The 55773-nt window shown below is 73.7% G+C and carries 53 protein-coding genes and 1 pseudogene (1 of these 54 only partly in view); 40 read left to right on the top strand and 14 right to left on the bottom strand.

The features are described from left to right. The 3 genes in view from AB0C78_RS35395 to AB0C78_RS35385 are tightly spaced (at most 46 nt apart) and all read left to right on the top strand, a layout consistent with a single transcriptional unit that may run on beyond the window. Positions 1-391 carry the 3' end of a CDP-glycerol glycerophosphotransferase family protein gene (locus AB0C78_RS35395; protein WP_360756682.1) on the top strand. The gene continues 2411 nt to the left of window position 1, outside the view, so the window shows 391 of its 2802 coding nt (coding positions 2412-2802); the start codon falls outside the window, past its left edge; it ends in the stop codon at positions 389-391. A 46-nt stretch (positions 392-437) separates the two neighbouring features. Continuing rightward, complete coding sequence (locus tag AB0C78_RS35390) at positions 438-1616, top strand: hypothetical protein (RefSeq protein WP_360756680.1); 1179 nt, start codon at positions 438-440, stop codon at positions 1614-1616. Next, positions 1597-2709 (top strand): lysylphosphatidylglycerol synthase transmembrane domain-containing protein, encoded by a 1113-nt coding sequence (locus AB0C78_RS35385; protein ID WP_360756678.1) that lies wholly within the window; start codon positions 1597-1599, stop codon positions 2707-2709. Before AB0C78_RS35390 ends, AB0C78_RS35385 begins: the two co-directional genes overlap by 20 nt. 59 nt (positions 2710-2768) lie before the next feature. On the opposite strand, the pseudogene AB0C78_RS35380 reads toward AB0C78_RS35385, so the two are convergent. After that, positions 2769-3281, bottom strand: a pseudogene (locus AB0C78_RS35380) (phosphatase PAP2 family protein); the annotation flags it as partial. Positions 3282-3479: 198 nt separating this feature from the next. Further along, a complete protein-coding gene (locus AB0C78_RS35375; protein ID WP_360756676.1) occupies positions 3480-4631 on the bottom strand; it encodes a glycosyltransferase family 4 protein in 1152 nt (383 codons plus the stop codon). Positions 4632-4681: 50 nt separating this feature from the next. Here AB0C78_RS35375 and AB0C78_RS35370 point away from each other — a divergent pair, with 50 nt between their 5' ends. Further along, positions 4682-5512, top strand: a complete 831-nt coding sequence (locus AB0C78_RS35370) for a PIG-L family deacetylase (protein WP_360756673.1) — start codon at positions 4682-4684, stop codon at positions 5510-5512. A 178-nt stretch (positions 5513-5690) separates the two neighbouring features. On the opposite strand, the gene AB0C78_RS35365 is transcribed toward AB0C78_RS35370, so the two are convergent. Both AB0C78_RS35365 and AB0C78_RS35360 read right to left on the bottom strand, forming a co-directional pair. Then, entirely contained in the window at positions 5691-6644 is a 954-nt protein-coding gene (locus AB0C78_RS35365; RefSeq protein WP_360756670.1) for an alpha/beta hydrolase, read from the bottom strand. Positions 6645-6646: 2 nt separating this feature from the next. Next, the gene (locus AB0C78_RS35360; RefSeq protein WP_360756667.1) at positions 6647-7405 is read right to left on the bottom strand and encodes a glucose 1-dehydrogenase; all 759 of its coding nucleotides are present in this window, start codon (positions 7403-7405) and stop codon (positions 6647-6649) included. Positions 7406-7515: 110 nt separating this feature from the next. Between AB0C78_RS35360 and AB0C78_RS35355 the strand changes: the two genes are divergently transcribed. Next, positions 7516-8151, top strand: a complete 636-nt coding sequence (locus tag AB0C78_RS35355; protein ID WP_151541621.1) for a PadR family transcriptional regulator — start codon at positions 7516-7518, stop codon at positions 8149-8151. Here the strand turns inward: AB0C78_RS35355 and AB0C78_RS35350 are convergent, their stop codons facing one another. After that, positions 8152-9729 carry a FadD3 family acyl-CoA ligase gene (locus AB0C78_RS35350; RefSeq protein ID WP_360756664.1) on the bottom strand — a complete coding sequence of 526 codons (1578 nt, stop codon included), beginning with the start codon at positions 9727-9729 and terminating at the stop codon, positions 8152-8154. Positions 9730-9844: 115 nt separating this feature from the next. Between AB0C78_RS35350 and AB0C78_RS35345 the strand changes: the two genes are divergently transcribed. Beyond that, positions 9845-10351, top strand: coding sequence for a flavin reductase family protein (locus AB0C78_RS35345; RefSeq protein ID WP_360756662.1), 507 nt, complete (start codon positions 9845-9847; stop codon positions 10349-10351). On the opposite strand, the gene AB0C78_RS35340 is transcribed toward AB0C78_RS35345, so the two are convergent. Further along, entirely contained in the window at positions 10341-11021 is a 681-nt protein-coding gene (locus AB0C78_RS35340) for a PadR family transcriptional regulator (RefSeq protein ID WP_360756659.1), read from the bottom strand. The genes AB0C78_RS35345 and AB0C78_RS35340 overlap by 11 nt on opposite strands. A gap of 101 nt (positions 11022-11122) precedes the next feature. Here AB0C78_RS35340 and AB0C78_RS35335 point away from each other — a divergent pair, with 101 nt between their 5' ends. Together AB0C78_RS35335 and AB0C78_RS35330 are read left to right on the top strand one after the other, a co-directional pair. Beyond that, positions 11123-12262, top strand: coding sequence for an LLM class flavin-dependent oxidoreductase (locus AB0C78_RS35335; protein ID WP_360756657.1), 1140 nt, complete (start codon positions 11123-11125; stop codon positions 12260-12262). Then, positions 12259-12993 (top strand): glucose 1-dehydrogenase, encoded by a 735-nt coding sequence (locus AB0C78_RS35330; protein WP_360756655.1) that lies wholly within the window; start codon positions 12259-12261, stop codon positions 12991-12993. The genes AB0C78_RS35335 and AB0C78_RS35330 overlap by 4 nt, the downstream gene beginning before the upstream one ends. 70 nt (positions 12994-13063) lie before the next feature. Here AB0C78_RS35330 and AB0C78_RS35325 read toward each other — a convergent pair whose 3' ends face one another. Next, on the bottom strand, positions 13064-13966 hold the full coding sequence (locus AB0C78_RS35325; protein WP_360756652.1) for a tyrosine-protein phosphatase: 903 nt from the start codon (positions 13964-13966) through the stop codon (positions 13064-13066). 104 nt (positions 13967-14070) lie between these two features. Then, positions 14071-14859 carry an IclR family transcriptional regulator gene (locus tag AB0C78_RS35320; RefSeq protein ID WP_151541625.1) on the bottom strand — a complete coding sequence of 263 codons (789 nt, stop codon included), beginning with the start codon at positions 14857-14859 and terminating at the stop codon, positions 14071-14073. Positions 14860-15006: 147 nt separating this feature from the next. Between AB0C78_RS35320 and hsaA the strand changes: the two genes are divergently transcribed. The 8 genes from hsaA to AB0C78_RS35280 all read left to right on the top strand — a co-directional run bounded on the left by hsaA (position 15007) and on the right by AB0C78_RS35280 (position 22826). Further along, positions 15007-16173 (top strand): 3-hydroxy-9,10-secoandrosta-1,3,5(10)-triene-9,17-dione monooxygenase oxygenase subunit, encoded by a 1167-nt coding sequence (gene hsaA, locus AB0C78_RS35315; RefSeq protein WP_360756649.1) that lies wholly within the window; start codon positions 15007-15009, stop codon positions 16171-16173. Next, the gene (locus AB0C78_RS35310; RefSeq protein WP_360756647.1) at positions 16170-16658 is read left to right on the top strand and encodes a flavin reductase family protein; all 489 of its coding nucleotides are present in this window, start codon (positions 16170-16172) and stop codon (positions 16656-16658) included. Before hsaA ends, AB0C78_RS35310 begins: the two co-directional genes overlap by 4 nt. Before the next feature lie 13 nt (positions 16659-16671). Further along, complete coding sequence (locus tag AB0C78_RS35305) at positions 16672-18372, top strand: FAD-binding protein (RefSeq protein WP_360756644.1); 1701 nt, start codon at positions 16672-16674, stop codon at positions 18370-18372. Further along, positions 18369-19517, top strand: coding sequence for a Rieske 2Fe-2S domain-containing protein (locus AB0C78_RS35300; protein WP_360756641.1), 1149 nt, complete (start codon positions 18369-18371; stop codon positions 19515-19517). The genes AB0C78_RS35305 and AB0C78_RS35300 overlap by 4 nt, the downstream gene beginning before the upstream one ends. A gap of 3 nt (positions 19518-19520) precedes the next feature. Further along, entirely contained in the window at positions 19521-19751 is a 231-nt protein-coding gene (locus AB0C78_RS35295) for a ferredoxin (RefSeq protein WP_360756639.1), read from the top strand. A 9-nt stretch (positions 19752-19760) separates the two neighbouring features. Beyond that, complete coding sequence (locus AB0C78_RS35290) at positions 19761-20516, top strand: glucose 1-dehydrogenase (RefSeq protein ID WP_360756637.1); 756 nt, start codon at positions 19761-19763, stop codon at positions 20514-20516. Between the two features lie 113 nt (positions 20517-20629). Beyond that, complete coding sequence (locus AB0C78_RS35285) at positions 20630-21742, top strand: NDMA-dependent alcohol dehydrogenase (RefSeq protein WP_360756634.1); 1113 nt, start codon at positions 20630-20632, stop codon at positions 21740-21742. Between the two features lie 409 nt (positions 21743-22151). Next, a complete protein-coding gene (locus tag AB0C78_RS35280; protein WP_360756632.1) occupies positions 22152-22826 on the top strand; it encodes an HAD family hydrolase in 675 nt (224 codons plus the stop codon). Positions 22827-22839: 13 nt separating this feature from the next. Here AB0C78_RS35280 and dmpG read toward each other — a convergent pair whose 3' ends face one another. From dmpG to AB0C78_RS35265, 3 genes are read right to left on the bottom strand one after another with little or no spacing between them, the layout of a single operon-like run. Then, positions 22840-23874 carry a 4-hydroxy-2-oxovalerate aldolase gene (dmpG, locus tag AB0C78_RS35275; protein ID WP_151541634.1) on the bottom strand — a complete coding sequence of 345 codons (1035 nt, stop codon included), beginning with the start codon at positions 23872-23874 and terminating at the stop codon, positions 22840-22842. Next, positions 23871-24818: an acetaldehyde dehydrogenase (acetylating) gene (locus AB0C78_RS35270; protein ID WP_360756629.1), complete on the bottom strand. Its 948-nt coding sequence runs from the start codon at positions 24816-24818 to the stop codon at positions 23871-23873. The genes dmpG and AB0C78_RS35270 overlap by 4 nt, the downstream gene beginning before the upstream one ends. Then, positions 24815-25612, bottom strand: coding sequence for a 2-keto-4-pentenoate hydratase (locus AB0C78_RS35265; protein ID WP_360756626.1), 798 nt, complete (start codon positions 25610-25612; stop codon positions 24815-24817). Before AB0C78_RS35265 ends, AB0C78_RS35270 begins: the two co-directional genes overlap by 4 nt. 105 nt (positions 25613-25717) lie before the next feature. Here AB0C78_RS35265 and AB0C78_RS35260 point away from each other — a divergent pair, with 105 nt between their 5' ends. Further along, positions 25718-26458, top strand: coding sequence for an IclR family transcriptional regulator (locus tag AB0C78_RS35260; RefSeq protein WP_151541637.1), 741 nt, complete (start codon positions 25718-25720; stop codon positions 26456-26458). A 2-nt stretch (positions 26459-26460) separates the two neighbouring features. Here AB0C78_RS35260 and AB0C78_RS35255 read toward each other — a convergent pair whose 3' ends face one another. Further along, positions 26461-29313, bottom strand: coding sequence for an FAD-linked oxidase C-terminal domain-containing protein (locus AB0C78_RS35255; RefSeq protein ID WP_360756623.1), 2853 nt, complete (start codon positions 29311-29313; stop codon positions 26461-26463). 315 nt (positions 29314-29628) lie between these two features. Between AB0C78_RS35255 and AB0C78_RS35250 the strand changes: the two genes are divergently transcribed. The 6 genes from AB0C78_RS35250 (at position 29629) to AB0C78_RS35225 (ending at position 35125) form a co-directional block, all read left to right on the top strand. Next, positions 29629-31155, top strand: coding sequence for a pyridoxal-dependent decarboxylase (locus tag AB0C78_RS35250; RefSeq protein ID WP_360756621.1), 1527 nt, complete (start codon positions 29629-29631; stop codon positions 31153-31155). Between the two features lie 75 nt (positions 31156-31230). Beyond that, a complete protein-coding gene (locus AB0C78_RS35245) occupies positions 31231-32787 on the top strand; it encodes a hypothetical protein (RefSeq protein ID WP_360756618.1) in 1557 nt (518 codons plus the stop codon). Positions 32788-32874: 87 nt separating this feature from the next. Further along, a complete protein-coding gene (locus tag AB0C78_RS35240) occupies positions 32875-33315 on the top strand; it encodes a hypothetical protein (RefSeq protein ID WP_151541641.1) in 441 nt (146 codons plus the stop codon). Positions 33316-33343: 28 nt separating this feature from the next. Then, positions 33344-34123, top strand: coding sequence for a hypothetical protein (locus AB0C78_RS35235; protein ID WP_360756616.1), 780 nt, complete (start codon positions 33344-33346; stop codon positions 34121-34123). 31 nt (positions 34124-34154) lie between these two features. Next, the gene (locus tag AB0C78_RS35230) at positions 34155-34601 is read left to right on the top strand and encodes a hypothetical protein (RefSeq protein WP_360756613.1); all 447 of its coding nucleotides are present in this window, start codon (positions 34155-34157) and stop codon (positions 34599-34601) included. Further along, positions 34598-35125, top strand: coding sequence for a hypothetical protein (locus tag AB0C78_RS35225; RefSeq protein ID WP_151541645.1), 528 nt, complete (start codon positions 34598-34600; stop codon positions 35123-35125). The genes AB0C78_RS35230 and AB0C78_RS35225 overlap by 4 nt, the downstream gene beginning before the upstream one ends. Before the next feature lie 56 nt (positions 35126-35181). On the opposite strand, the gene asnB is transcribed toward AB0C78_RS35225, so the two are convergent. After that, positions 35182-36984 carry an asparagine synthase (glutamine-hydrolyzing) gene (gene asnB, locus AB0C78_RS35220; protein ID WP_360756610.1) on the bottom strand — a complete coding sequence of 601 codons (1803 nt, stop codon included), beginning with the start codon at positions 36982-36984 and terminating at the stop codon, positions 35182-35184. A 223-nt stretch (positions 36985-37207) separates the two neighbouring features. Between asnB and AB0C78_RS35215 the strand changes: the two genes are divergently transcribed. The 17 genes from AB0C78_RS35215 to AB0C78_RS35135 all read left to right on the top strand — a co-directional run bounded on the left by AB0C78_RS35215 (position 37208) and on the right by AB0C78_RS35135 (position 54583). Further along, positions 37208-37606: a rhodanese-like domain-containing protein gene (locus tag AB0C78_RS35215; RefSeq protein WP_360756607.1), complete on the top strand. Its 399-nt coding sequence runs from the start codon at positions 37208-37210 to the stop codon at positions 37604-37606. A 72-nt stretch (positions 37607-37678) separates the two neighbouring features. Next, positions 37679-38464: a DeoR/GlpR family DNA-binding transcription regulator gene (locus AB0C78_RS35210; protein WP_151541648.1), complete on the top strand. Its 786-nt coding sequence runs from the start codon at positions 37679-37681 to the stop codon at positions 38462-38464. Between the two features lie 289 nt (positions 38465-38753). Then, positions 38754-39830, top strand: a complete 1077-nt coding sequence (locus AB0C78_RS35205) for a substrate-binding domain-containing protein (protein WP_360756604.1) — start codon at positions 38754-38756, stop codon at positions 39828-39830. A gap of 36 nt (positions 39831-39866) precedes the next feature. After that, complete coding sequence (locus tag AB0C78_RS35200) at positions 39867-40781, top strand: ATP-binding cassette domain-containing protein (RefSeq protein WP_360756601.1); 915 nt, start codon at positions 39867-39869, stop codon at positions 40779-40781. Beyond that, the gene (locus AB0C78_RS35195; protein WP_360756598.1) at positions 40774-42018 is read left to right on the top strand and encodes a sugar ABC transporter permease; all 1245 of its coding nucleotides are present in this window, start codon (positions 40774-40776) and stop codon (positions 42016-42018) included. The genes AB0C78_RS35200 and AB0C78_RS35195 overlap by 8 nt, the downstream gene beginning before the upstream one ends. A 31-nt stretch (positions 42019-42049) precedes the next feature. Then, positions 42050-43561: an FGGY-family carbohydrate kinase gene (locus AB0C78_RS35190; RefSeq protein WP_360756595.1), complete on the top strand. Its 1512-nt coding sequence runs from the start codon at positions 42050-42052 to the stop codon at positions 43559-43561. After that, positions 43558-45033: an FGGY family carbohydrate kinase gene (locus tag AB0C78_RS35185; RefSeq protein ID WP_360756592.1), complete on the top strand. Its 1476-nt coding sequence runs from the start codon at positions 43558-43560 to the stop codon at positions 45031-45033. Before AB0C78_RS35190 ends, AB0C78_RS35185 begins: the two co-directional genes overlap by 4 nt. Next, positions 45030-45662 (top strand): histidine phosphatase family protein, encoded by a 633-nt coding sequence (locus tag AB0C78_RS35180; RefSeq protein WP_360756589.1) that lies wholly within the window; start codon positions 45030-45032, stop codon positions 45660-45662. The genes AB0C78_RS35185 and AB0C78_RS35180 overlap by 4 nt, the downstream gene beginning before the upstream one ends. Next, the gene (locus AB0C78_RS35175; RefSeq protein ID WP_360756587.1) at positions 45659-46711 is read left to right on the top strand and encodes a 2-hydroxyacid dehydrogenase; all 1053 of its coding nucleotides are present in this window, start codon (positions 45659-45661) and stop codon (positions 46709-46711) included. The genes AB0C78_RS35180 and AB0C78_RS35175 overlap by 4 nt, the downstream gene beginning before the upstream one ends. 53 nt (positions 46712-46764) lie before the next feature. Continuing rightward, positions 46765-47577, top strand: coding sequence for a hypothetical protein (locus tag AB0C78_RS35170; protein WP_360756584.1), 813 nt, complete (start codon positions 46765-46767; stop codon positions 47575-47577). Between the two features lie 375 nt (positions 47578-47952). After that, complete coding sequence (locus AB0C78_RS35165) at positions 47953-48666, top strand: hypothetical protein (RefSeq protein WP_360756582.1); 714 nt, start codon at positions 47953-47955, stop codon at positions 48664-48666. 367 nt (positions 48667-49033) lie between these two features. Further along, positions 49034-49969 (top strand): NAD(P)-dependent oxidoreductase, encoded by a 936-nt coding sequence (locus AB0C78_RS35160; RefSeq protein ID WP_360756579.1) that lies wholly within the window; start codon positions 49034-49036, stop codon positions 49967-49969. An 8-nt stretch (positions 49970-49977) separates the two neighbouring features. Then, positions 49978-50850 carry an RNA polymerase sigma-70 factor gene (locus AB0C78_RS35155; RefSeq protein WP_360756576.1) on the top strand — a complete coding sequence of 291 codons (873 nt, stop codon included), beginning with the start codon at positions 49978-49980 and terminating at the stop codon, positions 50848-50850. 43 nt (positions 50851-50893) lie between these two features. Next, the gene (locus AB0C78_RS35150; RefSeq protein WP_360756574.1) at positions 50894-51385 is read left to right on the top strand and encodes a metallophosphoesterase family protein; all 492 of its coding nucleotides are present in this window, start codon (positions 50894-50896) and stop codon (positions 51383-51385) included. A gap of 50 nt (positions 51386-51435) precedes the next feature. Then, positions 51436-51969 carry a DUF1877 family protein gene (locus tag AB0C78_RS35145; protein ID WP_360756572.1) on the top strand — a complete coding sequence of 178 codons (534 nt, stop codon included), beginning with the start codon at positions 51436-51438 and terminating at the stop codon, positions 51967-51969. 42 nt (positions 51970-52011) lie between these two features. Next, on the top strand, positions 52012-52860 hold the full coding sequence (locus AB0C78_RS35140) for a crotonase/enoyl-CoA hydratase family protein (protein ID WP_360756569.1): 849 nt from the start codon (positions 52012-52014) through the stop codon (positions 52858-52860). 337 nt (positions 52861-53197) lie between these two features. Continuing rightward, positions 53198-54583, top strand: a complete 1386-nt coding sequence (locus AB0C78_RS35135) for a nucleobase:cation symporter-2 family protein (protein ID WP_360756566.1) — start codon at positions 53198-53200, stop codon at positions 54581-54583. A 51-nt stretch (positions 54584-54634) separates the two neighbouring features. On the opposite strand, the gene AB0C78_RS35130 is transcribed toward AB0C78_RS35135, so the two are convergent. Further along, the gene (locus tag AB0C78_RS35130) at positions 54635-55477 is read right to left on the bottom strand and encodes a patatin-like phospholipase family protein (RefSeq protein WP_360756564.1); all 843 of its coding nucleotides are present in this window, start codon (positions 55475-55477) and stop codon (positions 54635-54637) included. Positions 55478-55773: the final 296 nt, after the last annotated feature.

Here is a 55773-nt window from a genome sequence, read left to right as displayed (position 1 = left end):
CGGGGCGGCCGTGATCCCGCCCGGCATGGACGGCGCCGTGATCGACACCGCGGCCGTCCACGACGCGACGCTCCTGATGCTGCTGTCCGACGCGCTGGTCACCGACGAATCCCCGATCATGTTCGACTACGCGCTGCTGGACCGGCCGATGGTCTTCTACACTCCGGACGGGACGCGCCGTCCGGCGGGCGCTCCGGAGCCGCCCGTGCCGGTTCCCGGTCCGGTGGCCGCCGGCGACGACGCGCTGCTGGCCGCCCTCGGCGACCTGGACGGCGTGCGGAGCGGGCACGCCGCCGCGCGCCGCCGGTTCACCGAGCTGCACGGCGAGTACGACACCGGCACCGCCGGCAAGGCGATCGTCGAGCGGTTCTTCGCCGGCGGCGGGCGCTGACCGGCGATCCACCGGCGTACTACCGGGTTTGTAGTAGAAAGAGACCATGCCGACCGCAGTGAACGCACCGCCCCGGACGGGGAGCGCCGACGGCGCCGTCCCCTGGGTGACGGTGGTCGCGCTGGCGTTCACCGCCGCGCAGCTGCGCTTCGTCCCGGCCGGCATGACGCTCGGCGCCGGCGAGGTGGGCAACGTGTGGCAGGCCCGCAGCGGCGACCCGGGCGCCTTCCTGGACGTGTCGCGCGGCCACGCGACCGTCGCGCTGGTCGCCCCGGTCGTCCAGGCGACCTCCTCGACCGCGGCGATGCGGATCTACCTGGCGGTCGCCTCCGGCGCGGGGCTGTTCGCCGCGCTGTGGGCGTGGCGGCCCCTGCACCGGCCCGAGGCGCTCGCGGGCGCGGGCGTGCTGTTCGGCGGGCTGTGGGCTGCGCAGCTCTACGGGTCGCAGGCGATGCCCGACCTATGGTGCGCGTTCGGGGCGCTCGCCGCCGCCGGCTGCCTGCTGCGCGTCGCCCGGGACCGGCAGGACTATCCCGCCATGCTCGGCGTGACCGCGAGCCTCGCGCTGGTCGCGGCGATGCGGCCCTCGCAGGGGCTCTGGCTGGCCCTGCCGCTGTGCGCGGCCCTGGCCGTCGTCCCCGCGTGGCGGCACCGCGAGGCCGTCGTCAGCGTCCTGGCCGGGCTGGTCCTGGACGTCACGGCATGGCTCGTCCACGAGCACGGCGGCTCCGGGCCGGAGCCCGTGCAGCGCGCCCAGCGTGCCGCGGCGCGGGGGTCGGGCTGGGTGGACGGCTGGCCCGGCTGGTCGGGGTTCGCGGCGGTCGCGGTGTTCCTCGCCGTCGGCGGGCTGGTGCTCGTGTCCGGCGGGCGGCGGCCCGGCACCGCGCTGCTGCCGATGGCCGTCGCGGCGTGGATGCTGGTGCCGGGAGCCCTGGCCGGTCCGGGGACGGCGGCGGGCTTCCTGCTCACGGCGGGCGCGCTGGCGGCCGTGCCCGCCGCCGCGGGATGCGTGCGGGCGCTCACCCGGGCGCGGCGCCGGCCGCTGGCGGCGCTGCTCACCGCCGGCTGCCTGGTCGCCCACCTGGCCGTGCAGAACGCGGCGCTCGACGCGGTGACCGACGCCGCGTCGGCGCCGGGGCCGCACGCGACCGGGCAGGGCGCGCACGCGCCAGGAGACGGGGCCGTTCGAGCGGAGGGGACGGGCAGTGACACCTTCCGGAGCTGATCAGGACGCGGCCGCCGCGGCACCGGACGCCCCGGCGGGGCACCACCGCCCCGCGCCCGGCACGGCGCGCACCGCGCTCGCGGCTCTCGGGCGGGCCCTGTCGGCGGAGGCGTCGGTGCCGCGCGTCGTGCTGGGGACCGCGGTCGCGGGCGCGGTCGTCGTCCTCGCGCTGACGCACCGGGTCGCGCTGGACGCGGGCAGCGAGAGCCTGATGGGCGCCGACCGCGCCTGGCTGCTGATCGCCGCGCTCGCCACCGCCGCGATGTGGTGCGTGGGCACCGTCACCCAGCTCGGCTCGATGCCGGTGCGCCCGCCGGTCGGCCGGCTGTTCGCGGTGCAGGTCGCCGCGTCCTTCGCCAACCAGCTGCTGCCCGCCGGCTCGGGCGGCATCGCGATCAACGTGCGGTTCCTGCGGCGCTGCGGGCTGACCCGCGGCGCCGCGATGGGGTCGGTCGGGCTGAACTCGCTGGCCGGGCTGGTGACGCACCTGCTGCTGCTCGCGGCCGCCGTCGCGGGCGTCCCGTCGGCGCTCGGCATGCTGGGGGAGCGGCGCTGGCCGCGCCCTCGGGAGGTCGCCGCCGCCGTCGCCGCGAACCCGTGGGTCGAGGGCGGCCTCGCCGCGGCCGCCGTCGCCGCCGTGGTCGCGGTGGTGTGGCTGCGCCCGGCCCGCTTCGCGCGCGTCCTGCGGTCCCGCGCCGCCGCGGGCCTGCGGCACGTGCGGCACGAGCTCGCCGGGCTCGGCACGGTCCTGCGGCATCCCGGGCGCGCCACCGCGCTCTGGCTGGGCTCGGCGTTCTCGCCGCTGCTGCACGGCCTCGTGCTGTTCGCGGTGCTGCGCAGCCTGTCCGTCCCGATCACCGTGACCACCGTCGTCGTGGTCTACCTCGTGGTCTCCTCGGTCTCGGCCCTGGTGCCCTCGCCCGGCGGCATCGGCGGGCTGGACGTGGTGCTCGTCGCCGGGCTGGTGTGGGCGGGCGTGCCGTCGGCCGCCGCGCTCGGCGCCGTCGTCGGATACCGGCTGATCACCGTCTGGCTGCCGCTGCTGCCGGGCGCGTGCGTGTTCGCCGTCCTGCTGCGCCGCCGGATCATCTGACCGCCCGCGTAGACCGTCCCGTGCCCGGCCCACACCAGGCCGGTCGCGAGCACCGCCGCCGCCGTCACCGCCATCCCGGCCAGGACGTCCAGCAGGTAGTGGTTGGCGGTCGCCATGACGACGAACGCGGTCGTCGCGGGATACAGCGCGGCGAGCCAGCGCGCCGGGTGGCGGCGCAGAAGCGCCACGACCACCGCCACCACCCACGTCGCCCACGCCAGGTGCAGCGACGGCATCGCCGCGTACTGGTCGGCGGGCACCGGGCCGCCGTGCGTCGTCCCGAACCCGGCGAGCGCCACCGAGTCGGCGAACCCCGCGCCCGGCAGCAGCCGCGGCGGCATCACCGGCAGGACGAAGAAGACCGTCATCCCGGCGAGGTTCGTCAGCACGAGCGCGTTGCGCGCGGGCCGGTAGAGGTCCGGCCCCGCGATGTAGCACCAGGCCAGGACGGACAGCGTGACGCCGATGTGCGCGCGCTGGTACCACTCCACCGACGCCCACGCCGTGGCGTGATGCCCGGTCAGCCACCTGTTCAGCGCGTGCTCGACGTCCAGGTGCAGATCGCGCTCCACCGCGAGGACGTCCCGCCCGTGCGCGAGCGCCGCACCGTGCCGTGCGGCGGCGAGCGAGCGCACGTAGTCGTACACCTTCAGCAGCGCCAGGACGATCAGCAGCTCGCCGATCAGCCACGGCCTCCTGCGGCGCGGCCGTCCGGTGGCCCGGCGGCCGGTCGTGCGCGCCTCGGGGCGCGGGAGCGACGCGCGGACGGCTCAGCCCACCCTTCCCTCGGGCCGCCCGCCGGGCGCCCTGTCCAGCCGTTCGACGGCCAGACCGTACAGGTCCTCGGTCCGGCGCAGCACGCCGGGCCAGGTCACGGGCGGCTGCACGGCGCGGGCGCGGGCGGTCATCCGGGCCCGCAGCGCCCCGTCGGACGCCAGCCGCACGATCGCCTCCGCCATCGCGCCGTCGCTCGCGGCCAGCAGGCCGTCCTGGCCGTCGGTGACGAACTCGCCGATGCCGCCCTCGGTCCGGGCGATCACCGGCAGGCCCGCGCACCGCGCCTCGAGCGCGGCGATGCCGAACGACTCCAGCACCGCCGGCGCGACGAACAGGTCGGCGCGCCGGAACAGCGCCCGGATCTGGTCGCGTTCCAGCCGTCCGGGCAGGTCGACCCAGCCGGTCATGGCGTGCCGGCGCAGGTAGCGGTCGATGGAGCGGCGCTCCGGCCCGTCTCCGACGATCACCGCGCGCAGCCCGGCGGACGGGCCCAGCGCCGCGCGCGCCCGCCGCAGGATCCGCAGCAGGTGGTGCGGCCGCTTGCGCGGTGCGAGCCGCATGACGGCGACGACCAGCACCTCGCCCGGCGTCCGGGGGAGCGGGTCGACCCGCCAGGTCTCCGCGTCGATGCCGTTGGGCAGCACGAACACCGGGGCCGGTGAGACCAGGCGGCGCACCGGCTCGGCCGCGGTGTCGCTGACGGCCGTCCACACCGCGGGCAGCGCGGACCAGCCCGTCGCCGCGTCCAGCACCCGGAAGGCCGGCTCCATGTAGGAGATCAGCGAGTGCACCGTCACCACGGTCGGGATCTCGGCGGCCAGCGTGGCGCCCGCCACGGCCAGCGGCGTGAACGGGCCCGCGTGCACGTGGACGACGTCGTACTTGCCGTCCCGCGCCAGCCGCCGGCCCGCCACGATCCCGCCGGGGTTCAGCGTCGTCGGGAACGCCATCCGCTCGGTGGGCCGCAGCACCCGCGGCGCGTCCCCAGCCGGGTCCGGGTGGCGCAGCCCCGCGGGGCGCGCCGACGAGGTGATCACGGTGACGTCGTGCCCCGCCTCCTGCTGCCGGGTCGCGAGGTCGTGGACGTGCATCTCCACCCCGCCGAGCCGCGGCAGGTAGTAGTCCGTCAGGTGCGCGATCCTCATCGCCGGGCTCCCGGCGCAGGGCCGGCGACCCGCTCCGGCACACTTGACCGGTGCCGTACACGCTGGTGTCCTTCCACGCCCATCCCGACGACGAGGCGCTGCTGACCGCCGGGACGCTCGCCCGCGCCGCCGCGGACGGCCACCGGGTCGTCCTCGTCATGGCGACGGTGGGGGAGGCGGGCCTCGCGGCGTCCGCCGACCGGCAGGACGGGCGGCTCGGCGAGCGGCGCCTCGCCGAACTCCGCGACTCCGCCCGCGAACTGGGCTGCGCCCGCGTCGAATGGCTCGGCTATGCCGACTCCGGCATGGCGTCCGACCCGTCCGGCGCGCCAGGCTCGTTCGCGGACGCCGACGTGGAGGAGGCCGCCGCGCGGCTCGCCGCGATCCTGGACGAGGAGGGCGCGGACGTCCTGACCGTCTACGACCCGGCCGGTGGGTACGGGCACCCCGACCACATGCAGGTGCACCGCGTCGGCACCCGCGCGGCCGGACTCGCCGGCACCCGCGTCGTGCTGGAGGCCACGGTGGACCGGCGGCTGCTGCGCCGCGCGCTCGCGCTGATCGCCCGGCTGCCGGGCATCCCGGCGGACTTCGCGCCGTCCCGGTTCGCCACCGCCTACAGTGCCCCCGAGGTGCTCACCCATCGGGTGGACGTGCGGCGCTTCGCCCGCCAGAAGCGCGCCGCGATGGCGGCCCACGCCACGCAGGCGGGCGCGGACACGGGCGTCCGGACGCTGGCGGTGCTGCTCAGGCTGCCCCGGCCGGTGTTTCGGTGGGCGCTCGGCCACGAGTGGTACGTCGAGCACGGCAGGACGCCCGCGCGCCCCCTGCTCGACGACATCTTCGCGACCCTGCGCGACGCCCCGGACCGGCACGGCTGACGCCGCTTTGACGGCCGGTCGGGGGCGGGCGGCGCACGGGCCCGTCACGCTCGCCCCCGTCACGGCAGCCCCAAGCCTCGATCACGTACGCTTCGCTCCAATCTACTACAACTCGCGTAGTAGATCGTTATCGCGGCAAAGGCCCGGGTAGTCGGGGGCGCGCCTCTCCTGCGTGGTGCTAGGCCGGTGCGGCCGCGCCGGTGCCGAGCGCGGCGCGCAACGCGCCGGTGGTCAGCCGCCGGGCTTCGACGGCCGCCGGGAGCACATGGTCGAGACCGAAGAAGCCGTGGAAGGCGCCCTCGATCCGGTGGGCCTCCACCAGTACGCCGGCCTCGGCGAGCCGCGCCGCGTACGCCTCCCCCTCGTCCCGCAGGGGATCGCACTCGGCGGTGAGCACGAAGGCCGGGGGCAGGCCGGACAGGTCCGGCGCCCGCAGCGGCGAGGCGTACGGGTGGTCCGCGCCGGACGGGTCGTCCAGGTACTGCTCCCAGTACCAGCGCATGTGCGTCGCGGTGAGGAACTTGCCCTCGCCGTGCTCGCGGTAGGACGGGGTGTCCTGCCCGGCGTCGGTCACGGGGTAGACGAGCGCCTGGAACGCGATCGGCGGGCCCGCCGCGTCGCGCGCGGCGAGGCACGCGACCGCGGCGAGGTTGCCGCCCGCGCTGTCCCCGGCGACCGCGAGACGCTCCGGATCGCCGCCCAGCGCCGCCGCGTTCGCGTGCGCCCAGGCGACGGCGGACCGCGCGTCCTCGACGGCGGCCGGGAACGGGTGCTCGGGCGCCAGCCGGTAGTCGACCGAGACCACGATCGTCCCGGCGCCGGACGCGAGGATCCGGCAGAAGCGATCGTGGCTGTCGAGCCCGCAGAGGGTGAAGCCGCCGCCGTGGAAGAACACCGTGACCGGGTGCGGGGCGGTGCCGTCCGGCCAGTAGATCCGGACGGGTAGGTCGCCCTGGTCGAGGTGCAGGGTGCGGTCCTCGGTGCGGGCCACGGGGATCGGTTCGAGGTCGGGAGCGGGCGCGGCGGCCAGCAGCCGCCGCGCCTGCGCCGCGTCGGTGACCTCGGCGCCGATCGCGGGGAAACCCGCCGCCATCGCGGCGGCGATCTTCTGCGCGCGGGGGTCGAGCGGCATGGTCAGCTGGCCGCCTGCGCCATCATGACGACCTCGCCGGCCGTCCAGCCGCCGTCCACGGCCAGCTCGGCGCCGGTCACGTAGGCCGCCGCGTCCGAGATGAGGAAGGACACCGCCTCGCCGATCTCCTCGGGCACGCCGACGCGGCCGAGCGCGGCGAGCGGGAAGCCGCCCTCGCCGGGGGTGGCGTGCTCGGCGGTCATCGGCGTGTAGGTCATGCCGGGGTGCACGGAGTTGACCCGGATCCGGTGCCGGCCCAGCTCCGTCGCGGCGATCTTGGTGAGGCCGCGGACGCCCCACTTGGACGCGCCGTACCCGGAGGTCAGCGGCAGCGCGGTCAGCCCGGCCGCGGAGGAGATGTTGACGATGGAGCCGCCGCCCGCCGCCTTCATCGGCTCGATCACGGCCTGCAGGCCGAGGAACACCCCGAACAGGTTGATCCTCAGCACCTTCTCGAAGTACTCCGGCGACTCGTTCTCGATCAGCGAGTTCGATGCGATGCCGGCGTTGTTGACCAGCCCGTCGATCCGGCCGTAGGCGCCGAGCGCCGCCTCGGTGACGGCGCGCCAGCCCTCCCGGTCGGTCACGTCGTGCCGGACGAACAGCCCGCCGACCTCGGCCGCGGTCTTGGTGCCCGGCTCCTCCAGCAGGTCCGTGACGACGATCTTCGCGCCGTCGCGGGCCATCCGCGCGGCGGCCGCGGCGCCCAGGCCCCGGGCCCCGCCCGTCACGATCACTACCTTGTCCTGCAGTCCGGACATGTCCCTCTCCTTGCTCTGACGTGCGCTTTCTTCTGCAGCGTATTCCAAATTGGAACATCTCTGTCGGGGTGTGACGCGTCAGACCCCGGCAGGTGGCTAGGCTGGTCGCCATGGCGCGCCCCTCCGAACCGCCCGGCTCCGAACCGCCCGGCGAACGGCTCCCCGCCACGGCGTGGGCCGTGCTCGGCGTCCTCTCCTTCGGGGAGGGGCTGACCGGCTACGAGATCCGCCAGTGGGCCGAGCACATCCTGCGGTTCTTCTACTGGAGCCCCGCGATGAGCCAGATCTACACCGAGCTCAAGCGGCTGGAGCGGGTCGGCTACGCCGAGTCGCACCTCGGCACCGCCGCCGACGGCCGGTCCCGGCGCGTCTACACCATCACCCCCGCCGGCCGCGACGCGCTCACCGGCTGGGTCGAGCGGGCCCCGGTCGAACCGCCCGTCCTCAAGCACGGCACGGCCCTGCGCGTGTGGCTCGGCCACCTCGCCACGCCCGAGCGGCTCCGGCAGATCGTGACCGAGCACCGCGACGACGCCCAGCGGCTGCTGGAGGAGGCGGAGTACTCCCGCTCGTACGCGGCGTCCGTGTCCGGCTGGGCCTACCCCGAACTGGTGGCGCGCTGGGCGACCCGCTACTACGCGGCCGAACGCGACCTGGCCGACCAGATGCTCGCCGACCTGGACGAACTGCTCGCGTCCGGGCGGGCCGTCCCGCCCGCGGGCACGCCCACCCGGGCCTCCGGCTGATCACGCCCGCTCCCGCAGTTCCCCCTTGACGACCTTCCCGCTCGCGTTGCGGGGCAGCTCGTCCACGACGTGGAAGTGCCGGGGCACCTTGAAGTTGGCGAGCCGCTCGCGCAGCCAGCCGGTCAGCTCCGCGTCGTCGATCTCGCCGCCCTCCGCCAGGACGAGGAACGCCGCGCCGACCTCGCCGAGCCGCGCGTCCGGCACCCCGATGACCGCCGCGTCCGCGATCGCCGGATGCCGGACGAGCACGCCTTCGATCTCCGCCGGGTAGGCGTTGAACCCGCCGACCACGAACATGTCCTTTATCCGGCCGGTGACGGTCAGGTAGCCGCGCTCGTCGAGGCGGCCGCAGTCGCCCGTGCGCAGCCAGCCGTCCGGGTCGACGGCCTGCGCGGTGGCGTCCGGGTCGTCCAGGTAGCCCTTCATCACGTTGTAGCCGCGCACCAGGATCTCGCCGGTCTCGCCGGGCGGCAGCGGCCGGCCGTCCGCCGCGGCGATCCGGATCTCGGTGCCCGGCAGCGCCGGGCCGGTGGTGTGCGCGACGGTCTCGGCGTCGGCGTCCACCGGGCAGACCGACGCGACGCCGCACGCCTCGCTCAGCCCGTAGGCGGTGAACACGTCCGGCACGCCGAGCTCGGCGCGGATCCGGCGGACGAGGTCGACCGGCACGTCGGCCGCGCCCGTCCCCGCGAGCCGCAGCGCGTGCGGCGGCCGGCCGGGCAGCGCGAGCAGCGACGAGAAGATCGTCGGCGGGCCCATCAGCACGGTGACCCGCTCGTCGGCGAGCCGCCGCGCGGCGCGCTCGGCGTCGAACACCGCCTCCGGCAGCATCGTCGCGCCGTTCAGCAGGCACGCGAGCACGCCCGCCTTGTAGCCGAACGTGTGGAAGAACGGGTTGATCAGCAGGTACCGGTCGCCCGGCCGCAGCGTGGCGACCTCGCTCCACGCCTGGAAGACGCGGAGCGTCTGGCCGTGCGTCGACATCGCGCCCTTGGGACGCCCGGTGGTGCCGGAGGTGAAGACGATGTCGCACACGTCCTCGGCGCGCACCGCCTCCGCCCGCTTCCGCGCTTCCTCCGCGCTCACGGAGGCGCCGCCCGCGAGGTGATCCGCCCAGCTCACGGCGGTGCCGTCGGGCTCGCCTTCCAGCAGGACGGTCAGCCGGAGGCCGGGCAGGTCGGCGCCCGAGGCGGCCAGCATCGCCGGATAGTCGGTGCCGAGGAACCCGCGCACGGTGAACAGCGCGGTGGCGCGGCTGCGGCGCAGGATGTCGGCCGCCTCGGCGGCCCGGTAGCGGGTGTTCAGCGGCACGAGCACCGCGCCCGCGCTCACCAGCCCGAGCGCCGCGACGACCCACTCCGCGCTGTTCGGCGCCCAGATCGCCACCCGGTCGCCGGGCCGGACACCGGCCCCGGCCGCCGCCCGCGCCGCCGCCTCGACGTCGGCTCCGAGCTGCGCGAACGTCCGGCGGACCGGGCCGTGCGCGGTCTCGGTCACCAGCGCCTCGCGGTCGCCGTGGACGCGGGCCGCGTGCCGGACGAGCGCGGGGATCGTGGCGGGGGTCAGGTCGGCTGGCATCGTCCTCCTTCGGGCCGGACAGGGAAGCCGGGCGCCTTGACATGGAACCACAGGGATGCTTCTAATCGGAATGTTTCTATTAGAAATATATCGATTCGATGCATCGGGAGGACGCATGGCGGCGCACGCGACGATGGAGGAGACGGTGGAACCGGTGAGCGGGGAGCGGATGCGCCGGGTCCTCGGCACGTTCTGCACGGGCGTCGTGGTCGTCACGGCGATGGACGGGGACGAGCCGGTCGGCATGGCGTGCCAGTCGTTCTCGTCGCTGTCGCTGGACCCGCCCCTGGTGTGCTTCTGCCCCGGCGCCGCGTCCACGACCTGGCCGCGGGTGCGCGCGGCGGGCCGGTTCGCGGTTAACGTCCTGGCCGCGGATCAGGGCGAGGTGTGCCGGGCGATGGCGGGCCGGGACAAGTTCGCCGGCGTGCCCTGGACGCCGGGGCCGGGCGGCTCGCCGCTGCTGGACGGCGCGCTGGCGTGGATCGAGGCCGACATCGAGCGGGAGCTGCCGGGCGGCGACCACTCCATCGTGATCGGGCGGGTCCGCGACCTGGCCGCCGGGCGGGCCGAGCGGCCGCTGCTGTTCTTCCGCGGCGGCTTCGGCCATGCGCTCACGAGCTGAGCGGCCGGCCCTTCGCGGATCCGGCGGCGAGCTCGTCCAGGTCGGCGAGCATCGTGCGGGTCAGTTCGCGCTCGGCCTCGTAGTAGCGCTGGGACCAGCGCAGCACCAGCTCCGGGTACGCCCACTCGGCCACCTCGGCGGCGCCGTCGGCGTCGGCCTGCGCGCGCCGGCTCATCTTCTCGGCGTACTCGCCGTGCTGCTCGAGGATCTCGCGGAGCCGGTCCGGTTCCATCAGGTGGCCGAGCCAGGTCCGGAGCATGACGCCGTGCTTGAGGACGGGCGGCTCGACCGGCGCCTCGCGCGCCCAGCGCGACACCGCGGCCATGCCGTCCTCGGTGATGGTGTAGACGCGCTTGCCGCGGGTGCTCTCGGTCAGCTCGACGCGGGACGTGGCGTACCCGATCTTCTCCAGCCGCTTCAGCTCGCCGTAGATCTGGCTGTAGGAGGGGCTCCAGTAGAAGAACTTGAGGCTCCAGTCGGCCCACTTCTTCAGGTCGTAGCCCGAGAGCTCCTCACCGAAGGACAGCAGCCCGAGCACGGCCCAGCTCGTCGGCGGCAGGTTCGGGATCCCGTCCTGCGCCGCCCCGTCCCGCGCCGCCCCGTCCTCCGCCGTGCTGCCCTTCACCGTGCCGCCCTGGGGTGCGCTGCCGCTCGTCGCCGTGTCGCTCACCCGGCCAGCGTAGCCGCCGCGGCATGCCGGACGGTCATGTGGCGGTCCTGACATATATCTGTTAGGAATATTCCGAACCGAAATACTGGAGGTGCCCCCCGATGCAGTTCTCGATGATCTTCGAGGCCCAGTTGGCGAAGCCGACGCCCGAGCGCGAGCGGCGGCTCCTGCTCGACAGCGTCGACCAGGCCGTCTACGGGGAGGAGATGGGCTTCGACCGCGTCTGGGCCGTCGAGCACCACGGCCTCGAGCGCTACGCCCACATGACCGCGTCCGAGATCTTCCTCAGCTGGGTCGCCGCCCGGACGTCCCGGATCCGCATCGGGCACGGCGTGATCTGCATGCCGTTCAACTACAACCACCCCGTCCGGGTGGCCGAGCGGGTCGGCATGCTGGACGCGCTGTCGGGCGGCCGGCTCGACGTCGGCGGTGGCCGCGGCTCCACCCGCATGGAGATGGGCATGTACGGCGTCGAGCCGTCCGAGACCTACCCGCAGATGGAGGAGTCGCTGCGGTTTCTCGCCAACGCCTGGCGCAAGGACGAGGTCGACTGGCACACCGACCTGCTCGACGTCGGCCCCGCGAAGATCCTGCCGCGTCCGGTGCAGACCCCGCACCCGCCGCTCTACATGGCCTGCTCCAAGCGCGACACGGTCAAGCTCGCCGCCGCGCTCGGTGTCGGCGCCCTGGTGATGGGCTTCGCCGGCCCCGAGGAGGTCAAGGAGATGTACGACCTCTACTGGGACACCGTCCGCACGCGCGCCCCGGAGCGGCTCGTCACCACCGACACCACCGACAAGTTCGTGGCGCTCTGCCCGACGATCGTGCTGGACGACGGTGACCGCGCCCTGCGGATCGGCGCGCGCGGCCAGCGGTTCTTCGCCGAGTCCATCGCGCACTGGTACGGCCACGGCCCCGCCCCCGCCGAGGACACCGAGGACGACGACAACATCGCCGCCCTCGCCCGCGACAAGGAGGCGCTCGTCGCCAAGCTCAACGAGGCCAACATCCCGGCCCGCCCGCAGGACACCGGCACCTTCAACGCCGAGCACGCCTACGGCACCGCCGAGTACGCGATCGAGTACGTCCAGCGGCTCGCCGACATCGGCGTGGACGAGATCATGTGCCTGATCCAGATGGGCACCGTCCCGCAGGACGTGTGCATGGAGACGATCCGGCAGTGGGGCGAGACCGTCATCCCGCACTTCCGGGCCGCCGACCGGGCCGCGGCCCGCCGATGAGGCTCGACGGGAAGGTCGCGGTCGTCACGGGCGCCGCGCGCGGGCAGGGCGAGGCCGAGGCGCGGATGCTCGCCGAGGCCGGCGCCCGGGTCGTGCTCACCGACGTCCTGGAGGCGGAGGGCGCGGCGCTGGCGGGCTCCATCGGGGACGCCGCCCGCTTCATCCGCCACGACGTGGCCTCGGCCGATGACTGGGAGCGGGTGGTCGCCGTCGCCCGCGAGGAGTTCGGCGGCGTGGACGTGCTGGTCAACAACGCCGCGATCTGGCGCACCGCCCCGGTCGCCGACGAGACCCGCGAGAACTTCGAAGAGATCCTGCGGATCAACCTCGTCGGCCCGTTCCTCGGCGTCCGGGCGGTGGTGCCCGCGATGCGCGAGCGGGGCGGCGGGTCGATCGTGAACATCTCCTCGACCGCCGGGCTGCGCGGCATCCGCGGGCACTCCGCCTACGGCGCGAGCAAGTTCGGGCTGCGCGGCCTGACCCTGTCCGCCGCGCTCGACCTCGGCGCGGACGGGATCCGCGTCAACTCCGTCCACCCCGGCGTGATCGACACCCCGATGATCGCGAGCATCGGGGTGGAGCGCGGCGCGGGCAAGGCGCCGCGCGTCCCGCTCGGCCGCGCCGGGATCCCCGAGGACGTCGCGGGCCTCGTCCTGTTCCTCGCCTCGGACGCGTCCGCCTACATCACCGGCGCCGAACTCGCCGTGGACGGCGGCCTCAGCACCGGCTGACCCCCTTGAGGTGTGGCGTGTCGCCCCTATGAGCGGTCTCCTGAGGGCGACACGCCACACCTCGACGTTTCTAGTGGGCGAGGAGGGTGTGGCGGAGGCGTGCCTGGGTGGGGGCGTCGACGCCCAGGCCGACGCGCAGGTAGCGGTCGAGCGTGCCGTACGAGCGGCGCACCTCGTCGAGCGCCGAGTCCAGGTAGTCGGCGCGGACCTCCTGGATCGGGATCAGCAGGTCGGGGTCCTGCATGTATCCGGCCGCCTTGAGCTGCGCCCGCGTGGCCGCGTCGGCGTCCTGCCGGTACCGGTTCGACAGCAGGTAGTCGTAGCGGGCGGTCGCGTCCGGGACGCCGAGCGCGCGCAGCAGCAGGTAGCTCATCCAGCCGGTCCGGTCCTTGCCGCTGGTGCAGTGGAAGACCAGCGGCGTCCCCGGCCGGTCGGCGGCGTCGCGCAGCGTGCGGCCGAACGCCGCGCGCGAACCGGCGTCGCTGACGAACGTCCGGTACAGCGTCCGCATGATCTCCGCGCCGCGCCCGCCGCCGAGCACCGCGTCCTGCTTCGCCGGGTCCTTCGACCCGATCGCCGCGTTCACGGCCGCGTACATGCCGCCGTCGGAGATCGGGCGCGCCGTCACGGCGAGGCCGGGCGGCAGCCGGTCCGCGCCGTCGCCGGCGACCTCGCCCGGCGTGCGGAAGTCCACGACCTCGCGGACGCCGAGCCGGGCCAGCGCGCCGAGGTCGGCGTCCGTCGTGCGGTTCAGCGCGTCCGTCCGGAACACCAGGCCGGGCCGGACGCGCGCGTGCGAGACCGTCCGGTATCCGCCGAGGTCGCGGAAGTTGACGGTGCCCTGCAGCGCGTCCTGCACCGGGGCGACGGCCGCCGGAGCCGGGACGGGCGCCGCCGCGGCCGCCGCGGGGGAGACGAGCAGGCCGCCCGCCGCGACGAGCGCGGCGACGCCCGCGCCACGAATCGAAGGCATGGGGATCCTCCTGGAAGGGGGTGAGAGGTGGCTCACACCGTAGGAACCCCTGCCGGACGCGCCTCCGCGCTTTCCCGATGAGCGGGAGGCCGATCCGACCCGCGTCAGCGGGTGCGGGTGCGGGGGGTGGCGGTGAAAAGGGCCCGCCACACGTCGCGGGCGGTGGTCAGCAGCGGCGGGACGACGCGACGCGCGTCCATCCGGGACGGCGGGCCGCAGACGGAGATGGCCGCGACGCCGCGCCCGGTCGCGTCGCGCAGCGGCGCGGCGACGCACGACACCCCCCGGTGCCCCTCCTCGCGGTCGAACGCGACGCCGTGGTCGCGGATGTAGGCCAGCTCGCGGCGGAGCGCGCCCGGGTCGGTGATCGTGAACTTGGTGCGGGCGGGCAGCCCGGCGGCGAGCGTCTCGGCGAGCTCGTCCTCGCCGGCGAACGCCAGCAGGGCCTTGCCGGCGCCGGTGCAGTAGGCGGGCTGCCGGCCGCCGAGCCGGGACGGCACGCGCCCCTCCGGCCCGTCGCCGATCTTCTCCAGGTAGACGATCTCGGGCCCGTCCAGCACGGCGAGGTGCACCAGCATGCCGGTCGTCTCGTGCAGCCGGCGCAGGTGGGGGAGGGACGTCTCGCGCAGCCGGTTCTGGTGCACGGCGAGCGCGCCGAGCTCGAGCAGGCCGAGGCCGAGCCGGTAGCGCGACCCGGTCCGCTCCAGGGCGCGCAGCTGGACGAGCTGGTCGAGGATGCGGTGCACCGACGAGCGGGGCAGGCCGGTGCGCCGGACCACGTCGCTCATCGACAGCTCGGGGCTCGTGCTCGTGAAGGAGTACAGGATGCGGGCCGCGCGGGCGAGCATCGAGGACTCCAGGGGCGGCGCGGACGCCGCGGCGGGTGCCGCCATGGGGTGGTTCCTCCCGGCTTGTCTCCCACTCAGCGGGAAGTTGGTATTTCTAATTGGAACACCATGCCTAGCGTGCACGCAACTCCCGGGTGAGCCGGATCACCCGGAACGGCGCCCGGGGGACGAGTGTCCGAGCAAGGAGCGAGCATGAGCGAGCAGGTTCTGGAGGCGGTGCGCGACCTCGTGCCCGCGATCGCGGAACGGGCCGGCGAGGCCGAGGAGGCGCGCCGGGTCCCGGAGTCCACGATCAAGGAGCTGGCCGGGACGGGGTTCTTCCGGCTGCTGCAGCCGAAGGCGTTCGGCGGCCACGAGGCGCACCCGGCGACCTTCTACACGGCGGTCCGGGAGATCTCCGCGGCCTGCGGCTCCACCGGCTGGGTCGCCTCGGTCGTCGGCGTCCACCCCTGGCAGCTCGGGCTGTTCCCCGTCCGGGCGCAGGAGGAGGTGTGGGGCGCCGACCCGAACACGCGGATCTCCTCGTCGTACGCGCCGACCGGCAAGATCACGCCGGTGGACGGCGGGTTCCGGGTGAGCGGCCGGTGGAGCTTCTCGTCCGGCTGCGACCACGCCGACTGGGTGTTCCTCGGCGGGCTCGTCCCGGGGCCCGACGGCAACCCGGTCGACATGCGGACGTTCCTGCTGCCCCGCGCCGACTACCGGATCGACGACGTGTGGCACACCATCGGGCTGCGCGGCACCGGCAGCAACGACATCGTCGTCGAGGACGTGTTCGTCCCCGAGCACCGGACGCTGAGCTTCGCCGACACCTCCGTGTGCGCCTGCCCCGGCCACGAGGTCAACAAGGCGCCGCTGTACCGGCTGCCGTTCGCGGCGGTGTTCTCCACGACGATCAGCATGCCGATCGCGGGCATCGCGCAGGGCGCCCTGGACGCCTACCTGAAGGCGACCCGCGAGCGCATCCGCGTGTCCTACGGCGGCCAGAAGGTGGCCGAGGACCCGCACGCGCAGGTCCGCATCGCCACCGCCGCGGGCGAGATCGACGCCGCGTGGACGCTGATGGAGCGCAACATCCGCGAGCTGATGGCGGCGGCCGAGGCGGGGGAGGAGTTCTCGCTGAAGCTGCGGCTGCGCACCCGCCGCGACCAGGTCATGGCGACCGCGCGCGCGATCCGGGCCGTCGACCTGCTGTTCGAGAACGCGGGCGGCCACGCGCTCAAGGAGGGCCACCCGGTGCAGCGCGGCTGGCGCGACGCGCACGCCGGCCGCGTCCACGCCGTCAACGACCCCGAGCGGGCGCTGACCCTGTACGGGATGGGCGCGCTGGGCCTCGAGGTGACGGACACGATGATATGAGCGGCCCGGATTCCGGGGCCCGCTTCCGCGACGTGCTCGGCCGGTTCGCGTCGGGCGTCACCGTCGTCACGTCCGTGGACGGCGACGGGCGCCCGGCGGGCCTCGCCTGCCAGTCGTTCGCGTCGCTGTCGCTGGACCCGCCGCTGGTGATGTTCTGCGTGGCCCGCACGTCCACGAGCTGGCCGCGGATCGCCGCGACCGGCCGCTTCGCCGTCAACGTCCTCGCCGAGGACCAGCGGGAGGTGTGCCGGGCGTTCGCGGTGAGCGGCGCCGACAAGTTCGCCGGCGTCGGCTGGACGGCCTCGCCGCACGGCACCGCGCACCTTGACGGGGCGCTCGCCGCGATCGACTGTGCGATCGAGGACGTCCACGAGGCCGGCGACCACCTGATCGTGGTGGGCGCCGTCCGCGAGCTGCACGACCGGCGCGACCACGGGCCGCTGCTGTACTTCCGCGGCGACTACGCCGCCGGCGCCTTCCACTAGCCGGAGAAGGAACATGGAACGAGAACACGAGTACGACGTCGTCGTGGTCGGCTCCGGCGCGGGCGGGCTCGCCGCGGCGGTCACCGCCCGGGCGCACGGCCTGACCGCGCTCGTCGTGGAGAAGACCGACCGGTACGGCGGGTCGACGGCCCTGTCCGGCGGCGCCGTCTGGATCCCGAACAACCTCTACCTGGAGCGGGCCGGGCAGCGCGACACCCTCGCGAACGCCCGCGCCTACATGGACGCGACGGTCGGCGACCGCGTGCCGGACGAGCGCAAGCACGCGTACCTGACCCGCGGCCCCGAGATGCTGCGCTTCCTGCACGACCGGACCCGCTGGGTGCGGTTCGCGTACACGCCGGGCTACTCCGACTACTACCCGGAGGCACCGGGCGGGAAGCCGGAGGGCCGGTCGGTCGAGCCGTGCATCGTGGACGGCCGCAAGCTCGGCCCCGAGTTCGCGGGGATGCGCCGCGCCGGGCTGCCCACCTACGGGCTGACGATGACGTCCGCCGACTTCGGCAAGCTCAACATGGTCACCCGGACGTGGAAGGGCAAGCGGACGGCGATGCGCGTCGGCCTCCGCGCGGTCGGCGTCCTGCTGACCGGGCGGCGGCTGCTGTCGCTCGGCGAGGCGCTGATCGCCCGGCTGCGGCTGGCCCTCGCGGAGGCGGGCGGCGAGCTGTGGCTGTCCAGCCCGTTCCAGGACCTGGTCGTCGAGGACGGGCGGGTCGCCGGCGTCACGGTCCGCCGCGGCGGCCGCGACGTGACGGTCCGCGCGCGGCGCGGCGTCGTCCTCGCGGCGGGCGGGTTCTCCCACGACCAGGCGCTGCGCGAGCAGTACCTCCCGTCCCCGACGAAGACGGAGTGGACGCACGCCGCCGAGGGGCAGACCGGGGACACCCTGCGGGCCGGATTGAAGCTCGGCGCCGCCGTCGACCTGATGGACAAGGTATGGGGCGCGCCGTCCGTCCCGACCCCGGACGGGCGGCTGTTCTTCCTGGTCGCCGACCGGGCCATCCCGTCCATGGTGATCGTGGACGGCAACGGCGAGCGGTACGCGCGCGAGTCGCTGCCGTACCACGAGTTCGTCGACCGGATGTACGAGCACGGCGCGCCCGCGATGGACTCCTGGATGATCGTCGACGCGCGCGCCAAGGCCCGCTACGTGTTCGTCGGGCTGTTCCCCGGCCAGCCGTTCCCGAAGAAGTGGCGCGAGAGCGGCTTCCTCAAGACGGGGGACACGCCCGCCGAGCTCGCCGCCGCGATCGGCGTCCCGGCCGAGCGGCTCGAAGCGACCTTCAAACGGTTCAACGAGTTCGCCCGTACCGGCAAGGACACCGATTTCGGGCGCGGCGACAGCGCCTACGACAACTACTACGGCGACCCGACGCTGCCGAACCCGAACCTCGCGCCGCTGGAGAAGGGTCCGTTCTACGCGGTCCCGGTCGTGCCCGGAGACATCGGCACCAAGGGCGGCCTCGTCACCGACGCCGACGCCCGCGTGCTGCGCTCCGACGGGTCCGCCATCGAGGGCCTGTACGCCACGGGGAACTGCTCGTCGGCGGTGACCGGCGAGACCTACCCGGGCCCCGGCGCGACCATCGGGCCGGCCATGACCTTCGGCTACGCCGCCGCCACCCACATCGCCCAGCAAGCAGCCGCCGTCGAGGCCGCCGGCGACGAGCCGGCCACGCAAGGAGGCACATCATGAACCACCGCGTCATCGAGGCCGCCCCGCCCCCGGAGCGGTTCGCCCGGGGCTGGCACTGCCTCGGCCTTGCCGACGCGTTCCGCGACGGCAAGCCGCACGCCGTCGAGGCGTTCGGCACCAAGCTCGTCGTGTTCCAGGGCGAGAACGGCAAGCTGAACGTCCTCAACGGCTACTGCCCCCACATGGGCGGCGACCTGACGCAGGGCACCGTCAAGGGCGACGCCATCGCCTGCCCGTTCCACGACTGGCGGTGGGGCGGCGACGGCAAGTGCGCGGGCATCCCCTACGCCAAGCGGGCGCCGCGCGGCGCCCGGACCCGCGCCTGGCCGGTGCTGGAGGAGAACAAGCAGCTGTTCGTCTGGAACGACCCGCAGGGCAACCCGCCGCCGCCCGAGGTGACGATCCCGCGGATCGAGGGCGCGTTCAGCGACGAGTGGAGCGGCTGGACCTGGAACACGCTCCGGGTGGACGGCTCGCACTGCCGCGAGATCGTCGACAACGTCGTGGACATGGCGCACTTCTTCTACATCCACTACGCGCTGCCGACGTACTTCAAGAACGTCTTCGAGGGCCACGTCGCCACCCAGTTCTTCGACGGGACGTCCCGCGACGACGCCTACCTCGGGTTCGTCCCGGGCCCGCCGCAGAAGATCGACCAGAAGTCCGAGGCGGCCTACTACGGCCCCTCGTACATGATCGACTACCTGTGGAACAAGGCGGAGGACATGACGGTCGAGACCGTCCTGATCAACTGCCACTACCCGATCAGCCCAACCTCCTTCATGCTCCAGTGGGGCGTGATCGTGAAGAAGTTCCCCGGCATGTCCGCCGAGGAGGCGGACGCGACCGCCGCGCAGGTCGCCGAGGGCGTCGGCCTCGGCTTCATGCAGGACGTCGAGATCTGGAAGAACAAGACCGCGATCGACAACCCGCTGCTGTGCGACCAGGACGGCCCCGTCTACCAGCTGCGCCGCTGGTACAAGCAGTTCTACGTGGACGTCGAGGACGTCACGCCGGAGATGACCGACCGGTTCGAGTTCGAGATCGACACCTCCCGCGCCGTCGAGACGTGGCGCACGGAGGTCGCCGAGAATGTGGCGAACGGCGTGTCGTTCTCCGTGATCCCCGAGTCGATGCGGGCCTAGCGGATGCAGCCGGTCGACTGCCGGGCGTGCGGGGCCCGCGTCCTGGTCGAGAAGAAGAGCCCGCCGCACACCAGCGTGCAGTGGACGGCCGCGGCCGGCGCCGCCTGCGGGGAGCTCGCCCCGCGGGTGGCGGCCGGCGAGCCCGGCGCCCGCATCCGGCACTGCGGGGCGCTGCGCGCGTCCATCGAGTGGGCGGTCGCCGAGGGCCTGGTGCGGATCGAGAACCCGGAGTGAGGGACGAGGATGGCAAGGCTTGACGGCAAGGTCGCGCTGATCACCGGCGGCGCGCGCGGGATCGGCGAGGCGCACGTGCGCCGGTTCGCCGCGGAGGGCGCGCGGGTGGTCTTCGGCGACCTGCTGGAGGACCGCGGCGCGGCCGTCGCGGCGGACACCGGCGCGGTGTTCGTCCCGATGGACGTGACGAGCGAGGACGACTGGGAGCGCGCGGTCGCGACCGCCGTCGACCGGTTCGGGACGCTGAACGTGCTGGTCAACAACGCGGGGATCCTGCGGCACCGGCTGCTGACCGACATGACGCGCGAGCAGCTGCAGCAGGTCCTCGACGTGAACCTGGTCGGCCCGTGGCTCGGGATGCGGGCGGTCGTCGGGCCGATGAAGGCGGCGGGCGGCGGCTCGATCGTCAACACGTCCTCAATCGAGGGCTACGCGGCGGCGGCGGGGCTGTCGGCCTACGCGGCGAGCAAGTTCGGCGTGCGCGGCATCACCAAGGCCGGCGCTCAGGAGCTCGGCAGGTTCGGCATCCGGGTGAACTCGATCCATCCCGGCGGGATCGCGACGGAGCTGGCCCTGGACCCGGAGGTCGCGCAGGGCGTGGAGGTCGACGCCGACGCGTTCTTCAAGGCGCTGCCGATCCCGCGCTGGGGCGAGCCGGACGACGTGGCGGGCGCCGCGGTGTACCTCGCGTCCGACGAGTCCGCCTACTGCACCGGCACCGAGATCCTCGTGGACGGCGGGTTGCTGAGCGGCCCCGGCTACTGACCGGCCCATCGAGCCGGGGCGGGCCCGTCCCGCCCCGGCTCGCACCCTTTCCGGGGGCCGCGAGCGGGGTTACGTTGTGAGGTACCTCACTCACGGACCGGGAGGTCAGGCGCGTGAAGACCAGGGCAGCAGTACTCGCGGGACCCGGCAAGCCGTTCGAGATCACCGAGCTCGACCTGGACGGCCCGAAGGACGGCGAGGTCCTCATCCGCTACGTCGCGGCCGGCCTGTGCCACTCCGACCTGCACCTCACCGACGGGGACCTGGTGCCGCGGTTCCCGATCGTCGGCGGGCACGAGGGCGCCGGCGTCATCGAGGAGGTCGGCACCGGCGTCACCAAGGTCGCGCCGGGCGACCACGTCGTGTGCAGCTTCATCCCCAACTGCGGGACGTGCCGCTACTGCTCGACCGGGCGGCAGAGCATCTGCGACATGGGCGCGACGATCCTGAACGGCGACCTGCCCGACGGCACGTTCCGCTTCCACGGCGGCGGCGAGGACTTCGGCGCCATGTGCATGATCGGCACGTTCAGCCAGTACGCGACCATCTCGCAGCACTCGGTGGTGAAGGTCGACGACTGGCTGCCGCTGGAGACGGCGGTCCTGGTCGGCTGCGGCGTCCCGACCGGCTGGGGGAGCGCGGTGTACGCGGGCGGCGTCCGGGCCGGCGACACCGTCGTGGTGTTCGGCATCGGCGGCGTCGGCATCAACGCCGTCCAGGGCGCGCGGCACGCGGGCGCGGCGAACGTCGTGGTGGTCGATCCCGTCGCGTTCAAGCGGGACAAGGCCCTCGAGCTCGGCGCCACTCACGCGTTCGCCGACGCGGACGAGGCGCTCGCCAAGGTGATGGAGCTGACCTGGGGCCAGGGCGCCGACCAGGCGCTGGTGACGGTCGGCGTGGTGGACGAGGAGGTCGTCGGCGCCGCGTTCAACGTCATCGGCAAGGGCGGCACGCTCGTGGTGACGGGGCTCGCGCACCCGGAGAAGCTCACGATCCACGTGTCCGGCGCGGTGCTCACCCTCTTCGAGAAGACCATCAAGGGGTCGCTGTTCGGGTCGGCGAACCCGCAGTACGACATCCCGCGCCTGCTGCGCCTGTACGACCAGGGCAAGCTCGACCTGGACGCGCTGGTGACGAAGCGGTACTCGCTCGACCAGGTCAACGAGGGCTACCAGGACCTGCGCGACGGCAAGAACATCCGGGGCGTCATCGTGCACGAGCACTGACGCGCCCGCCGTCCCGTCACCGCCCCGCGGCTCCGGCCGCGGGGCGGTTCGCTGTACGCGGTGACGCGCCCGCGGCCGGGGGCGTCCTATGTCGGCCAAGCCGGGGGCCAGGGACGCCGCACTTTCTTATTGGCGGATCGCCAAGAGCTATTGTCGGACCGCCAAAGTGCGCTTAGAGTTCCGCCTACCGGTCGGTCCAGACCTCCACCCCACAGAAGGGCCCCGGCATGACCGAGCACCCCGATCCCTCACGCAGACGTTTCCTCGGCGGCGCCGCTTTCGTCGGTGCGGGCGCGGCAGCCGCCGTCAACGACTAGGGCGCCCCCATGCCCCGGTGCCGGCCGCACGCGCGCCCAAAGGTGCGGCCGGCACCGGTTCCCCCGCTCCCGCGCGCGGGTAGGGCCCCGGCATGATCGATGCGGTGCTCTTCGACGTCGACGGGACGCTGGTCGACACCAACTACCTGCACGCCACGACGTGGTGGCAGGCGTTCCTGCAGCACGGCCACACGGTCCCGATGGCGGACGTCCACCGGGCCATCGGGATGGGCTCGGACAAGCTGCTCGACCACCTGCTGCCGAGCGACCGGGACCGCGACGCCGACGACGCGATCCGGTCCGCGCACAGCGCCCTCTACGCCCAGTACTGGACGCGGCTCAAGCCGTTCGACGGCGCCGCCGACCTGCTGCGCGCCTGCCACCGGCGCGGCGGCCGCGTCGTCCTCGCCAGCTCCGCCGCCGTCCCCGAGCTGAAGGCGCTGCGCGCCGCGCTCGACGCCGACGACGCGATCGACGAGGCCACCTCGTCATCGGAGGTCGGAGCCAGCAAACCGGCCCCCGACCTGGTCGAACTCGCGCTGGAACGCGCCGGGGTGCCCGCCGCGCGGGCCGTGTTCGTCGGCGACACCCGCTGGGACGTCGAGGCCGCCGCGCGCGCCGGGATGCCGTGCGTGGGCGTCCTCACCGGCGGATGGAGCCGGGACGAGCTGGAAGAGGCGGGCGCGGAGGCCGTCTACGACGACCCCCGCGCCCTCCTCGGCGATCTGGACGGGAGCCCGCTCGCCGGAGCGGGCCCCCGGGCCTGAGGCGGCGGACCGGTCAGGACGCGCGGTCGCGCTCGGCGGCGAGCTGCAGCGCCACGTCGATGATCATGTCCTCCTGGCCGCCGACGTAGCCGGCCTCGCCGACCTTCTGCAGGATCTCGTGCGCCGGCACGCCGTAGCGCTCCGCCGCCCGCTCGGCGTGCAGCAGGAAGCTGGAGTACACCCCCGCGTAGCCCTGCGTGATCGCGCCGCGGTCCGCGAACGGCAGCCGGTGCAGGAACGGCTTCACCACGTCGTCGGCGGCGGCCATCGCGCCCTGCACGTCCACGCCCGTCGGGATGCCGAGCCGCTCGAACGTCGCGACCAGCACCTCGGTGGGGGAGTTGCCCGCGCCCGCGCCGAGCGCGCACAGCGCCCCGTCGATCTGCCGGGCGCCGTTCTGCTGCGCCAGCACCGAGTTCGCGACGCCGAGCGAGAGGTTCTGGTGGCCGTGGAAGCCGACCTGCGCCTCGTGCCCGATCTCCTTGACCAGCGCGCTGATCCGCTCCTGCGCCTCGCCGAGCACCAGCGCGCCCGCCGAGTCGACGACGTACACGCACTGCGCGCCGCCGTCCACCATGATCCGCGCCTGCTTCGCCAGCTCCTCCGGGCCGACCCGGTGCGACAGCATCAGGAACCCGACGGTCTCCATGCCGAGCTCGCGGGCCGCCGCGAAGTGCTGCAGCGACACGTCCGCCTCGGTGCAGTGCGTCGCGACCCGGGCCACCGACGCGCCCGCGTCGTGCGCCATCCGCAGGTCGTTCACCGTGCCGAGGCCCGGCAGCAGCAGCACCGCGATCTTCGCCTGGGTCGCCTCGTCCACGGCCGCGGCGACGAGCTTGACGTCGTCCTCCAGCGAGAAGCCGTAGTTGAAGGACGAGCCGCCGAGGCCGTCGCCGTGCGTCACCTCGATGACCTCGACGCCGGCGCTGTCCAGGGCGTGCACCACGCCGCGGACCTGCTCCTCGGTGAAGCGGTGCGCCATCGCGTGGCTGCCGTCCCGCAGCGTCGAGTCGGTGATGCGGATCTTCTCCGCCGTCTGCTCGGTCATGAGGTGGCCTTCCTGCGCGCGAGCTGCTCGCCCACCCGGGCGGCGGCCGCGGTCATGATGTCGAGGTTGCCGGCCCACGGCGGCAGGTAGTCGCCGTTCCCGCGGACCTCCAGGAACACCGCGACGCGGGCCATCCCGTTCCAGATGTCGCGAGGCTCGTCGAACTGCGGCTCGGCGCGCAGCGTGTAGCCGGGCACGTACGTGGCGACCTCGGCGACCATCTTCTCGATCGACGCGGCGATCGCCTTGGTGTCGGCGTCGGACGGGATCGCGCAGAACACCGTGTCCCGCATGATCATCGGCGGGTCGACCGGGTTCAGGATGATGATCGCCTTGCCCCGGGTCGCGCCGCCGACCTGCTCGATCGCGCGCGCCGTGGTCTCGGTGAACTCGTCGATGTTCGCGCGGGTGCCGGGCCCGGCGGACCGCGAGGCGATCGACGCGACGATCTCCGCGTACGGCACCGGGACGACCGACGACACCGCGTGCACGATCGGGATCGTCGCCTGCCCGCCGCAGGTGATCATGTTGAGGTTCGGCGCGTCCGACAGCGTGTCCAGGTTCACCGGCGGGCACACGAGCGGCCCGGTGGCGGCGGGCGTCAGGTCGATCGCGGTGATCCCCGCCTCCTCGTAGCGCGGGGCGTTGGCGAGGTGCGCCTTCGCCGACGTCGCCTCGAACACGAGGTCGGGCAGCGTCGGCTGCTTCAGCAGCCAGTCCACGCCCTCCGCCGACGCCGGCACGCCCATCTTGCGGGCGCGGGCGAGGCCGTCGGAGTCGGGCACCACCCCGACCATCGAGTGGACGTCGATCAGCTCGCTGCGCGTCAGCTTGACCAGCAGGTCGGTGCCGATGTTGCCGGGCCCGACGATGGCGGCCGTCAGCTTGCGCGTGCCTTCTCGAGGGGGGACGACCCCCCGCGCCCCCCGGGTCGCTTCGCTCATTTGAGCTCCTCCTTTCCGAACCGTGCGGTGACCGAACCGATCCCGGCGAACGTCGCCGTGAGCGTCTGTCCTGGCGCGACCGGGACGGCCGCGGTGATCGAGCCGGGCAGCACCACGTGCCCGGCCTCCAGCGCGATGCCGCGCTCGCCCAGCACGTTGGCCAGCCACACCAGCGCGTTGATCGGCGAGCCCAGCACCGCCCCGCCCGCGCCGGTGTCGATCAGGTTCCCGTCGCGGTGCAGCAGGCAGCCCATCAGCGCGAGGTCGAGGTCGCCGAGCCGGACGGGCCGGGTGCCGAGCACCAGGCCGCCGCTGGAGGCGTTGTCGGCGATGGTGTCCGGCAGCGTGATCTTCCAGTCGGCGATCCGCGAGTCGATGACCTCCAGCGCGGGCAGCACGTACTCCACGGCGGCGACCGCGTCGGCGGCCGTGGCGCCGGGGCCGGACAGCGGCCGGCCGAGCACGAACGCGACCTCCGGCTCCACCCGCGGCTGCAGGAAGCGGCCCGTGTCGATCGGGCTGCTCTCCGGCAGGAACATCGAGTCCAGCAGGACGCCGAAGTCCGGCTGGTCCACGCCCATCTGGCGCTGCATCGCCGCCGACGTCAGCCCCACCTTGTGGCCCTTGATCCGGGCGCCCGCGGCGGTCCACGCGTCCGACTGGGCGCGCTGGACGGCGTACGCGTCGTCCACCGTCATGCCGGGGTGCGACGCGGTGAGCGGGGCGATCGGGACGCCGGAGGCGTACGCGTCGAGGAGGGCCCTCGAAGCCTTCTCCACTGAACCCGGGTCCATGGCCGTTTCCTTTCGGTCGTCTCTGGCACCGAGCCTTCCGCGCCGGGGGCCGTCCGGGCAACGCGGCCGTCCCGCGTGGTGGGACACGTCTTCTACAGTGAGGCCATGCCGTCCGACGACACCTTCCTGCGCCGCGCCGTCGCGGTGCTGACCGCCTTCCGGGCGGACGACGACGGGCTCGGCGCGGCGGAGCTGGCCCGCCGCAGCGGCCTGCCGCGCTCGACGGCGCACCGGATCGCCCTCGACCTGGTGGAGGCGGGGCTGCTGGAGCGGCAGGGGACGCGGGTGCGGCTCGGCCTCAGGCTGTTCGAGATCGGCCAGCGGGTGCCCCGGCAGCGCGTCCTGCGGGACGCCGCCGTGCCGTACATGTCGGACCTGCGGGAGGCGACGCGGCAGACCGTCCACCTCGCCGTCCTGGAGGGCGCCGAGGTCGTGTACGTGGAGATCCTCGGCGCGTCCGACGCGCCGAGGATGCCGTCGCAGGTCGGCGGGCGGCTGCCCGCGCACGCCACCGGCGTCGGCAAGGCGATCCTCGCGTTCTCACCGCCGGAGGTCGTCCAGGGGGTGCTGGACGCGGGGCTGGTCAAGGTCGGCGAGCGCACCGTGGTCGCGCCCGGGCTGTTCACCCGCGAGCTGGCGAAGATCCGCGAGGAGGGCGTCGCGTACGACCGGGAGGAGTCCGGCAACGGCATCCTCTGCGCGGCGAGCCCCGTCCTCGGCCCGGACGGCGAGGCGATCGGCGCGCTGTCGGTGTCCGGCTGGTCCAACCGCATGCGCCTGGCCGCCGTCGCGCCGGCCGTCCACACAGCCGCCCTCACCCTGTCGCGGACCCTCGCCCGCCGCTGACGTCACTCCGGGAGGTGGCGGGCCAGGAGCTGGGCCAGGTGCTCGCCCCGCCTGGACGCGAGGTCGGCGAGCTGGGTGCGGCAGCTGAAGCCGTCGGCGAGGACGACGTCGCCTTCGGCGGCCTCGCGGACGGCCGGGAGCAGCCGGTGCTCGGCGATCGCGACGGACACGTCGTGGTGGCCCTTCTCGACGCCGAAGTTCCCGGCGAGGCCGCAGCAGTCGCCGAGCCGGGCGATCGCGGCGCCGGCGTCCTCGAGCAGGGCGGCGTCCTTCGTCCAGCCCATGACGGCGTGGTGGTGGCAGTGCGGTTGCGCGATCCCGGTGACGCCGGACAGGTCGGGCGGCGTCCAGTCCGGGGTCTCGCCGAGCAGCTCGGCGAGGGTGCGGGTGGCGGCGGCGACCTCGCGGGCGGCGGCCGCGTCCACGCCCCGCAGGAGCTCCTCGGCGTCGGAGCGGAGCACGCCGGTGCAGGACGGCTCCATGCCGACGACCTTCGCGCCGCGCCGCACCGGCGGGAGGAGGGTCCGGACGGTACGGCGGAGCTGGGCGCGGGCGCCGTCGAGCTGCCCGGTGGAGATCCACGTGATGCCGCAGCAGACCGGCCGCTCGGTGACGGTCACGCGGTAGCCGGCGTGTTCGAGGACCTTGACGGTCGCGTCGGCGACGTCGGGGGAGAAGGCGTCGGTGAAGGTGTCGACGAACAGGACGACCTCGCCGTTGCGGCCCGCCGGGCTGCGGTGGGCGGCGAACCGGCGGCGGAACGTGACGGGCGCGAAGGCGGGCAGCGAGCGACGCCGGTCGATGCCGGCTGCCCAGGCGACGAGCGGACGCAGCGCCCGCGACCGCATCGCGGCGTTCACCACCGTAACGGCGGCGGGCGCCTTCGCCGCCAGGCGCGTCCAGCGTGGCAGCAGGCCGAGCGCGTAGTGGGCGCGGGGCCGGATCCTGCGGCGGTAGCGCTGGTGGAGCGCCTCGGCCTTGTAGGACGCCATGTCGATGCCGGTGGGGCAGTCGGACGCGCACCCCTTGCACGACAGGCACAGATCGAGGACGTCGTGCAAGGCCTCGGACTTCCAGCCGTCGGGACCGAGATGCCCGGAGACGACATCCTGCAGGACGCGGGCCCGCGCGCGCGTGGTGTCCTTCTCCTCGCGGGTAGCGAGGTACGACGGGCACATCACGCCGCCGGTCCCGGTGTTGTCGGCGCGGCACTTGCCGACGCCGGTGCAGCGGTGCACGGCCCGTGACAGGTCGCCGCCGTTGTGGCGGTAGGCGAGGCCGAGCGCCGGCAGCTGCGCGCGGGTGACCGGGGCGATGCCCGCCATCCGCACGTCGGCGTCCACCGGAGCGGGCCGGACGATGATCCCCGGATTCAGCAGGTCGTCGGGATCGAAGAGGTCCTTGACCTGCGCGCACAGGTCGAGTGCCTCGGGAGAGTACATGTGCGGCAGCAGTTCGCCGCGCGCGCGCCCGTCGCCGTGCTCGCCGGACATCGTGCCGCCGTGCCGCGCCGCGAGCGCCGCCGCCTCGTTGAGGAAGTCGCGGAACACGCGGGTGCCGCCGGGACGGTCGAACGGGAAGTCGATGCGGACGTGCACGCAGCCGTCGCCGAAATGCCCGTACGGGACGCCGAACAGGCCGTGCCCGTCGAGGAGCGCCTCGAACTCGCGCAGGTAGGAGCCGAGCCGCTCGGGCGGAACGGCCGCGTCCTCCCAGCCCGCGTGCGCCTGCCGTCCGTCCGGGGTGCGCGCGACCAGGCCCGAGCCGTCCTCGCGGATCCGCCACAGCGCGTCCGCCAGCGCCATGTCCTCGACCAGCATCGAGCCGGCGCATCCGGACTCGGCGACGACCTTGCGGGCGGTGTCGCGCAGCGGCCCGATCTCCGGGCCGGCCAGCTCCACCAGCAGCCAGCCCGAGCCCTCGGGCAGCGGCGGCACCGCGTCCGGGCCGCGCCGCTCCCGCACCACGTTCGTGATCCGCGAGTCGAGCCCCTCGCAGGCGACCGGGCCGTGCGGCAGGATCGCCGGGACGGCGTCGGCGGCCTCGGCCATCGACCCGTACCCGAGCACGACGAGCAGCCGGCGGGCGGGCTCGCGGACCATCCGCAGCCGCGCCGCGAGCGTCACGGCGAGGGTCCCCTCGCTGCCGACCAGCGCCCGCGCGACGTCGAAGCCCTTCTCCGGCAGCAGGTGCTCCAGCGAGTAGCCCGACACCTGCCGGCCGAACCGCCCGAACTCGGTGCGGATCAGCGCGAGGTTCCCGCCCACCAGCCCGCGCAGGCGCTCCAGGAGGGGGCTCTCCGCCGGGCCGCCGGGGACGTCGCCGAGCCGCAGCCGCTCCCCGGTCCCGGCGACCACGTCCAGGCCGAGCACGTTGTCGCTGGTGCGGCCGTAGCCGAGCGCCCGCGACCCGCACGCGTTGTTGCCGATCATGCCGCCGAGGGTGGCGCGCGTCCGGGTGGACGGGTCGGGCCCGAACCGCAGCCCGTGCGCGCCCGCGACCTGGTGCAGCCGCGCCTGCACGATGCCGGGCTCGACCAGCGCCGTCCCGGCGTCAGGGTTGATCTCAAGCACCCGGTTCAGGTGCCGGCTCGCGTCCACGACCACGCCGGGGCCGACCGCGTTGCCCGCGATGGACGTGCCCGCGCCCCGCATCGTCAGCGGCACGGCGAACTCCCGGCACACCGCCAGCACCGCGGGCAGCTCGGCGGTGTCGCGGGGCGTCACCACGACCGCGGGCGGGACGCGGTACAGCGAGGCGTCCGAGGCGTACATCGACCGGGCCAGCGCCGAGTCGTCCACCCCGCTGACCCCGGCGCGCCGCAGCGCCGCCACGAGACCGCCGTGATCGCCCACATCCGCCCCTTCGCCCTGGACCCGGGCCGCCGCGCCGAGGCGGCGCCCCTGGCCTCGACGGTAGTACCGCGCCGTCCCGAGCGCGGTCACCGGGCGGCGCGCGGCGGGTGCCCGCGCGGCGCGCTCGCCTTTCGGTGAAGAGCCGTTTAAAGGCGACAAAGCAGGCATTCTGCATTGATCAAAGCGTCGTCCGCCCAAAGGCGGCGGTGTCCCCATGGTTAGCACTACATGCCCTTGTTGCGCATGTCGAATTCTGCCTACACTCGCCCGTGTCAGATGAGTTTCTTAAGTGGTCAGAAAATGGAGGGCGACAACGTGACCGACGTTTCGGAAGAATGCCCGCCGACCTTGTCGCACTGGACGGACTCGAAGGAGTCGCTGTTCGCCGCATTCGAGCCGGCCCTCTTCCGGAGGAATTCCGAGGCGGTCGCCGCCCGGCTGGAATCGCATCTGGCCGACCTGTCGGTGCGCGGATTGGAGCTGTCGGACCCCGGCGCGCTGTCGCGGGCCGCGCGGGCGCTGATGACCACCGAGCGGGAGAGCATCGCCGACTTCGACGACAAGCGGCTCGCCGCGATCGTCGACCTCTACCTGCGCACCGGGATCCAGGTGCACTCGCCCGGCTACATGGGCCGGCAGTTCTCCGGCACCGTCCCGCTCGCGGGCGTGATCGACTTCGTCGGCTCGGTCGTCAACCAGCCGTCGACCTACTACGAGGCCGGCCAGCTGCCGATCACGGCCGAGCGGATCATGGCCGAGGAGCTCAACCGCTTCATCGGCTGGGAGCCGGGCCGGTTCGCGATGGTCACCACGTCCGGCGGCTCGCTGGCCAACCTCACCGCGCTGCTGGCCGCCCGCAACCGCGGCTGCCCCGGCATCTGGGCGCGCGGCGAGCACCGCGGCCGCGGCCGCCCCGCGATCGCGGTCGGCGAGGACGTGCACTACAGCGTGACCCGCGCGGCCGGCATCCTCGGCATCGGCGAGTCCCGTATCGTCCGGCTCCCGGTGGACCGGCGCGGCCGGATCGCCGCCCGCCGGGTGCCCGCGGCGCTCGCCGCCGCCGAGCGCCGCGGCCTGGAGGTGTTCTGCCTGGTGGCGTCGGCCGGCACCACCGCGCTCGGCGCCTTCGACCCGATCGACGAGCTGGCCGGCGTCGCCGCCGCGCGCGGCATCTGGCTGCACGTGGACGGCGCGCACGGCGCCAGCCTGCTGGTGTCCGACGCGCTGCGGCACCGGCTGCGCGGCATCGAGAAGGCCGACTCGCTGACCTGGGACGCGCACAAGCTGATGTTCGTTCCCGCGCCCTGCACGATGCTGTTCTACCGCGACGCGCGGGACGCCCCCGGCGCCTTCCACCGCAGCACCGCCAGCTACGTCTCCGACGAGGAACCGGACGCGCACTGCGAGTTCGACAACGGCGACAAGAACGTCGAGTGCACGAAACGACCGATGATCATGCCGTTGTGGACCCTCTGGGCGATGTACGGGCGCGCATTGTTCGCCGAAAAGATCGAGCATTTGTGCCGGACCGCGAACGAGGCCTACCGTGTCCTTCTCGACGACCCCGATTTCGAGACCCTGCACCAGCCGGAGGCGAACATTCTCTGTTTCCGGTACCGCCCGCAGGGAATCGACGACGACCGCGTCCACCGCCTGCAACTCCGGATCAGGAAACAGGTCAGGCTGGCCGGCCGGTTCTTCATTTCCAAGGTGAACGTCCGGGGCGTCGCCGCCCTGCGCGTCGTCCTGATGAACCACCAGGTGACCCCCGAGCACTTCCGGATGCTGCTCGCCGAGATCAGGACCACCGGCGAGCGCCTCCTCCGCGACGACCCCGCCTGACGCCCCCGGCCGCCCCAGAACGCGCCCGCGCACAACCCCCGCATCACCAACCGTGACGAACAGGAGAGAAGGCCTATGACCTCGATGATCCTCGCCCCACCCGGGCGATCACCCGGAGACGGCGCGGAACTGGCCGCGCGGCTGATCCCCGAAGAGGAGATGCGGCCGTGGTCGGTGGAGGACGTCCGCGCGCTGCCGTCGTTCGCGAGCAAGATGCGCGAATGCGAGCGGATCTGCGGCGTCCCCTACAGCGAGACACCGCACGAGATCCAGGACGCCCTGGTGCTCCGCCGCCTCGGCCAGATGATCAACACGATGCTGCTCAACCCGCTGTGGCGCGAGCGGCTGGCCGCCTCCGGCGTCACCGGCGCGCCCGCTTCCTACGAGGAGTGGGAGCGGGTGCCGCTGTCGGACAAGACCGTCCAGCGCGACATGTTCATGGGCGCCCGCCCCGGCATGGTCGTGCCGCTCGGGCACGGCGGGTTCGAGGTGGTGGCCAGCGGCGGCACCAGTGACGGGATGCCGCTGGAGATCGTCTACTCGCTGCGCGAGCTGCGCGACACCTACCGGATCGCGGGCGCCTTCATGGGCGCCTACCAGCTCCGCGACCACCTGCCCGGCGGCGACCCGAAGTGGCTGTTCACCAACCTCGCCGACTACCAGATGTGGAGCAGCGGGACGATGGTCGGCGGCGTCCTGCAGCAGGTCCCCGGCGTGAACTACATCGGCGCCGGCCCCGTCACCGCGCCGGTGCTGCAGCACATGTTCTCCTACCCCGGCCCCAAGGCCATGATGGGGATCTCGGCGGGCATCGCGATCCTCGGCGACCTCGGCGCCGGGCTGAGCCGGGAGGCGCGCGAGAGCTTCCGCGTCGCGATGTACGGCAGCGGCGTGCTGCCGCACCGCAAGCGCGCCGAGCTGCGCGCCGTCTACCCCAACGTCGCCATCCTCAGCTACTTCGCCGCCACCCAGGCCGAGACGATCGGGCTCCAGCTCACCGACGACTCGCCCTGGCTGGCCGCCGTCCCCGGCCTGCACCTGGTCGAGATCGTCGACGAGAACGGCCGCGCCGTCGCCGAGGGGGAAGAGGGCGAGCTGGTCGTCACCCGCCTGCACGCGCACGAGGCGCCGCTGCTGCGGCTCAAGCTCGGCGACCGGATGATCCGCCGGCCCGCCCTCGACGGGCCCGGCCTGAAGACCGGCCGGTTCGAGTTCGCCGGCCGCACCGGCGACGTCCTGCACATCAACGACAGCCAGTACTCGGCGGCGCTCGCCTACGCCGCCGTCCGCGAGGACCTGCGCGCGGCCACCGGAGTCGACCTGGACGAGGCCGCCCACGACGTCCAGTTCGTCAACCACCGCGAAGGCAAGACCATCACGCTGCTCGCCGCCGTCGACGACGCCGACGGCCTCGCGCACGCGGTGTCCGCCGTGCTCGGCCCGTCCGGCGTCCAGCGGGTGTTCGCCGGCGCGCTGCCCCGCTCCCTGTCGCTGTTCAACGACCGGGAGGCCACCCAGGCGGCGGTCGAGCGCACCGGCTACCGCTTCCACCTCGCGTTCGTGCCCCGCTCGTCCCCCGAGATCGAGCGGACGGCCGTCGGCAAGGTCCCCCTGGTCCGCGACCGGGGGTGACGCCAGGCAACGGGCGGACCCGGCCCGGACCGCACCGCCGGGGAACCGCACCGCCCGGAAAACGCACCGCCCAGAACAGGAGTGCCAGTGAATCCGCACGTCAACATCGTCGTCCTCGTGGACGCCGTCGGGGCCCTCTCGGACAGGACCCTGCACAACGGCAACCTCTCCCTGGTGGACGACGGCTCCTTCGACAGCCCCGGCCAGGGCACCGTCGACCTGTGCACCATCGTCGTGCCGGGACAGGTCGTGAAGTGGACCGCGGTCGCGGTGGACGTCCAGACCACCGCCGAGATCTCCGCCATCACCTTCCTGCCGCCCGGCGGCGGCTCCGAGCCCGCCGCGGCCCCCGAGGCGCGGGGCGGGCAGGCGGGCGGCGGCGAGAACCTGGACCTCGAGGTCTGGGAGGGGATCGTCCCCGGACACCTCGTGCGCGGCGTGCCCTACCGGTACCGGCTCGAGGTGCAGATGCACGAGGGCCGCAACAGCGTCCTGCACATCGACACGCCCGCGCTGATGTGCGCGTGACCCGACCCGCGACCCGGAAGGGGCAGCCATGGCCCAGCAGCAAGGGATCATCGTCCTCGTCGACATCGCCAACGCGCTCCAGGCCAGGACGCTGACCGGCAACGTCTACTTCTTCGACAACATGAAGTTCCTCGGCTCGACCGGGCAGGGCACCGCGGACCTGGTGACCATCTGCCCCGGCACCTACTGGGCCGACGGATCGCAGGCCACCGAGCAGGTGCTGAACTGGCTGCCGGCCAGCCTCGGCTCCATCCCGCCGACCGTGCCCCGCGGCTACCACTCCGACCGCGCCCAGGCGACCGACCAGGAGGCGCTGGAGGAGATCGCCGGCGTCGCCGACCGGGCCGCCGACCCCTCGGTCGACACCGCCGCCGAGCTGGAGGGGCTGCGCCGCCGCGTCGGCGCCCGCGCCCGCCGGCCGCGCGGAGGGCGCGCTCCCGCCACGAACAAGGTCCTCGACGTCACCGGCAACGTCGTCACCGGCGAGGGGCAGGCCTACAACCACCCCAACCCGGTGATCACCGACATCACCGGGCCCGCCGTGGAAGAGAAGATCATGTACCCGGCGCAGTACGGCTCGCCGGACATGGTGTCGGACGGCTGGTACTGGGCCGCGTCGGTCGACACGTCCCGTCCCGGCACCTACCGGTACACGATGCACGTCCAGCTGCACGAGCTGGTGTGGCGCAACGGCGAGCCGGCCTGGGAGCCGGTCGACTACACCTGCGACTCCGCCATCAAGGTCACCAGCGACCCCAAGCGCAACGCCTTCACCGGCGGGGGCCTCGGCGTGCTGCCGATGCCCTGAGCCCCGCCGACCGAGCCGAAACGGAGAGCCGATGCCCAGCAAGGCCAAGCCGCCCGAGTCCCGGCCCGTGACGATCACCGCGGTGGTCGACCCGGTCGCCGCCCTCGCCACCGGAGAACTGGAGGGGAACCTCTTCCTGTACGACACGAACAAGACCGCCGGGTCCACCGGGTTCGGCACCGCGGACCTGCGCACCCGCGTCAGCTCCGGCGACACGCTGATCTGGAACGTCGTCGTGCTGGAGTGCGAGACCTACGCCGCCATCGACGGCATCGTCATCGACGACAAGATCTGCACGCCCGAACGGAAGGTGTACCCCAACACCGACATCGTCTACTGGACGGGGACGGTGAAGCGGCACGTCGCCGAGCCCGTCCCGTACCGGCTGAAGTTCCGGCTCGGCACCGTCACCGAGCCGTTCGCCGTGTCGTCGCCGGCCCTGGTCGGCCAGGCCGCCGCAGGGAAGGAGCGCCGATGACCACCGAGACCCGCGGCCAGCTCAACTCCGTCCAGCTGAACGTCGTCACGCTGGTCAACATGGAACGGGCCTGCGAGACCGGTTCGCTCGACGACGCGCTGTTCATGATGGACAACAGCGTCGGCGGCGTCGGGCAGGGCACCGACCACCTGGAGACGATCTGCAAGCAGGGCCAGGTGGTCAACTGGATCATCCGGCCGATCGAGATGCACAAGCGTCCGGACGGCACCTGGCCGCCCATGCCGAAGATCAACAACCTGGTGTTCCTCGACACCGAGCGGGGCGACGAGGAGGACGTCGCCGAGCAGCGGATCATGACCGAGCTCAAGATCTACGGGATGCCGGACCTGATGCGCTCGCCCTACACGCCGATCTACTACTACTGGGCCGGCGCGATCCGCAGCACGGCGCGGCCCGGGCTGTACCGCTACCGGCTCGTCCTCGAACTGGAGCAGGACGGGACGAAGGAGAAGCTCTACCTGAACACCAGGAACCACGCGGCGCTGCGGGTCGTCGAGGTGTGAACCCCGCCCGCGCGGGCCGGGACGGCGCCACCGCCCCGGCCCGCACGGGTGCCGGGTCAGGCGAGGGCGGGACGGTACTCGTCGAGCCAGTCGGCGAACGCCAGGGCGCGCTCGATGGGCACGCGGTCGCGCTGGATGCTGGCCTTGCCGAGCGGCCGGTCGAGCGCGGCGCGCACCGCGTCCGGGTCGAGGAGGTCGCGGACGGGAGCGGAGGAGTCGGCGGCGACGGCGCGCAGCCGGTCGCGGACGGCCTGCTCGTAACCGGGGTTCTGGGTGGCGGGATAGGGGCTCTTGCGGCGCCGGACGACGGAGTCGGGGAGCACGTCGGCGACCGCGCCGCGCAGCAGGCTCTTCTCGCGGCCGTCGTAGGTCTTGTGCGACCACGGGGTGTTGAACACGTACTCGACGAGGCGGTGGTCGCAGAACGGGACGCGCACCTCCAGGCCGACGGCCATGCTCATCCGGTCCTTGCGGTCGAGGAGCAGCCGGACCATCCGGGTGAGGTGCAGGTAGCAGATCTCCCGCATGCGGCGCTCGTGCGGGGAGGCGTCCGGCAGGTGCGGCACCTCGGTGAGCGCCTCGTGGTAGCGGTCGCGCTGGTAGGCGTCGGCCTTGGCGCGCAGCTCCGGGTCGAGCAGGTCGAGGCCCTGGCCGAGCGCCGCGGACGTCCACGGGAACGCGTCGGCGGCGACCGCGTCGGGGTCGTGGAACCAGCGGTAGCCGCCGAACACCTCGTCCGCGGACTCGCCGGACAGCGCGACCGTCGACTGCTTGCGGATCTCGGCGAACAGCAGGTACAGGGAGCTGTCCATGTCGCCCATCGCGGGCAGGTCGCGGGCGCGCAGCACGGTGCGCATCGCCTCGGGGGAGGCGAGCTGGTCGTTGCCGAGGACGACGTCGGAGTGGTCGCAGGCGACGTGCTCGGCGACGTCGTGGACGTACGGCCCGTCGGCGGTGTCGCGCAGGTCGTCGGGGACGAACCCGCCGGTCTCGTCCACGAAGTCGACCGCGAAGGAGCGGACGTGGTCGCGGCCGAGGGCCCGGTCGGCGAGCGCGGTCAGCGCGCTGGAGTCCAGGCCGCCGGACAGCAGCGTGCACAGCGGGACGTCGGAGATCAGCTGCCGCTCGACGATGTCGTCGAGGAGCTCGCGGACGTGCCGGACGGTCGCCGGCACGTCGTCGGTGTGCTCGCGCGCGGTGAGCGCCCAGTACCGGCGGTCGGCCACGCCGCCGCGGGAGACGGTGACGGTGTGGCCGGGGATCACCTCGTGCATGCCCGTGAAGACGCCGTGGCCGGGGGTCTTGGCGTTGGTGAGGACCTCCAGCAGGCCCTCCTCGCCGACGCGGGCGGTGAAGTGCGGGTTGGCGAGGATCGCCTTCGGCTCGGACCCGAACAGGACGCCGTTCCCCGTGGGAGCGTAGAAGAGCGGCTTGATGCCCATGCGGTCGCGGCCGAGGAGCAGCTCCTCGCGGCCCGCGTCCCACAGCGCGAACGCGTACATGCCGTTGAGACGGCCGGCGAAGTCCCCGCCCCATTCGAGGTAGGAGTGCAGGACGACCTCGGTGTCGCTGCGGGTCCGGAAGCGGTGGCCGTGTCCTTCGAGGTAGCGGCGGAGTTCGTGGAAGTTGTAGGTCTCGCCGCTGTAGACGAGGGTGGCGGGGCCCTCGGTCATCGGCTGGACGCCGCCCTCGATGTCGATGACGGCGAGGCGGCGGTGGCCGAGCGCGGCGTGCGGGCCCGTCCACAGGCCCTCGTCGTCGGGCCCGCGCCGGGCCATGGTCCGGGTCATCGCGAGCGCCGTGGCCCGCTCCTTGGTGAGGTCGCGTTCGTAGTCCACCCATCCGGCGATGCCGCACATGGAACGTCCCTTCTGACATGTGCGTCGTGCAGGTAACTGTCCTTCCTTACCTCATTTGACAAGAAACGAATCTGTAACGAACCTCACCGCCGCCCGCTCTTGCCATCTCGCCGTGACGAGCGGCGCCCCCGCTGAGCTGGACAGGAGCGCCAGGGGTCGTCCTCCGGCCGGGCATCGGATTTCCTATTCGCTCAGTAGGGAATCTGATGCCATGCTGGGGGACATGCCTCGCAGCATCGATGAGATCCTCGCCGCCGCCCGCGGGCGGCTCGACCGGCTCGACCCCGGCGCGGCGCACGCCGAGTCCGGCGCGGGCGCCCTGCTGGTGGACATCCGCCCGGCCGCGCAGCGGGCCGCCGAGGGCGAGATCCCCGGCGCCCTGATCGTCGAGCGCAACGTCCTGGAGTGGCGGTTCGACCCGCAGTCGGACGCCCGCCTGCCGCAGGCCACCGGGCACGACGTGCGCGTCATCGTGTTCTGCTCCGAGGGCTACACCTCGAGCCTCGCCGCGGCGTCCCTGCACGACCTCGGGCTGACCCGCGCCACCGACGTGGTCGGCGGCTTCAAGGCATGGCGCGACGCCGGCCTGCCCGCCACCGCGGGGAGTGACAGCGCCGGTTGAGGTCTTAACATCAGGGATGTTAACTTCCCCTCGACCCGCCGCGCTCGCGGCGTCCGGACGGAGGAGCGGGGCATGACCAACCGGCAGCGGCGGGGGCCCGCGCAACGCCAGGACGCGATCGCCGAGGCGGTCCTCGCCCAGGGCTCGGCGACCGCCGCCGAGCTGGTGGAGCGGTTCGGCGTCAGCCTCATGACCATCCACCGCGACCTCGACGAGCTGGAGCGGCAGGGCATCGTCCGCAAGTACCGGGGCGGGGTCACCGCGCAGCGCTCGGGCGTCTTCGAGAGCAGCGTCGCCTACCGGGGCAAGTCGATGCGCGAGGAGAAGGAGGCGATCGCCGCCGCCGCGGCGGAGCTGGTCGAGCCCGGCATGGCGATCATGCTGGACGACTCCACCACCGCGCTCGCGCTGGCCCGCCGGATCAAGGACGCCGGCCCGCTGACGATCGTCACCAACTTCCTCGACTGCCTCAACCTCCTCGCCCCCGTGCAGGGCGTCCGGCTGATCGCGCTCGGCGGCGACTACGACCCGCTGCACAACTCGTTCATGGGCGTCTCGTGCGTCGAGGCGATCGAGTCGCTGCAGGTCGACCTGTGCTTCGTGTCGACGTCGGCGGTGTCCGCGGGCAACGCCTGCCACCAGGAGCAGCGGGTCGTGGTGGTGAAGCGGGCGATGCTGCGCAGCGCCGTCCGCAACGTCCTGCTGGTGGACCACACGAAGCTGGGGCGCACCGCGCTGCACCGGGTGGCGCCGCTGGGCGAGTTCGAGCGCGTCATCACCGACGACGGCGCGTCCGCCGCGGCGCTCCGCGAGCTCGACCGGCACAAGGTCGAGTACGAGGTCGCCGCGCGCGCCTGAGCGCCCGGCCCGCCCGTCTTTCTGTGATGGGCGATGTTAGAACCAACACCACGACGCCCCCCGCCGCCTAGAGGGTCCGCACGGTCGATATCGAGTTGTGACCTGGGGTGTTCCGCGGTCGCTCGGCCACGAGATCACGTCGGCGAATGTTAGTTAACGTCGCAGTATTGACACTTCTAACGTTCTGGGTGTTACGTTCTCCCCGCGACGGCCGGTCGGACCCGGCCCGGACGGCCGCCGCGCTGGATCGGCCGCCCTTTCCCACGGGCGCAGCACCGAGGAGACCTCAGTGACGAAGCTTTCCCTCCGGACGGCCGCCGCGGCCGCCGCGGCCCTGGCCGTGCTCGCCCCCGCCGCGGCCTGCTCGTCCAAGAGCGCGGGCTCGACCGGCGGCGACGCGAAGAACGCCAAGATCGCGTTCCTCATGCCGGACATCGCCTCGACCCGCTACGAGCTGTACGACGCGCCGCTGTTCAAGGCGAAGATGAAGCAGCTGTGCGGCGGCTGCTCGGTGCTGTACCAGAACGCCGGCGCGGACGCCTCGAAGCAGCAGCAGCAGGCCGGCTCCGTGCTGGCGCAGGGCGTGAAGGCCATCGTGATCGACCCGGTCGACTCGGCGGCGGCCGCGTCCATCGTCCGGATGGCGCAGTCCCGCAAGGTCGCGGTGATCGCCTACGACCGGCCGATCCCCGCCGCGAAGGCCGACTTCTACGTCTCCTTCGACAACGAGAAGATCGGCGCGATGATCGGCCAGTCGCTGGTCGACCACCTGAAGCAGGCCAAGGCCAAGGGCGGGATCCTCGAGGTCAACGGCTCGCCGACGGACGCCGCGGCGAACCTGATCAAGAAGGGCATCCACAGCGCGGTCGACCCGTCCGGCTTCAAGCTGCTCGCCGAGTACGACACCCCCGGCTGGGAGCCCGCCAAGGCGCAGGACTGGGTGAGCGGCCAGATCAGCAAGTTCGGCGGCCAGATCGCGGGCGTCGTCGCGGCCAACGACGGCACGGGCGGCGCGAGCGTCGCCGCGTTCAAGGCGGCCGGCAAGCCGGTGCCGCCGGTCACCGGCAACGACGCCGAGCTCGCCGCCGCGCAGCGGATCGTGAACGGCGACCAGTACAACACCATCTCCAAGCCGATCAAGATCGTCGCGGAGGCCGCCGCGGAGGCGGCGTACGAGCTGGTCAAGGGCGACAGGCCGAAGCCGAACGCGACGCTGTTCAACACCCCGTCGCAGCTGTTCACGCCGACCGTGGTGACGAAGGACAACATCGCCACGGTGCTGCTCGGGCCGGGCGGGGCGCTCAAGGCGTCGCAGGTCTGCACCGCCGAGTACGCCGCGGGCTGCACCCAGCTCGGCATCAAGTAGCGGCCCGCATCGGGCAACGATCCACGAAGGTCGGTCATGTCACCCACGCCCACCCCCACGGCCCCCGCCCCGGCCGCCGCCAAGGACGGCGCGCTGCTGTCGCTGCGCGGCATCAGCAAGTCCTTCGGCGCGGTCGCCGCGCTCACCGGCGTCGACCTGGACGTCGCGGCGGGCGAGGTCGTCGCGCTCGTCGGCGACAACGGCGCCGGCAAGTCCACGCTGGTGAAGGTCCTGTCCGGGGTGCACCCGCCGGACGCGGGGACCATCACGTTCGAGTCCCGGGAGGTGGCGGTGCCGAGCCCCGCGGCGGCGCAGCAGCTCGGCATCGCGACCGTCTTCCAGGACCTCGCGCTCTGCGAGAACCTGAACGTCATCGAGAACCTGTTCCTCGGCCGGGAGCTGCGCGCGCTGCGGCTGGACGAGGTCGCGATGGAGGTCCGGTCCCGGGAGCTGCTGCGCCAGCTGTCGGCGAAGATCCCGTCGGTGGAGGCGCCGGTCGCGGCGCTGTCGGGCGGGCAGCGGCAGACGGTCGCGATCGCCCGGTCGCTGCTCGGCGACCCGAAGGTCATCATCCTGGACGAGCCGACCGCCGCGCTCGGCGTCGCGCAGACCGCCGAGGTGCTGAACCTGATCGAGCGGCTCCGCGAGCGCGGCCTCGGCGTCATCATGATCAGCCACAACATGGCGGACGTGAAGGCGGTCGCGGACCGCGTCGCCGTGCTGCGGCTCGGCCGCAACAACGGGGTGTTCGACGCGGAGGCGACGTCCGCCGAGGAGCTGGTCGCGGCGATCACCGGCGCGACCGACAACGTGGTCAGCCGCCGCTCCCGGCGCGCCCGCCCGTCCGGCGGCGAACCCGATCCTGAGGACGGCGCCGGAGCGGACGCCGAGCCCGCCGCGGACGAGCAGGTCCCGACGACCGCGATGACGAAGGGGGACGGCGATGAGTGACCTGACCACGGCGCCGCCGGTGGAGCAGGCGCCGCCCGAAGAGCCGCAGGACCGCGGCCTGCGCGCCACCCTCGCCGGGATGGCGGACCGGGTCCGCGGCGGCGACCTCGGCGTGTGGCCGGTCGTCGCGGGCCTGGTGGTCATCTGGACCGTCATGCAGGTCCTGAACCCGGTGTTCCTGTCCAGCGCGAACCTGGTGAACCTGGCGATGGAGTGCGTGCCCGTCGGGGTGATCGCGCTCGGCGTGGTGTTCATGCTGCTGGTCGGGCAGATCGACCTGTCGGTGGGCTCCGTCAGCGGGCTCAGCGCGGCGATCACCGCGGTGCTGTTCGTCGACCACGGGATGCCCGCCGTGGCGGCGCTCGTCGCGGCGGCCGCCGCGGGCTGCCTGATCGGCTGGTTCTACGCGCAGGTGTTCAACCGGCTCGGCGTGCCGAGCTTCGTCATCACCCTCGCCGGTCTGCTCGGCTTCCTCGGCCTGCAGCTGTGGATCCTCGGCCCGAAGGGCTCGATCAACCTGCCGTTCGACTCGTGGCTGGTGACGTTCGCGCAGCTCGACTTCGTCCCGCCGTGGCTGGCGTACGCGCTGGTCGCGGCGGGCGCCGGCGCGCTGTACTGGACGGGCCACGCGCGGGCGGCGGCGCGCCGCAGGGCCGGCCTGCCCGCCACCACCGAGCAGACGCTCGTGCTGCGCAGCGCCGTCCTGCTGGCGGGCCTCGCGGTCGCCGTCTGGTACCTCAGCCGGGACCGGGGCGTCGGCTGGATGTTCGTGCTGTTCCTCGGCCTGGTGCTGGCGACGCACTACGTCCTGTCCCGGACGAAGTACGGCAAGTCGGTGTACGCGGTCGGCGGGAACGTCGAGGCGGCCCGGCGCGCCGGCATCAACGTCAAGGCCGTCTACACCTCGGCGTTCGTGGTGTGTACGACGCTCGCCGCGGTCGGCGGGATCCTCGCGGCGGCCCGGCTCGCGGCGTCGAACCAGAGCAGCGGAGGCGGCGACGTGAACCTCAACGCGATCGCGGCGGCCGTCATCGGCGGGACGAGCCTGTTCGGCGGGCGCGGCAACGCGTTCGCGGCGCTCCTCGGCATCGTCGTCATCCAGTCGATCTCCAGCGGCCTGACGCTGCTGAACCTCGACTCGTCCTACCGTTTCATGGTCACCGGCGCGGTGCTGCTGCTGGCCGTGGCGCTGGACTCGGTCGCCCGCCGGTCGCGGCGGACGCACGGCCGCGCCTGACCCCCTGTTTCCGCACCTCACGGGAGAGCCGATGGCGGTCGTCTGCGTCGACGCGGGCACCACGATGATCAAGGCGGTCGGGTACGCCGAGGACGGCACGGAGCTGGCCGTCGTCCGCCGTCCCACCACGGTGTCCCGGCCCGCGCCGGGCCGGGCCGAGCAGGACATGGCCGAGGTCTGGGACGCGGTGGCGGGCGCGGTGCGCGAGGCCGCCGCCGAGGTCACCGCGCTCGGCGCTGGCGTCGACCTGCTCGCGCTCACCGCGCAGGGCGACGGCTGCTGGCTCGTCGACTCCGCCGGGGAGCCGGCGGGCCCGGCGATCCTGTGGAACGACGGCCGCGCCGCCGCGGTCGTCGAGAGCTGGGCGCGCTCCGGCGTCATCGCCGAGGCGTTCCCCGCGAACGGGTCGCTGCCGTTCCCGGGGCTGCCCAACGCGATCCTCACCTGGCTGCGCGAGCACGACCCGGACCGGCTCGCCCGGTCCGCGGCGTCCCTCACCTGCGGCGGCTGGATCTTCGCGCGGCTCACCGGGCGGATCGCGGCGGACTCCTCGGACGCGTCGGCGCCGTTCATGGACGTCCGCGAGCGCGCGTACTCCGGCGACCTGCTCCGCCTCTACGGGATGGAATGGGCCCGCCCGCTGCTGCCCGATCTGCTCGGCGACGACGAGCGGGCCGCCCCGCTCACCCCCGACGCGGCGCGCGTGCTCGGCCTGGCCGCCGGGACCCCGGTCGTCCTGGCGCCCTACGACATCGCGTCCACCGCGATCGGCGCGGGCGCGGTCGGCACCGGGCAGGCCTGCACGATCCTCGGCACGACGCTGTGCACGGAGATGGTCGTGGACGAGCCGCGCCTGGACGGCGAGCCGTCCGGGTTCACGGTGGCGATGGGCCTGCCGGACCGGTGGCTGCGGGCGTTCCCGACGCTCGCGGGCGGCCAGGTCGTCGACTGGGCCCGCCGGACGCTCGGCCTCGGCGACGACCCGTCCGCGCTGTCCGCGCTGGCGGCGCAGTCCCCGCCCGGAGCCGGCGGCCTGGTGTTCCTGCCGTACCTGTCGCCCGCCGGGGAGCGCGCGCCGTTCCTGGACCCGCGGGCGCGCGGCGCCTTCCACGGCCTGACCGTCGAGCACGAGCGCGCCGACCTCGCCCGCGCCGTGCTGGAGGGGCTCAGCCTGGTCGTCCGGGACTGCCTGGAGGCGGCCGGGACGCGCCCGACCGAGCTGCGGGTCAGCGGCGGCGGTTCGGCGAGCGCGTTCTGGCTCGGCATGCTCGCCGACGTGACGGGCGTCCCCGTCGTCCGGTCGGCCGACGCCGAGGCGGGGGCGCGCGGCGCGTTCATCGTCGGGTTGCTCGCCACCGACCGCGCCAAGGACGCGCGGGAAGCGGCCGGGCAGTACGTCCGGCCGGGCGAGGTCTACGAACCCGATCCCGGGCGGGCCGCGCACTACGCGCAGACCTACCAGGACTTCCTGGACATCCGCCAGGCCACCGCACCGGCCTGGCCCACGCTCGCCGCGATGCGCGAGCGCGGGGGTGAGCGGTGACCGCCGAACCTGTCTGGGTCGGCGTCGACCTCGGGACGCAGAGCGTCCGCGCCCTGGCCGTCACCGCGTCGGGGGAGGTCGCGGGCGGCGGGACGGCCCCGCTGTCGGGCCGCCGCGACGGTCCCCGCCACGAGCAGGACCCGGAGCAGTGGTGGACGGCCGTCGGCGCGGCCTGCCGCGAAGCACTCCGCGATGTCCCGGCGGGCGCGGTGCAGGCCGTCGCGGTGGACGGCACGTCCGGCACCGTCCTGCTGACCGACCGCGACGGGCGGCCGCTGACCCCGGCGCTGATGTACGACGACACCCGCGCCGCCGGAGCCGTCGAGCGGATCAACGAGGCCGGCGGCGCCGTGTGGCGGAAGCTCGGCTACCAGCGCATGCAGCCCGCCTGGGCGCTGCCCAAGCTGCTGTGGCTGCTGGAGAACGTCCCGGACCTGCCGGACGGCGCGCGCCTCGCGCACCAGGCCGACTTCGTGAACCGGCGCCTCACCGGGCACCCCGTCGCCGCCGACCTCAGCAACGCCCTCAAGACCGGCGCCGACCTCGTCACCGAGACCTGGCCGCGGAACGTCCTCGACGCGCTCGGCGTCCCGGCCGGTCTGCTCCCTGAGCTGGAACGTTCCGGCACCCCGCTCGGCACCGTCGGCGCCGACGCCGCGGCGGCGACCTGGCTGCCGGAGGGCACGCCGGTGATCGCCGGCGCCACCGACGGGTGCGCCGCCCAGCTCGGCACCGGACGCCTCACCGCCGGCTCCTGGAACTCCGTCCTCGGCACCACCCTCGTGCTGAAGGGCGTCACCGACGACCTCGTCCACGACCCGTTCGGCGTCGTCTACTCCCACAAGGCGCCGGACGGGCGGTGGCTGCCCGGCGGCGCGTCCAGCACCGGCGCGGGCGCCCTCACCCGCGACTTCCCGGGCCGCGACCTCGCCGATCTCGACCGCCGTGCCGCCGCCCGCGAGCCCGCCGCCGCGCTGACCTACCCGCTGGTCGGCGCGGGGGAGCGGTTCCCGTTCGTCGCGCCGGACGCCCGCGGGTTCACGCTCGGCGCGACCGGCGACGAGGCCGACGCCTACGCGGCCGTGCTGCAGGGCGTCGCGTTCGTCGAGCGGCTCTGCTTCGACCACCTCGACCTGCTCGGCGCGCCCACCGGCGGCGACCTGACCCTCACCGGCGGCGCCGCGAAGTCCCGGTACTGGTGCCAGCTGCGCGCCGACGTGCTCGGACGGCCCGTCGTGCTGCCGCGCCAGGCCGAGCCCGCGCTCGGCGCCGCCGTCCTCGCCGCGTCCCCGGGCCGCGATGTCGCCGACGTCGCGTCCCGCATGGTCGCCGTCGCCGCCACCGTCGACCCGCGGCCGCGCGACGCCGGCCGGTTCGACGACGCCTACCTGCGCATGGTCGACGAACTGGAAGGACGCGGATGGCTCCCCGCCCCGACCGCCGCCCACGCGCGCGCGAGGACGGCCCGATGACGCGGCTCGTCCTCGTCCGCCACGGCGAGACCGAATGGCACGCCGAGAACCGCTACGCCGGCATCAGCGACGTCGCGCTCACGCGGCGCGGCCTGGAGCAGGCGCGGCTGCTCGGCGCGTGGGCGGAGGCGGCCCGTCCCGACGCCGTCTGGTGCTCCGACCTCGGCCGCGCGCGGCTCACCGCCGAGCCGTCCGCCAAGGCGATCGGCGCCGACCCCGTCGTCGACGCGCGGCTCCGCGAGCTCCACTTCGGGCGCGGCGAGGGCCTCACCCGCGACGAGATGGAGCGCGCGTTCCCCGACGCGCTGCGCGCCTTCCGCGCCGACCCCGTCGCGGGCCACCTGCCCGGCGGCGAGGACCCGGCCGCCGCCGCGCGCCGCTTCACCGCCTGCCTGCACGACATCGCCGGACGGCATCCCGGCGGCCGCGTCCTTGTCGTCGCGCACTCCACCGCGCTCCGCCTCGCGCTGTGCCGCCTGCTGGGGCTGCCGCTCAAGGACTACCGGCGGCGGTTCCCGTCGCTGGGCAACTGCGCACTGACCGAGATCCGGCTCCGGGACGGCGACGCCGCCCTCCTGGAGTTCAACACCGCGATCGAAGGATCGCTCGTTCCCTGGAGCCTGCAATGACGACCCGCGTCCTCGCGGCCGGTGACCTGTTCGTCCGCAACCGCCTGTTCATCGACGCGCTGCGCGCCGCCGCCCCCGGCGACCTGGAGTTCGCCGAGCTCACGCTGCCGTGGCCGGTCGAGCCGTTCGGGCGGGTCGCCGAGGTGGACGAGGCGTCCGGCACCGAGGAGCGGCTCATCGAGGCGCTGCGCGGCGCGCGGATCTGCGTCACCCAGATGGCGCCGCTCACCCGCCGCGTCCTGGAGGCGTGCCCGGACCTGGAGCTGTTCGGGATCAGCCGCGGCGGGCCCGTCAACGCCAACCTGGAGGCGGCCACCGAGCACGGCGTCGCCGTCTGCTACGCGCCGGGACGCAACGCGGGCGCGACCGCCGAGCACACCCTCGCGCTGATCCTCGCGGCCGTCCGCCGGATCCCGCAGACCCACGCCGACCTCGTCGCGGGCCAGTGGCGCGGCGACTACTACCGCTACGAGGACGTCGGCGTCGAGCTGCTCGGCAGCACCGTCGGCCTCGTCGGCTGCGGCGCGGTCGGGCGCCGCGTCGCCCGGATGCTGGCCGCGCTCGGCGTGAAGGTCCTCGTCCACGACCCGTACCTGGACGGTCTCGGCGACCTCGCCGACGTCGCGGAACTCGTGCCGCTCGACGACCTGCTGGCGCGCGCGCAGATCGTCTCCCTGCACGCCCGCGCCACCCCGCAGACCACCGGGATGATCGGCGCCGCGCAGATCGCCGCGATGGCGCCCGGGTCGATCATCGTCAACTGCGCCCGCGGGTCGCTGCTGGACTACGAGGCCGCGTGCGACGCCGTCGAGTCCGGGCACCTGTTCGCCGCCGCGTTCGACGTGTTCCCCGAGGAGCCCATCCCGGCCGGGTCGCGGCTGCTGACCACGCCGAACGTCATCGTCACCCCGCACCTGGCGGGCGCCAGCAAGCAGACCGCCGCGAACGCCGCCCGCATCATCGCCGAGGACGTCGGTCGCCATCTGCGCGGCGAGCCCATCCTGCACTGCGCGAACCCCGGCGCCCTCACCATGCCGCGGCCGGCCTGACCCCGGCACCGCTCCCGAGACTCCCCGCGCAACCCCCACCACGAGGAGGCACGATGCACCCGACCCGCCTGCCCGCCGACACCCCGCTGACCCGCCGCACGGCCCTCGGCCTCGCGGGCGCCGCCGCGCTCGCCGGCGCCGCGACGCTGGCCGGGACGGCCCGCCCCGCCGCCGCGGCCGAGCGCTCCTACACCTTCGAGCTCGTCTTCGACGCCCCCGACACCGGCAACATGCAGGGCCTCGCCTACCAGCACGGCCGATTCTTCGTCGGCTTCGACGTCGGCGGCGGCAAGGGCGTCATCCGCGAGTACCGCCCCGACGGCACCAAGGTCAAGGAGAGCGCGCCGCTCGACGTCGGGCACGCCGCCGAGGTCAGCGTCCGCCGCGCCGACGGGCTGCTCTACGTCGCGACCGGCGGCGGAACCAACCCCACCAAGGTGAACGTCGTCGACTGGACGGGCGAGCCGCGCATCGTCCGCACCATCGACTTCGGCTCCCTCGGCAATTCCGGCCTGGTGGCCGTCGATGACGAGCGCGACGGATTGCTGGTCCACGCCGGGCCCGGCGACAACGGCCCGTTCGTCTTCGCCTTCACCGACCTCGACGGGAATGTCCGCTCGACGTTCCCGCTCGGCTACCAGGGCGTTCCGCAGGGCTTGGAAATGTCCGGCGACAAGGTCCTGTACTACACCAACAACACGATCACCGTGCTGGACCGCGCGGGCACCATCCTGGAAGCGATCACCATCCCGCTGACGGGCGAGAGCGAAGGCCTCGCCGTCGCCCCCGCGGGCCGCGGATCGCGCGTCTTCGTGGGCTACAACAAGCCCAACCGCGTCTACGCGATGACGCCGGCGTTCCGCTGACAGGCCAGGCGCGCGGCCGGGTCCGTCCACTACCTCCCAAGCCCGGCCGCGCGCCTTCCCACCGGTTTCCGCATGCCCGCCGAATTCTTCCCGATGCGATCGTTCCAATTCTGGATCCGTTGTAAGATCCGGTGGTATCGGTCTTTCGGAGAGTGCCGATTCGCGGGCAGGTGAGTGATCTCCGGTGTCCGTTTATCGGAATCCGATGAATTGCGGGCCTTTTCGCGAACCGCCCTATCCTTTCCGGGATCACTCGGGTATGAACAAGGGGTGATCGGCGCGGTCACGGCGGGATTCCGCGGGCCGCGCGCAGGGGGCCGCGCGCGGGCGCCCCCGCGCGCGGAAGCAGGAAACCCTCTCCGAGGAGGAAACCCCGTGAACGCTCCCGCCCGACTCGCGCGGTTCGCCGCCCCGGCGGCCGCCGCGTGCGCCGCGCTCGCGCTGGCGGCCGGCCCCGCGGCCGCCGCCACCACCACGATCCGCCAGGACACCGCCACCGGCGCGCCCTACGCCGGGAACTGGCAGATCTCCACCGTCGGCACGCTGAACTTCTCCACCACGTTCCTGGGCATGAACGTCACCGGCACCTGCGACAGCGCGCGGATGCAGGGCACCACCACCTCCGCCGGCGCCGGTGAACTGACCGCCGCCTCCATCGGCGCGTGCCACACCTCCAACGGCTTCAGCTCGCCCGCCACCGACCTCGACCTCGGCGGCGTCTCCGACCGGTCCGGGCAGATCGCCTACGACCCGGTGCAGGGCGGGCGCGACGGCGTCATCGCCATCGGCGGCGACCTGCGGATCACCCTCAAGGGCCAGGTGCTCGGCCTCACCGTCACCTGTGTCTACGGCTTCCGCACCGGCGGCGCCGACGGGCTGACGTTCGACGTCTACAACCGCGACAACCCGAACCGGCCGCTGCCCGACGACGACCTGCAGGGCAAGTCCGACGCCATCCAGCTCGTCCGCGAGTCCGGCAGCAGCGGTCTCTGCCCGTCCAGCGGCACCGGCAGCGGCGCCGCCGTCGGCCGCGGCGAGAGCACCGCCGGCTCCGGCGTCTTCGACCGCAAGCTCTACCTGACCTCGTAGCCTGCAGGGGTAGCGGCCGGGCCCCGGGGCCGGTGCAAGGGAGTGGTCTTCCACCTCGGCGCCCGGCCGCCCCCTGATCCTCGCGGTGCTGGGTCGCCGCGCCGGGGCGGCCGGGGGCGTACGGCCGGATCCCATGGACGATTCGCGAGGGACTCGAGCCTAACCCCGCAGGTCAGCAGGGTGTAATGACACAGCGCTTACAGTTGTTTCCCACCGGTGTCCAGATCCTCGGGTGGCTAAATCACCCGGTTCCGGGCATGTGACCTGAATCACATGATGGGCTGTCACGCCCGGCGGCCCCGTCCCGTCCTGATGCCGTAACCGACCTTCTCCCGGCCCCGCGCCGGGACGGACATCAGGAGAAGCCATGCGCGTTCTCGTCGCCGGATCCACCGGAGTCATCGGCGGCCGGCTGATGCCGCTGCTCGAGGCCGTCGGCCACGAGCCGATCGGGCTGTCGCGCTCCGGCCGCGGCCCCGGCCGCACCCTCGCCGCCGACGCGCTCGACCGGGACGCGGTGTCCCGCGCCGTCCGCGAGGCCGCCCCCGACGCGGTCGTCAACCTGCTCACCGCCATCCCCGCCGCACTCGACCCGAAGCACCTCGCCCGCGACTTCGCGCTCACCAATCGGCTGCGCACCGAGGGCACCCGCAACCTCTACGACGCCGTCCGCGGCGCCGGCGGCGCCCGCGTCCTCGCCCAGGGCCTCGCCTACGCGTACCAGCCCGCCGGCGGCCTCGCCGACGAGGACGCGCCGCTGTGGACCGAGCGCACCCCCAAGCAGTTCGCGCCCGTCCTGTCCGCCCTCATCGACCTCGAGACGATGACCGCCGACGCGGACGGCCTCGTCCTGCGGTTCGGGCACCTGTACGGCCCCGGCTCCGCCTACGCGCCCGACGGGTCGTTCACCGCCCAGGTCCGCGCCGGCAAGGTGCCGGTCGTCGGCGGCGGCCACTCCGTCCTGTCGTTCACCCACGCCGACGACGCCGCCACCGCGATCGTCGCCGCGCTCGACAAGGACGTCACCGGCGCCCTGAACATCGTCGACGACACCCCCGTCACGATGGCGGACTTCCTCACCGGCTACGCCCGGATGCTGGACGCGCCCGCGCCCAAGCGCGCCCCCGCCGCGCTCGCCCGGCTCGCCGTCGGCGGCTGGGGCGTGGCGTTCATGAACGGGCTGCGCGGCGCCGACAACAGCCGCGCCCGGCTCCGCCTCGACTGGCGGCCCCGCCACCCGAGCTGGACGCACGGCATCGAGGCCGCCGGGACGGGCGGCGCCGCCTCCCGCCACGCGGCATGATCGTAGGCATGGACTCGCGGGGAGGCGCCGCCGGCGCGTTCGAGGAGCACCGCCCGCTGCTGCTCGGGCTCGCCTACCGGCTGCTCGGCAGCATGTGGGACGCCGAGGACGTCGTCCAGGAGGCCTACCTGCGGTGGACCCGCACCGACCCCGCCGAGGTCGAGTCCCCCCGCGCCTACCTGGTGACGATCGTGTCGCGGCTCGCCCTCGACCAGCTCCGCTCCGCCCGCGTCACCCGCGAGGCCTACACCGGCCCCTGGCTGCCCGAACCGGTGTCCGCCGCCGCGTTCGGGCCGCTGGAGACCGCGGAGATGACCGACACCCTCTCCTACGCGACCCTGCACATGATGGAGCGGCTGTCACCGCCCGAACGCGCCGTGTTCGTGCTGCGCGAGGCGTTCGAGCTGCCCTACGAGGAGATCGCCGGCATCGTCGGGATCCCCACCGCGACGTGCCGCCAGCACCACCGCCGAGCGGAGGCGCGGCTCGCGGAGGGCCGCGACCGGTTCCGCCCGTCCACCGCCGACCACACCGAGCTCCTCGGCCGGTTCCTCGACGCCGCGCGCGGCGGCGACCTCGCCGCCCTCACCGACCTGCTCGCCGAGGACGTCGTCGCCTGGAACGACGGCGGCGGCAAGGTCCGCGCCGCGCTCCGCCCCGTCGTGGGCCGCGACGCGGTCGCCGCGTTCATCACCGGCCTCGGGTCCCGCTACGGGTTCGGCGAGGTCCGGATCGTCGAGGCCAACGGCGCGCCCGCCCTCTGGACGCACATCGACGGCAACGAGCAGCTCACCGCGTTCGACGTCCGCGACGGCCGCGTGCACGGGCTGTTCGCCGTCCTCAACCCCGACAAGCTGGGCCGCGTCCGCCCCGCCTCCTGACCCCGGCGAAGGCCGCCGGCTCCCGGCGTCGGACAATGGAGGGGTGAGAGCGGTGGTGGTCTCCGACACCCACGCGCCCCGGCGCTGGAAGGGGTGCCCGCCGCGGGTCGCCGAGCACCTGCGGGGCGCCGACGTCATCCTGCACGCCGGGGACGTCTGCGTCGCGTCCGTCCTCGACGAGCTCGCCGGGTACGCGCCCGTCCACGCCGTCCTCGGCAACAACGACGGCCCCGACGTCGCGGCGTGGGGCGCCCCCGAACGGCTCGAACTCGACCTCGGCGGGCTCGCCGTCGCGATGGTCCACGACAGCGGCCAGGCCAAGGGCCGCACGGCCCGGATGCGGCGCTGGTTCCCCGCCGCCGACCTCGTCGTCTTCGGGCACTCCCACATCCCGCTGGACGAGACCGGCGACGGCGTCCGGATCTTCAACCCGGGCTCGCCCACCGACCGGCGCCGCCAGCCGCACGGCACCATCGGCCTGCTCGACATCGACGGCGGACGGCTGACCCGCGCGGAGATCGTTCCCGTCACCTGATCGCCTGCGGGCACAATGTCCGTCATGGACGAGACCGGCCCGGGGCAGCCGTGGGCTTCTGGATGACGCTCGGCCGCCACGACTGGACCGAGGTCCACGCGCTCCTCGACCATCCGCACGGCCTGCGGGGCGGCCTGCGCCGGCTCTACGACGCGTGGGGCGGGTCGCTCCGCGAGCTGGAGTCGGCGCACACGGCGCGCACCTGGGACGCGATCCACATCCTGCTGACGGGATGCGAGAACGACGAGGACGCCAGGGGAGTCCCGCTCGGACCGGCCCCCGCCCGCGACGTCGTCATGGGCGGGCTCGTCCTGACCGGCGGCACGTCCCGGCTCAACACGCCGATCCTGCTGAGACCGGCGGAGGTGCGGGCCGTCGACGCCCACCTGCGCGGGATCGATCTCGACGCTCTCGTCCGCGAGCGGTACCCGCTGCTGCTGGAGATCGGGCCCTACTCCTTCCACGACCACGACGGAGGCGACATGGTCACGAAAGGCCGGCTCGCCGAGGACTTCGCGGTCCTCCGCGCCTTCTACGCCCGCGCCGCCGCGGCGGGCAACGCGGTCATCAAGGACATCTCCTGAGATGATCGGGTCAGTAAGACCGCACTTACGAAGGGGGCCGGCATGACCGACCGCGTGACCGTGCACGTCCACGAGGGAGTCGCCGACGTGCGGCTCAACCGTCCCGACAAGCTGAACGCCCTCGACATCGCGACCTTCGAGGCGCTCGCCGAGACCGGCGACGCGCTCGCCGCCGACCCCTCCGTCCGCGCCGTCGTGCTGTCGGGGGAGGGTCGCGCCTTCTGCGCCGGGCTCGACTTCGCCAACTTCGCCGCGATGGCCGGGGACGGGCCGTCCGGCGGTGACGGCGGCTCCGGCGGGCAGCGTTTCAAGCGGCTGCTGTCCGACATCACCGACCGCGAGCCGGGCCGCATCACCAACCTCGGCCAGCAGGCCGTGCACACCTGGCACGAACTCCCGCAGCCGGTCATCGCGGCCGTCCACGGGCACGCGCTCGGCGGCGGCTTCCAGATCGCGCTCGGCGCGGACATCCGGATCGTCGCGCCGGACGCGAAGCTGTCGGTGCTGGAGATCCGCTGGGGCCTGGTGCCCGACATGACCGGCACCGCCGCCCTGCTGCGGCTCGTCGGCGAGGACGTCGCCAAGGAACTGACCTTCACCGGACGCATGGTCACCGGCGACGAGGCCGTCCGCCTCGGCCTCGCCACCCGCACCGCCGACGACCCGCGCGCCGCCGCCACCGAGCTCGCCCGCGAGATCGCCGGCAAGAGCCCGGACGCGATCCGCGCCGCGAAGCGCCTGCTCAATCGCGCCGCCGAGGGCGGCGACCTCGCCGGCCAGTACCTGGAGGAGTCCCGCGAGCTCGGCGCCCTGCGCGGCTCGCCCAACCAGGCCGAAGCCGTCCGCGCCTACTTCGAGAAGCGCCCGCCCGCCTTCACCGACCCCGCCTAGAGCGGATTCCCGCGTGGGATGAGCGCCGACTTGCCGCGCTCATCCCACGTCGCGCCTCACGCCTGCCCCCAGGCCGACCTCTGGAACCGCCGGAATGCCGGCGACGACCGCAGGAAGCGCTGAGACCGGACGCTGCGACCCGTCGCGATGCTCGGCGCGCGGTCGCCTGCTGGCGTGGCTCGCGGACTCGTAGAACCCCGGGGCCGCCGGACCGGCCCCGCGCGCAGGCCGCCAGGAGCGGGCCCGGCGCGGGCGCGACGGCCCGGCACCGGTATCTTCTGCCGTCGTGATCAGGCCCTCCACCTGGTCGGACTCACCCCCGGAAGGCAAGGCAGGCATGCCCGAAGAAGGACCGCGCCGGCACCCCGTCGACGAGGTGCTCCCCGTCCCCAAGCTCGCCCTCTACGGTTTCCAGCACGTCCTGGCGTTCTACGCCGGCGCCGTCGTCGTCCCGATCCTGGTCGCCGGCGCGATCGGGCTGTCCCCGCAGCAGCTCGTCTACCTGATCAACGCCGACCTGTTCACCTGCGGGATCGCCACCATCATCCAGTCGCTCGGCGTCTGGCGGATCGGCATCCGGCTGCCCATCGTGCAGGGCGTCACCTTCACCGCCGTCGCCCCGATGATCGCCATCGGGCAGGGCGCGCACAGCGCCACCGCCGGGCTCCTCGCGATCTACGGCGCCACCATCACCGCCGGCCTGGTCACCCTCGTCGCCGCCCCGTTCCTCGGCCGCGTCCTGCGCTTCTTCCCGCCGCTCGTCACCGGCACCGTCCTGACGATCATGGGCCTGGTGCTGCTGCCGAACGCGCTCACCGACGCCGCCGGGGGCGCCGCCGCGAAAGCCGCCGGCAAGGACTTCGGCAGCTGGAAGCACCTCATGTACGCCGGGGGCACGCTGCTGTTCATCGTCGTCCTCTACCGGCTCCGGCGCCCGTTCCTCAGCAGCATCGCCGTCCTCCTCGGCCTCGTCGGCGGGACGGTCGTCTCCTACGCGCTCGGCGACACCGCCTTCGACCAGGTCGGCAAGTCCGACTGGTTCGGCGTCACCACGCCGTTCCACTACGGCGCCCCGACCTTCCACATCGGCCCGATCATCGCGATGCTGCTGGTCATGATGGTCACCGTCGTGGAGACCGTCGGCGACTCCAAGGCCACTGGCGAGATCGTCGGCAAGGACGTCGCCGACGCCGACATCACCCGCGCGCTGCGCGCCGACGGCCTGTCCACCTTCCTCGGCGGCTCCCTGAACGCCTTCCCCTACACCTGCTTCGCGCAGAACGTCGGGCTCGTCCGGCTCACCGGGGTCCGCAGCCGGTTCGTGGTCGTCGCCGCCGGCGCCGTCATGATCGTCCTCGGGCTGTTCCCGAAGGCCGCCGCCTACGTCGCGTCCATCCCGCCGGACGTCCTCGGGGGCGCCGCCGTCGCGATGTTCGGCATGGTCGCCGTCGTCGGCATCCAGACCCTCGCCAAGGTCGACCTCCGCCAGGAGCGCAACGCCCTCGTCGTCGCCGTCAGCATCGCGCTCGCGCTGCTGCCCACGGTCGTCCCGCAGTTCGGCGAGAACATGCCCAAGGACGTCGCCGCGATCCTCAACAGCGGCATCACCATCGGCAGCATCAGCGCGATCGTGCTGAACCTCGTGTTCAACGTCTTCACGCGCACGCCCCCGCAGGACGAGGACGCCGCCCTCCCGCCCGCGGAACCGGCCACCACCCCCTGACCGCGCCCGAGGCCCGCGGCGGCTCATGCCGGCGCCGCGGGCCGCGGTCGGTCACTTCCAGAAGGCGGCGATCCCCGCCGCGGCCGCCCTGCCCTGCGCGAGCCCCGCCTCCGCGGACGGCGTCCGCGTCGACGGATCCAGCGGATCGGCGCCGAACGCGGCGGTCGACGCCTCGTCCGGACGGACCACCTCGACCCGCCCGCCCGCGGCCTCCACCGTGCTCACCTCGTCCTCCAGCGTCGGATCGTCCATCGGCGCGGCCAGCAGGACCCGCTCGTACCCGGCGGCCAAGGCGAGGTTGTTCGCCGACTGCACCCCGCCGTCCACGTAGCGGACGCCGCCGATCGTCACCGGCGGCCAGATCATCGGGACCGCGCAGCTCGCGGCGATCGCGTCCACCAGCCCGACCCCGGAGTCGCGGTCCAGCACCCGCAGCTCACCCGTCAGCGCGTTCACGGCCGTCACGAGCAGCTTCCGCGCGGGCCACTCGTGCGACGGCAGCCGCTCCTCGATCACCGCGCGCCGCTCCGCCTCCGTCACGGTCTCGGCCGCGAGCGCCCGCGCACCGAGCCCCTGACGCACCGCCACCGGGTCGCCCTGATGCTCGTAGGCCAGCTGCATCCAGGTCTCCATGACCGTGCTCACCGACACCCCCGTCGGCACCAGCTCCCGGTTCTGCAACGCCGGGTCGGCCTGCCGCGCGTACAGGTCCTTCAGCGGCAGCCCGCTCGCGACCTGCGCGGCCACGGCGGAGCCCGCCGACGTGCCGACCAGCAGGTCGGCCCCGGTCACGTCCACGCCCTCCTCGGCGAGCCCGAACAGCAACCCGTTCAGCCAGGCGATGCCCGCGACTCCTCCGCCGCCCAGCACCAGGGCGCGTCCCTTGTCGGTCATGTCCGTCCTTCCGTTCGGTGACCGGTAGAGCGTAGGGAGAGCGTCCGCCATTCCGGCGCCGCCCCGATATGGCGCCCGTCACGCCGGACCGCCCCCGGCCCGGTCCGGCGCCCCGGCGCGTCGATTTGACGAGGCCGCGCGGACCACGTAACTTAACCCCTCGTCCCCCTCACGGATGCAGGACGCCTGCACGGCGGCCGGCCGATGGGGAAACCACCACTCAGCAGCCGACGCGGCTTCGCCGTGTCAGCCGTGCCGTGATGGCGTCGGTAAGGCCCGATTTTGCAAAACGGGCC

The organism is Actinomadura sp. NPDC048394, from assembly GCF_040651755.1.
GTDB classification, from domain to species: Bacteria; Actinomycetota; Actinomycetes; order Streptosporangiales; family Streptosporangiaceae; genus Spirillospora; species Spirillospora montaniterrae.
Note: the sequence above shows the minus strand (reverse complement) of the source record. Positions and strands in the feature narration are given on the sequence as shown.

Bases quoted from the DNA above. Each gene is read 5' to 3' on its own strand.
- AB0C78_RS35390 (WP_360756680.1), top strand. From the start codon at position 438: ATGCCGACCGCAGTGAACGCACCGCCCCGGACGGGGAGCGCCGACGGC.
- AB0C78_RS35375 (WP_360756676.1), bottom strand. From the start codon at position 4,631: ATGAGGATCGCGCACCTGACGGACTACTACCTGCCGCGGCTCGGCGGG.
- AB0C78_RS35365 (WP_360756670.1), bottom strand. From the start codon at position 6,644: ATGCCGCTCGACCCCCGCGCGCAGAAGATCGCCGCCGCGATGGCGGCG.
- AB0C78_RS35360 (WP_360756667.1), bottom strand. From the start codon at position 7,405: ATGTCCGGACTGCAGGACAAGGTAGTGATCGTGACGGGCGGGGCCCGG.
- AB0C78_RS35355 (WP_151541621.1), top strand. From the start codon at position 7,516: ATGGCGCGCCCCTCCGAACCGCCCGGCTCCGAACCGCCCGGCGAACGG.
- AB0C78_RS35350 (WP_360756664.1), bottom strand. From the start codon at position 9,729: ATGCCAGCCGACCTGACCCCCGCCACGATCCCCGCGCTCGTCCGGCAC.
- AB0C78_RS35345 (WP_360756662.1), top strand. From the start codon at position 9,845: ATGGCGGCGCACGCGACGATGGAGGAGACGGTGGAACCGGTGAGCGGG.
- AB0C78_RS35335 (WP_360756657.1), top strand. From the start codon at position 11,123: ATGCAGTTCTCGATGATCTTCGAGGCCCAGTTGGCGAAGCCGACGCCC.
- AB0C78_RS35330 (WP_360756655.1), top strand. From the start codon at position 12,259: ATGAGGCTCGACGGGAAGGTCGCGGTCGTCACGGGCGCCGCGCGCGGG.
- AB0C78_RS35325 (WP_360756652.1), bottom strand. From the start codon at position 13,966: ATGCCTTCGATTCGTGGCGCGGGCGTCGCCGCGCTCGTCGCGGCGGGC.
- AB0C78_RS35320 (WP_151541625.1), bottom strand. From the start codon at position 14,859: ATGGCGGCACCCGCCGCGGCGTCCGCGCCGCCCCTGGAGTCCTCGATG.
- hsaA (WP_360756649.1), top strand. From the start codon at position 15,007: ATGAGCGAGCAGGTTCTGGAGGCGGTGCGCGACCTCGTGCCCGCGATC.
- AB0C78_RS35310 (WP_360756647.1), top strand. From the start codon at position 16,170: ATGAGCGGCCCGGATTCCGGGGCCCGCTTCCGCGACGTGCTCGGCCGG.
- AB0C78_RS35305 (WP_360756644.1), top strand. From the start codon at position 16,672: ATGGAACGAGAACACGAGTACGACGTCGTCGTGGTCGGCTCCGGCGCG.
- AB0C78_RS35300 (WP_360756641.1), top strand. From the start codon at position 18,369: ATGAACCACCGCGTCATCGAGGCCGCCCCGCCCCCGGAGCGGTTCGCC.
- AB0C78_RS35295 (WP_360756639.1), top strand. From the start codon at position 19,521: ATGCAGCCGGTCGACTGCCGGGCGTGCGGGGCCCGCGTCCTGGTCGAG.
- AB0C78_RS35290 (WP_360756637.1), top strand. From the start codon at position 19,761: ATGGCAAGGCTTGACGGCAAGGTCGCGCTGATCACCGGCGGCGCGCGC.
- AB0C78_RS35280 (WP_360756632.1), top strand. From the start codon at position 22,152: ATGATCGATGCGGTGCTCTTCGACGTCGACGGGACGCTGGTCGACACC.
- dmpG (WP_151541634.1), bottom strand. From the start codon at position 23,874: ATGACCGAGCAGACGGCGGAGAAGATCCGCATCACCGACTCGACGCTG.
- AB0C78_RS35270 (WP_360756629.1), bottom strand. From the start codon at position 24,818: ATGAGCGAAGCGACCCGGGGGGCGCGGGGGGTCGTCCCCCCTCGAGAA.
- AB0C78_RS35265 (WP_360756626.1), bottom strand. From the start codon at position 25,612: ATGGACCCGGGTTCAGTGGAGAAGGCTTCGAGGGCCCTCCTCGACGCG.
- AB0C78_RS35260 (WP_151541637.1), top strand. From the start codon at position 25,718: ATGCCGTCCGACGACACCTTCCTGCGCCGCGCCGTCGCGGTGCTGACC.
- AB0C78_RS35245 (WP_360756618.1), top strand. From the start codon at position 31,231: ATGACCTCGATGATCCTCGCCCCACCCGGGCGATCACCCGGAGACGGC.
- AB0C78_RS35235 (WP_360756616.1), top strand. From the start codon at position 33,344: ATGGCCCAGCAGCAAGGGATCATCGTCCTCGTCGACATCGCCAACGCG.
- AB0C78_RS35230 (WP_360756613.1), top strand. From the start codon at position 34,155: ATGCCCAGCAAGGCCAAGCCGCCCGAGTCCCGGCCCGTGACGATCACC.
- AB0C78_RS35225 (WP_151541645.1), top strand. From the start codon at position 34,598: ATGACCACCGAGACCCGCGGCCAGCTCAACTCCGTCCAGCTGAACGTC.
- asnB (WP_360756610.1), bottom strand. From the start codon at position 36,984: ATGTGCGGCATCGCCGGATGGGTGGACTACGAACGCGACCTCACCAAG.
- AB0C78_RS35215 (WP_360756607.1), top strand. From the start codon at position 37,208: ATGCCTCGCAGCATCGATGAGATCCTCGCCGCCGCCCGCGGGCGGCTC.
- AB0C78_RS35210 (WP_151541648.1), top strand. From the start codon at position 37,679: ATGACCAACCGGCAGCGGCGGGGGCCCGCGCAACGCCAGGACGCGATC.
- AB0C78_RS35200 (WP_360756601.1), top strand. From the start codon at position 39,867: ATGTCACCCACGCCCACCCCCACGGCCCCCGCCCCGGCCGCCGCCAAG.
- AB0C78_RS35195 (WP_360756598.1), top strand. From the start codon at position 40,774: ATGAGTGACCTGACCACGGCGCCGCCGGTGGAGCAGGCGCCGCCCGAA.
- AB0C78_RS35190 (WP_360756595.1), top strand. From the start codon at position 42,050: ATGGCGGTCGTCTGCGTCGACGCGGGCACCACGATGATCAAGGCGGTC.
- AB0C78_RS35180 (WP_360756589.1), top strand. From the start codon at position 45,030: ATGACGCGGCTCGTCCTCGTCCGCCACGGCGAGACCGAATGGCACGCC.
- AB0C78_RS35175 (WP_360756587.1), top strand. From the start codon at position 45,659: ATGACGACCCGCGTCCTCGCGGCCGGTGACCTGTTCGTCCGCAACCGC.
- AB0C78_RS35170 (WP_360756584.1), top strand. From the start codon at position 46,765: ATGCACCCGACCCGCCTGCCCGCCGACACCCCGCTGACCCGCCGCACG.
- AB0C78_RS35160 (WP_360756579.1), top strand. From the start codon at position 49,034: ATGCGCGTTCTCGTCGCCGGATCCACCGGAGTCATCGGCGGCCGGCTG.
- AB0C78_RS35155 (WP_360756576.1), top strand. From the start codon at position 49,978: ATGGACTCGCGGGGAGGCGCCGCCGGCGCGTTCGAGGAGCACCGCCCG.
- AB0C78_RS35140 (WP_360756569.1), top strand. From the start codon at position 52,012: ATGACCGACCGCGTGACCGTGCACGTCCACGAGGGAGTCGCCGACGTG.
- AB0C78_RS35135 (WP_360756566.1), top strand. From the start codon at position 53,198: ATGCCCGAAGAAGGACCGCGCCGGCACCCCGTCGACGAGGTGCTCCCC.
- AB0C78_RS35130 (WP_360756564.1), bottom strand. From the start codon at position 55,477: ATGACCGACAAGGGACGCGCCCTGGTGCTGGGCGGCGGAGGAGTCGCG.